The sequence below is a fragment of the Paenibacillus sp. FSL R10-2778 genome (genome assembly GCF_038593035.1).
Taxonomy (GTDB): Bacteria; Bacillota; Bacilli; order Paenibacillales; family Paenibacillaceae; genus Paenibacillus_AQ; species Paenibacillus_AQ odorifer.
Genome location: NZ_CP151956.1, coordinates 1 through 57,671 on the forward strand (window position 1 = coordinate 1; position 57,671 = coordinate 57,671).

Below are 57,671 nucleotides of genomic sequence, written 5' to 3' on the forward strand. Positions count from 1 at the left end.
GTGGACAGCCATACTTCCGAATTATGGCAGCAAATTTTATCGATTATTCAAACCAAATTAAGCAAGCCGAGCTTTGATACCTGGTTTAAGGCTACTAAAGCGATAACCTTCAACTCCCAGGTTCTCATTATCTCGGCACCTACAACGTTTGCAGTAGAATGGCTGGAAAGTCGTTACACCAAACTGGTAGGAGCAACCGTCTACGAAGTCACAGGGAAACAAGTGGATGTAAAATTCGTGATTGAAGAAAGCAAGCCGCCTGAGCTTGTGGTTCAACAATCCGCTCCGACTCCCGTAGTATCAAGAGAAGAAGCACAAACGCATCTGCTCAATCCAAAGTACACTTTTGACACCTTTGTAATCGGCTCTGGGAACCGCTTTGCGCATGCAGCCTCACTGGCAGTAGCCGAAGCACCAGCCAAAGCATACAATCCCTTGTTTTTATACGGTGGTGTAGGTCTGGGCAAAACCCATTTGATGCACGCAATTGGGCACTATGTCCTGGAACATAACCCAAATAACAAGGTAATTTACATCTCGTCTGAGAAATTCACGAATGAATTTATCAATTCGATCCGTGATAACCGCGGTGAAAGCTTCCGTAACAAGTATCGTAATGTTGACATTTTGCTTATCGACGACATTCAATTCCTCGCTGGAAAAGAGTCTACACAGGAGGAGTTTTTCCATACTTTCAATGCGCTCCACGAAGAACGCAAGCAAATTATCATCTCCAGCGACCGACCACCAAAGGAAATTCCCACACTGGAAGAACGGCTGCGTTCCCGGTTCGAATGGGGCTTGATTACGGATATTCAACCACCAGATCTGGAGACCCGGATTGCGATTTTACGCAAAAAGGCTAAGGCAGAGAACCTTGATATCCCTAATGAGGCCATGATGTATATTGCCAACCAGATTGACACCAATATTCGTGAGCTTGAGGGTGCATTAATCCGGGTAGTTGCTTATTCTTCGCTTACCAACCAGGATGTAACCACTCATTTGGCAGCTGAAGCGCTCAAGGATATTATTCCTTCCAGTCGTCCCAAGATGATCACCATCGCTGATATTCAGCAAAAAGTCGGAGAATACTACAATTTGCGCCTTGAAGACTTCAAAGCACGCAAAAGAACCAAAGCCGTAGCGTTTCCACGTCAAATCGCAATGTATCTATCCCGTGAACTAACGGATTATTCGCTGCCTAAGATTGGTGAGGCTTTCGGAGGACGTGACCATACGACCGTAATTCATGCGCACGATAAAATTACACAGGCATTAAAGGTCGATCAGGAGTTGTACAAAGTGGTAAATAATCTTGCGGAGAAAATTAAAAATCCTTCCTAAGAGGAACAAAGAGCCTATACACAATCTATACACATGTGGGTAGGCTTAATTTTATGCTGTTTGGTGGGGTTATCCACATATTCGTCGCCCCTACTACTAATACTATTAAATAACTATAATAATTCATCATGTAAAGACGCGTAATTAACAGACTCAAATCCATCGAAATTCCCAATTTTTCAGCTAGGAGTGAAATCATGAAAATAAGCATTCTTAAAAATGAGCTCAACGAATCCATTCAACACGTATCCAAAGCTATATCCAGCAGAACAACAATCCCTATTTTGACCGGTATTAAACTGGAAGTTAGCCATCAAGGCGTCACATTAACTGCAAGTGATACCGATATTTCTATTCAATCGTTTATTCCAGCAGAGAATGACAGCCACACCATCGTGAAGATAGATCAGCCAGGAAGTGTTGTCCTTCCCGCTAAATTTTTCGTCGAGATTATTAAGAAGCTGCCCTCCAAAGAAATCCACATGGAAGTAAAAGAAGGATTCCAAACGTACATTTCTTCCGGATCCACTGAGATTCAGATGGTAGGTTTAGACCCTGAAGAATTCCCAGTGTTACCGAGCATTGAAGAGAATGACACGATCTCTCTACCAGGTGATTTGCTGAAAAATATGATTAAACAAACAGCCTTTTCTATTTCTACCCAAGAGACAACTCCGATATTAACGGGTATACTATGGAATCTGAGCGACAATGAGTTTAAGTTTACAGCGACTGACCGTCACCGCTTGGCAACAAGAGCTGCTAAACTTGAAGGCACGGAAAATGTCAATTTCGGAAATATTGTTATTGCCGGTAAAACCCTTAATGAGCTCAGCAAAATTATCCCTGACCAAAATATGCTGGTTGATATTGTCGTTGCGGATAATCAAGTTCTCTTCAAAATCGACAAAGTACTGTTTTATTCACGGATCCTAGATGGGATTTATCCTGATACTTCTAGAATTATTCCAACAACCTACAAAACAGAACTAACTTTAGATACAAAAAAATTAAGTGAATCGATTGATCGTGCTTATTTGCTGTCCCGGGAAGAAAAAACAAATATTGTTCGTATGCAGACGCTTGATCAAGGCGGTATTGAAATTTCTTCAAGCTCATCAGAGCTGGGTAAGGTTCGCGAGGAACTTGAAGTCATCGATTTCAAAGGTGAACCTCTCAAAATATCTTTCAACTCGAAATATATGCTTGATGTATTAAAGGTCATAGAGAGTGAACAGCTCGTTATTGCATTTACAGGGATGATGAGTCCGATCATTTTGAAACCACTTGACCAAACCAATAGCTTGTATATCATTTTGCCTTACCGTACAACAAATTAATGCCAACATTCATGAACATGTGGATAAGTGGCTGAAAGGATAAAAACCATGAAAAAAATACTTATCCACAGTGGATACATTAAGCTGGACCAATTTCTGAAACTCGCAGATTGTGTATCCACAGGTGGAATGGCCAAAGCTTTATTGCAGGAAGGTCACGTATTGGTCAACGGAGAGGTAGAGGAACGGCGCGGCAGAAAACTTTATCCGGGTGACAAAATCGAAGTGCAGGATAACGGTACCTTTGAGGTTGAAGGCGGAGGAGTAAAAGAGTAGTACGCTAGGGGAGGAACCATTTCGTGTTTGTTAAAAATATCGGTCTGCAGCATTATCGGAATTACGGGCTGCTGCGTCTGGAGAGCCTGGGCGATGTGAATCTGATTCTGGGTCAGAACGCCCAAGGCAAAACAAACCTCATGGAGGCATTGTTCGTCCTGGCGATGACCAAAAGCCACCGCACCTCTAAGGACCGCGAACTTATCTCCTTCGACGCCCCCGGAGATGCAGCTCAGATCGTTGCCGAGGTGGAACGCAAGTATGGCGATCTCAAGCTGGAGCTCACCCTATCTGCCAAAGGTAAAAAAGCCAAGATCAATGGTTTGGAGCAGCGGCGCCTTAGTGAGTTTGTTGGATCTCTGAATGTGGTCATGTTTGCACCGGAAGATTTAGAGATTGTAAAAGGGACCCCTGGTATCAGACGGCGTTTTCTTGATATGGAGATCGGCCAAGTCCAGCCTAGTTATCTATTTCACCTACAGCAGTATCAAAAAATTCTCTTGCAAAGAGGTAATCTCTTAAAGCAATTATGGGGAAAAGAGGCTGCAGGGAAAGAGCTTCTGGAAATCTGGGATGCTCAACTTGTAGAGCATGGTGTTAAAATCGTCAAAAAAAGGAAACAATTCATAAAGAAGCTGCAAATATGGGCTGAAAGCATTCACCGGGGGATTACGAACGGCGGAGAAGAACTGAAATTGCTCTATGTCCCCTCTTTCGGCGATCGGGATGAGGAAGATGAAGCTGTCTTATTAGACAATTTTATGTTAAAGTTATCACAAACGAGAGAACAAGAAATCAGGCGCGGCATGACGCTGACGGGTCCCCATCGGGATGACCTGTCCTTTTTTATCAACGGAAGGGAAGCTCAGGTCTACGGTTCTCAAGGACAGCAGCGTACCACGGCTTTATCGCTTAAGCTGGCGGAAATCGAGCTGATCCATGAGGAAATCGGAGAATATCCTGTGCTGCTTCTTGATGATGTTTTATCCGAGCTTGATCCTTACCGCCAGACCCAGCTTATTGAAACCTTTCAAAGCAAGGTACAGACATTCATTACCGCTACCGGAATTGAGGGTCTGAATGCCGATAAATTAAAGGGCGCCAGCCTATTTCATGTTCATGATGGAAAAGTTGAGTTATAAAAGAGCGGAGGACGATCATGTATATTCATTTGGGCGGGGAGAAGATCATTAGGTCTTCGGAGTTAATTGCTATATTTGATATTTCGATTGAGAAATCTTCCAAGGTATCTAAGCAATTCGTTATTCACTCTGAGCAGGATAAGAAGCTTGAGCGGATTGGCGAAGAGGAAGCAAAATCTATTGTCGTAACTAAAAATATCGTGTATTACTCCCCCATTTCCTCCTCCACTCTTAAAAAAAGAGCCAAAATTTTGCTCGAAATATAACTTGCATTGGGTAACAAAGAGATAATCAGAAAGAAGTAGGTGAAGGCATGTCAATGAATCAACCGACATATGATGAGAGCCAGATTCAGGTACTGGAAGGGCTGGAAGCGGTTCGGAAACGTCCGGGCATGTATATTGGTTCGACTAGTTCTAAAGGTCTCCATCACTTGGTATGGGAGGTCGTCGATAATAGTATCGATGAGGCACTCGCAGGTTATTGTGACCGGATTCAAGTGATTATACATGAGGATAACGCGATCACTGTTATCGATAATGGACGTGGCATACCTGTAGGTGAGAATGTAAAGCTTAAGAAGTCGACGCTTGAAGTCGTAATGACCGTGCTGCATGCAGGCGGTAAATTCGGCGGTGGCGGATATAAAGTTTCCGGTGGTTTGCATGGCGTGGGTATCTCTGTAGTGAATGCCTTGTCTGAAAAGGTCCTTGTTAAGGTCAAACGTGACGGTCATATCTACCAACAGGAATATAGACGTGGTGCACCGCAGTATGATATCAAAATCGTTGGCGATTCAGATGAGACAGGAACGACTACAACCTTTCATCCGGATCCTGAAATATTTACGGAAACCACAGTTTTTGAATATTCGACACTGCTTACTCGTATTCGGGAGCTGGCTTTTCTTAACAAAGGAATCGAGCTTTCACTTCATGATGAGCGGACGGATGTCACCAACGTGTTCAAATACGAGGGTGGTATCGTTGAATATGTGAAATATTTGAATGAGAAAAAAGAAGCACTACATGAGGATCCGATCTACGTGGAAGGCTCACGCGATATGATCCAAGTTGAAGTGGCTCTCCAATATAACGATTCGTATACTGAGAACATCTACTCTTTTGCGAATAATATTAATACGCATGAGGGTGGAACGCATGAATCCGGCTTTAAAAGTGCGCTGACCCGTATCATCAACGATTATGCTCGTAAAGCGGGAGTACTGAAGGATAGCAATTCGAATCTGACTGGTGATGACGTGCGTGAAGGATTGACAGCCATTATTTCTGTCAAAATTCCAGATCCACAATTTGAAGGTCAAACGAAAACTAAGCTCGGAAATAGTGAAGTGCGGGGTATCGTAGAATCACTGTTCGGAGAGAAATTACAAGAGTTCCTGGAAGAAAACCCAGCAGTATCACGTCGCGTTCTTGAAAAGTCACTTTCCGCTTCACGCGCGCGAGAAGCTGCTCGTAAGGCACGTGAGTTAACCCGTCGGAAGAGTGCGCTTGAAGTCAGTGCTCTGCCTGGTAAACTCGCCGACTGTTCATCCAAGGATGCCTCGATCAGCGAACTATACATCGTCGAAGGTGACTCAGCGGGTGGATCGGCTAAGCAAGGACGGGATCGCCATTTCCAAGCGATTCTACCGTTGCGTGGTAAGATCCTAAACGTTGAAAAAGCTCGCCTTGACCGTATTTTATCTAACGCGGAGATCCGCGCCATCATTACGGCTTTGGGCACAGGGATCAGCGATGACTTTGACTTATCGAAGGCTCGCTACCATAAAGTCGTTATTATGACCGATGCCGACGTCGATGGAGCCCATATTAGAACGCTATTATTAACGTTCTTCTATCGTTACATGCGGAAGCTAGTAGACGCGGGTTATATCTATATTGCACAGCCTCCTCTCTTTAAGATTGAGCGCAATAAGGTTATCCGCTACGCAGGCAGCGAGAAGGAACGCGATGATATTATCGCTTCTTTTGGAGAAAATGCTAAGGTTAACGTCCAACGTTACAAAGGTTTGGGAGAGATGAATGCAACCCAACTTTGGGACACAACGATGGACCCTGAGACCCGTATGATGCTCCAGGTTACGATTGAAGATGCGATGCTGGCAGATAGTATTTTTGATACACTTATGGGTGACAATGTTGAACCAAGACGTGACTTTATCCATGAGCATGCCAAGAACGTTAGATACCTTGATGTGTAAGAACAATATTTAATACAACCTCCGGCTTCTATTCCTAACGGAATGAGAACGCTGGAGGTTCTTTGATTTCAAGCTTTTTTTAGGCTCTTGTGGATTGTTTATTGCGGGTCGAATAAGGGGATTTTCTTGCTTTTACACGTCCATAGGCTACGGCATAGCGATGTATTTTACGATAGATTGATTTATCAGGAAATAATTTGAATACAGCAATGGACGGAAGAGTGTTGACTTCCAGCAGCCACATATCCAGATGTTGATCCATGGCAATATCCAGACCAATCTCTTTGATTCCCGGATAGGCAGATTGAAGCTGTGCCGCGATTTGTATACCCAATGCTTTTAAGTGATTGATCGTAACTAGGACTTCAGAGGGCGGCATATAATTTTTTAGTAGAGTACTTACGGAAAGGATACTGCCTCCACTGTGATAATTGGTGACGATTTTTTGAGGGGCAGCTACTCTTCCAAGCATTCCTGTTGTTTCCCATACTCCTGATGGTGTCTTTTGGGTAAGAACCCGAAGATCAAAAGGGCGGTCTTGATGACGCAGAAGGTCAATCCCTTTTTGAATCAAATAGGTTCGATTCTGAATTCGTTTCTGTAAGTTCTCATACAGCTCTTCTGGTGAGAAAAACACTTCTGCAGTCTTCCCATATCTTAAAATATACAAGATCTGTTCTTCGGGCTCTTCTTTATTAACGTTATCGAGGTCGGTACCGTGTTCAGCTTTCTGTTTGCTAGTGCTAAGAGTTACAGTACGCTGCTCAGCTCTCATTACACCGATACCATAACTTCCTCGATCTGGCTTAATATAGACCATTGTATATAACGCAAGCATCTCCTTAAGAGCATTGACATCGAATTTACGGGTATCAGGCACATATTGCAATAGAGAGTGATTTTGAAGGATGACTTTCGTTTTAGCCCATTTGCTTGGGACGCGTTGAATCTTCATTATCTTCCTCCTTATGAGTTTTGTGCAGGAATAGGTCCTTTGGGTTCCTTGTTGTAAAAAATGCAGTGGCAGCATAATCTTTGACAGCTGAAAATCAGGACAAGCTACCTAAACAATGGTATAATATAAGGATATGGGGTTATGCCTTATCGAACGATATTAGGATAATAAAACCGTGTTTCTTGTCTTTACAGTCTATGTAGTAAAGATATTTGCGGAAAGGGCAAATACCCTGATAAGCGCAAAAAGAAATCAATATTAGAAGATAAAAGGCTATCATGTTTAATTGTGCTACTTTTGTGAAAGTAATATAATTAAGGGTAGCGGTTTTTTAACTGAAGGAGGTCCAGCAACTCATGGCTGAACAAAATAACCCACAAGTCAAAGATCGGGACATTGGCGTGGAAATGCGTGAATCCTTTATGGATTACGCAATGAGCATCATTGTTAGCCGGGCTTTGCCAGATGTGCGGGACGGACTCAAGCCGGTTCACCGACGCATTTTGTTTGCGATGTCGGAGCTTGGAATGTCTGCGGATAAGCCTCATAAGAAATCTGCAAGAATCGTCGGTGAGGTTATCGGTAAGTACCACCCTCACGGTGACTCAGCTGTCTATGAAACAATGGTACGGATGGCTCAGGATTTCTCGATGCGCTATATGCTTGTAGACGGTCACGGGAACTTTGGTTCGATCGATGGTGATATGGCCGCGGCGATGCGGTACACAGAAGCCCGTCTCTCCAAGATTGCAGGCGAAATGCTTCGTGATTTGAACAAAGAGACAGTTGACTTCGCACCCAACTATGATGGTGAAGAGAATGAGCCGGTTGTATTGCCAGCCCGTTATCCGAATCTGCTCGTAAATGGGGTATCTGGTATTGCTGTAGGTATGGCTACTAATATTCCACCGCATAACCTTGGTGAAGTTATCGATGGTGTGCAGGCGATGATTAAGAATCCTGATATCACGCCAATGGAATTGATGGAGTTTATCCAAGGTCCGGATTTCCCTACGGCTGGATATATTTTGGGTCGTGAGGGCATTCGTCAGGCTTATCGTACGGGGCGTGGTTCAGTAACCATGCGTGCGAAGGCAACGATCGAAGAGAACAACGGCAAGGCTCGCATCATTGTGCATGAGCTTCCATACCAGGTTAACAAAGCAAGATTGGTTGAAAAAATCGCAGAATTAGTACGTGAGAAACGGATCGAAGGTATAACGGATCTTCGAGATGAGTCTGACCGTAACGGTATGCGTGTAGTTGTTGAGATGAGACGCGATGTTAATCCAAATGTAGTATTAAACAATCTATATAAACATACTTCTATGCAATCCACATTTGGGATCAACATGCTTGCCATCGTAAATAACGAGCCGAAAATTCTTAATCTGCGTGATGTACTTTATCATTATTTGCAGCACCAGATTGAAGTTATTCGTCGTCGTACTATATTTGATCTTAAAAAAGCTGAAGCACGCGCTCATATCTTAGAAGGTCTGCGCATTGCGCTTGATCATCTGGATGAAGTGATTGCGTTAATCCGTGCTTCACGGACAACTGATATAGCCCGCGAAGGATTAATGAGCACCTTTAGCCTCAGTTTAGAGCAGGCTCAGGCTATCCTCGATATGCGGATGCAACGTCTGACCGGTCTGGAACGGGAAAAGATCGAGAATGAATATAACGAATTGATCGTTAAAATTGCAGAGTACCGTGAAATTCTGGCTAACGAGCATCTTGTACTGGAAATCATCAGCAACGAGCTGCAGGATATCCGCGATAGATATTCTGATGAACGCCGGACAGAGATTACGGTTGGTGAAGAAAGTATCCTGGATGAAGACCTTATTCCACGTGAAGAGGTTGTTATCACTATTACACATACAGGATATATCAAACGTCTACCTGTCAGCACCTACCGCAGTCAGAAGCGCGGAGGTCGCGGAGTCATGGGGATGGACACCAAGGACCAGGATTTCGTGGAGCATCTCTTCGTGAGTAACTCTCATAACTATCTGATGTTCTTTACCGATAAGGGTAAAGTTTACCGGATTAAAGCTTATGAGATCCCAGAATTGGGCCGTACAGCCCGGGGGACGCCAATCATCAACCTGATTCAAATCGAACAAGGTGAGAAGATTAGTGCGGTAATCCAAGTGGAAGATGGCGATAGCGACAAATATTTATTCTTTGCTACCCGCGAGGGTATCGTGAAGAAGACGCCTCTTGGGGATTATAACAACATCCGTAAAGGCGGTCTTATTGCTATTAATCTTCGTGAAGAAGATTCCCTAATCGAGGTTAAGCTGACTGATGGACAGCAAAATCTCATTATCGGTACAGCTCGCGGAATGTCGATTACGTTCTCAGAGAATGATGTGCGTTCTATGGGACGTAGCGCGACTGGCGTTAAGGGCATTACGCTTGACGGTAATGACCATGTCATTGGTATGGACTGTGTCGATAAGGAGCTTGAGGTTCTGATTGTTACTACCAAGGGCTATGGTAAACGGACACCAGCCGGTGATTATCGTTCCCAGACTCGTGGCGGTAAAGGGATCAAGACCATTAATCTCACCGATAAGAATGGTCCTGTAGTGGGTCTTAAGGTCGTTAAGAAGGATGAAGACTTAATGATCATTACGACTAGCGGTACCCTGATTCGTACCAGCATGGATGGAATTTCTACTATGGGCCGTTATGCTCAAGGGGTTAAGCTGATTAACATCCGTGAGGATGACGCAGTAGCTACTCTATGTAGAGCTGACAAGAACGAAGAGGATGAATCTGAGGAAGTGGAAGGTCTGGAAGGCTTGGAAGGGCAAGATACAGTCGAGGAATCTGGCGATATTGATCAGCCTGAGATCCTGACTGAGGACGAAGACACTGACTTAGAATAGGTTGATTTTAAAAAAGAGCAAGGGCTTCTATTACAGAAGTTCTTGCTCTTTTTGTTGCTTTTTGAATGACCGATGCTTCAAAAAATAAAATAAATATTTTGAAAGAATAGTTTTCACTGCACTAGTGTCTTCCATTTATCCGTACTATAATTAGCCAATAGAATCCTATAAAGTACTAATTTCTCAGAAATTATCTGTCTTATCAATGTGAGGTAATGCTGGGTGTACGGCTTATAGAAATTAAGGGGCTGAGTATATGCCAAATATATTGGTTGGAGAAGTTAAAGCAGGCTCAAAGATAATAAAGGATGTAATTACACCTTTAGGGGGGACTTTATTCACTAAGGGAAAAATATTGCTCCCTCGTGATCTAGATATTTTACAGGCTTTTTTGATTGGGCAAGTGGAAATCGAAGGTGACCAAGGTGAGGCGAGTTCGGATGGAGCCAAAACAACAGCTAAGCAAGCTTCCCCTAAAGCTGGAGCCATTATCAACGAATCGATGTTGGCCAAGACTAATTCTCCTCTACATGATGAATACGATAAAATGCTCACTCTTATTAAGAACAGCTATCGATCGGTAACGGCAGCTTCACTTCCTATTTTTGAGCTTCGCAGTCAGTTAGAGACATTAATAGGTTATTTGAAGGATTATCATGTCTTGAAGTTTACACCGCGCACTTTAAAATATGAGGATTACAACTATCACAATGCTGTGTTGTCCGCGTTGACCTCCTATAAAATCGCTCAGTGGTGTGGGTACCCACAAAAGGATTGGATGCAGATTGCTTTTGCAGGATTATTACATGATATCGGTAATGCTAAAGTAGACAGCTCACTTTTACAGAAACCGGAGTCACTTAACAATAGTGAAATAGAAGAGGTTCGCCGACACACTACATATGGTTATCAATTATTACGCAATGTTACAGCGATTAATGAAGGGGTAAGACTTGCCGCCTTGCAGCATCATGAGAAGATTGATGGCTCTGGTTATCCATTGAAGCTGGACGGCAGTCAGATTCATTTCTACGCTAAAGTAGTCGCAGTAGCAGATATATTCCATGCTATGACCTTAGAAAGAGCCTACAGAAGAGCACAGTCTCCTTATTTGGTACTAGAGCAGATTCTGACAGAAAGCTTCGGTAAGCTTGATCCAGTGATTGTGCAGACGTTTATACAGAAGAGTACTGATCTCTTTAATGGCACTAGAATCAAATTAAGTGATGGCCGTCATGGGGAGATTATCTTCACTGATCGCGCAAACCCTACACGTCCGATGGTTAAGATAGAGGAAACAATAGTTAACTTGATGTTGGAACGTGAATTGTATATTCAAGAAATCATTGCTTAGGGCGTAGGTACAAAGGAATAAGGCTGTGCTAGCCATTATATATTGCAGTATTGAGGCTTTTGGCAGCACAGTCTCTCATTTATCTATTATATTTCAAAAAAACTCTTGCAATGCATCTCCATACATGATATATTCTAAGTCCGGCCAAGAAGTACACATGCCGAGCTCGAAAAAGAAGTTAAAAAAGAGCTTGACATTAAATAGCCGAACATGATATAGTATAAGAGTTGCTGCTGAGACATTAAACGGCGCCAACGAGAACTTGATCTTTGAAAACTGAACAACGAGTGAGTAGGAAATCACGTAAGTGAAATCCAAAATTAGAGAATTAATTTTCTCGTCAGATGTTTCAAAATGAGCATATCGCTCTTTTCAATACTAATTGGAGAGTTTGATCCTGGCTCAGGACGAACGCTGGCGGCGTGCCTAATACATGCAAGTCGAGCGGAGTCATTTTGAAAGCTTGCTTTCAAAATGACTTAGCGGCGGACGGGTGAGTAACACGTAGGCAACCTGCCCTTCAGACTGGGATAACTACCGGAAACGGTAGCTAATACCGGATAATTTCTTTTTTCTCCTGAGAGAAGAATGAAAGACGGAGCAATCTGTCACTGAGGGATGGGCCTGCGGCGCATTAGCTAGTTGGTGGGGTAACGGCCCACCAAGGCGACGATGCGTAGCCGACCTGAGAGGGTGAACGGCCACACTGGGACTGAGACACGGCCCAGACTCCTACGGGAGGCAGCAGTAGGGAATCTTCCGCAATGGGCGAAAGCCTGACGGAGCAACGCCGCGTGAGTGATGAAGGTTTTCGGATCGTAAAGCTCTGTTGCCAGGGAAGAACGTCCGGTAGAGTAACTGCTACCGGAGTGACGGTACCTGAGAAGAAAGCCCCGGCTAACTACGTGCCAGCAGCCGCGGTAATACGTAGGGGGCAAGCGTTGTCCGGAATTATTGGGCGTAAAGCGCGCGCAGGCGGCTATTTAAGTCTGGTGTTTAAACCTTGGGCTCAACCTGAGGTCGCACTGGAAACTGGGTGGCTTGAGTACAGAAGAGGAAAGTGGAATTCCACGTGTAGCGGTGAAATGCGTAGATATGTGGAGGAACACCAGTGGCGAAGGCGACTTTCTGGGCTGTAACTGACGCTGAGGCGCGAAAGCGTGGGGAGCAAACAGGATTAGATACCCTGGTAGTCCACGCCGTAAACGATGAGTGCTAGGTGTTAGGGGTTTCGATACCCTTGGTGCCGAAGTTAACACAGTAAGCACTCCGCCTGGGGAGTACGGTCGCAAGACTGAAACTCAAAGGAATTGACGGGGACCCGCACAAGCAGTGGAGTATGTGGTTTAATTCGAAGCAACGCGAAGAACCTTACCAGGTCTTGACATCCCTCTGAATCTGCTAGAGATAGCAGCGGCCTTCGGGACAGAGGAGACAGGTGGTGCATGGTTGTCGTCAGCTCGTGTCGTGAGATGTTGGGTTAAGTCCCGCAACGAGCGCAACCCTTAACTTTAGTTGCCAGCAGGTAATGCTGGGCACTCTAGAGTGACTGCCGGTGACAAACCGGAGGAAGGTGGGGATGACGTCAAATCATCATGCCCCTTATGACCTGGGCTACACACGTACTACAATGGCCGGTACAACGGGAAGCGAAGCCGCGAGGTGGAGCCAATCCCATCAAAGCCGGTCTCAGTTCGGATTGCAGGCTGCAACTCGCCTGCATGAAGTCGGAATTGCTAGTAATCGCGGATCAGCATGCCGCGGTGAATACGTTCCCGGGTCTTGTACACACCGCCCGTCACACCACGAGAGTTTACAACACCCGAAGTCGGTGGGGTAACCCGCAAGGGAGCCAGCCGCCGAAGGTGGGGTAGATGATTGGGGTGAAGTCGTAACAAGGTAGCCGTATCGGAAGGTGCGGCTGGATCACCTCCTTTCTATGGAGAATCGTTCTCTGCAATGAGGACATTCAAATCGGAAGCTAAGCTTCCAAAACTCAGGTTTAGGCCTGTTACTCACTCGTTGCTCAGTTTTGAGAGTTTAAGCTCTCAAGTAAGACTTGATCCTTGAAAACTGGATACCGAAACGAATTTGCGTTTTAGAACATCTTTTAGCAACTTGTGCAAACAAGTAAATGTTATTAGTGAGATTTTTCTTCGGAAGAATCAAGGTTAAGCTAATAAGAGCACACGGAGGATGCCTAGGCGCCAGGAGCCGACGAAGGACGTGGCGAACAACGAAACTGCCTCGGGGAGCTGTAAGCAAGCTTTGATCCGGGGGTGTCCGAATGGGGAAACCCAGCTGTGGTAATTCGCAGTTACTCATACCTGAATACATAGGGTGTGTAGAGGCAGACCAGGGGAACTGAAACATCTAAGTACCCTGAGGAAGAGAAAACAATAGTGATTCCGTCAGTAGCGGCGAGCGAACGCGGAACAGCCTAAACCTAAGAGCTTGCTCTTAGGGGTTGTGGGACGTCTCACATGGAGTTACAAAGGAATATGGTAGGTGAAGAGGTCTGGAAAGGCCCGCGATAGAGGTAAAAGCCCTGTAACCTAAACTGTATTCTCTCCGAGACGGATCCCGAGTAGTGCGGGGCACGTGAAACCCCGTATGAATCCAGCAGGACCATCTGCTAAGGCTAAATACTACCTGGCGACCGATAGTGAAACAGTACCGTGAGGGAAAGGTGAAAAGCACCCCGGAAGGGGAGTGAAATAGAACCTGAAACCGTGTGCTTACAAAAAGTCAGAGCCCTATTAATGGGTGATGGCGTGCCTTTTGTAGAATGAACCGGCGAGTTACGTTTAACATGCAAGGTTAAGCCGAGAAGGTGGAGCCGCAGCGAAAGCGAGTCTGAATAGGGCGATTGAGTATGTGGACGTAGACCCGAAACCGTGTGATCTACCCCTGTCCAGGGTGAAGGTGCGGTAACACGCACTGGAGGCCCGAACCCACGTACGTTGAAAAGTGCGGGGATGAGGTGGGGGTAGCGGAGAAATTCCAATCGAACTCGGAGATAGCTGGTTCTCCCCGAAATAGCTTTAGGGCTAGCCTCGGTATAAGAGTAGTGGAGGTAGAGCACTGATTGGGTGCGGGGTCCGCAAGGATTACCAAGCTCAGTCAAACTCCGAATGCCATATACTTATTGCCGGGAGTCAGACAGTGAGTGCTAAGATCCATTGTCAAAAGGGAAACAGCCCAGACCATCAGCTAAGGTCCCCAAGTGTGTGTTAAGTGGGAAAGGATGTGGAGTTGCACAGACAACCAGGATGTTGGCTTAGAAGCAGCCACCATTGAAAGAGTGCGTAATAGCTCACTGGTCGAGTGACTCTGCGCCGAAAATGTAACGGGGCTAAACACACCACCGAAGCTATGGCTAGATGCTTTGCATCTGGGGTAGGGGAGCGTTGTGTAGGGGTTGAAGGTGTACTGAAAAGAGCGCTGGACACTACACAAGTGAGAATGCCGGTATGAGTAACGAAAAGATCAGTGAGAATCTGATCCGCCGAAAGCCCAAGGTTTCCTGAGGAAGGCTCGTCCGCTCAGGGTAAGTCGGGACCTAAGGCGAGGCCGAAAGGCGTAGTCGAAGGACAACAGTTTGAAATTACTGTACCACCGTAATCCGCTATGAGCGATGGGGTGACGCAGGAGGGTAGTGACGCGGACTGATGGATGTCCGTCTAAGCAGTGAGGCTGATGTGTAGGCAAATCCGCACATCATTAAGGCTGGGCTGTGATGGGGAGCGAAAATTGTAGTAGCGAAGGTCATGATCTCACACTGCCAAGAAAAGCCTCTAGCCAGGAGAAGGTGCCCGTACCGCAAACCGACACAGGTAGGCGAGAAGAGAATTCTAAGGCGCGCGGAAGAACTCTCGTTAAGGAACTCGGCAAAATGACCCCGTAACTTCGGGAGAAGGGGTGCCCCGGTAGTGTGAATAGCACGAGGGGGCCGCAGTGAAAAGGCCCAAGCGACTGTTTAGCAAAAACACAGGTCTGTGCGAAGCCGCAAGGCGAAGTATACGGGCTGACGCCTGCCCGGTGCTGGAAGGTTAAGGGGAGTGGTTAGGGGTAACCCGAAGCTATGAACCGAAGCCCCAGTAAACGGCGGCCGTAACTATAACGGTCCTAAGGTAGCGAAATTCCTTGTCAGGTAAATTCTGACCCGCACGAATGGCGTAACGACTTGGGCGCTGTCTCAACGAGAGATCCGGTGAAATTTTAATACCTGTGAAGATGCAGGTTACCCGCGACAAGACGGAAAGACCCCATGGAGCTTTACTGCAGCTTGATATTGAATTTGGGTACGATCTGTACAGGATAGGTGGGAGCCGTAGAAATCGGAGCGCAAGCTTCGGTGGAGGCGCCGTTGGGATACCACCCTGATCGTATCTAGGTTCTAACCTAGTACCCTTACCGGGTACGGGGACCGTGTCAGGCGGGCAGTTTGACTGGGGCGGTCGCCTCCTAAAGAGTAACGGAGGCGTTCCAAGGTTCCCTCAGAATGGTTGGAAATCATTCGCAGAGTGCAAAGGCATAAGGGAGCTTGACTGCGAGACCTACAAGTCGAGCAGGGACGAAAGTCGGACTTAGTGATCCGGTGGTACCGCATGGAAGGGCCATCGCTCAACGGATAAAAGCTACCCTGGGGATAACAGGCTTATCTCCCCCAAGAGTCCACATCGACGGGGAGGTTTGGCACCTCGATGTCGGCTCATCGCATCCTGGGGCTGAAGTAGGTCCCAAGGGTTGGGCTGTTCGCCCATTAAAGCGGTACGCGAGCTGGGTTCAGAACGTCGTGAGACAGTTCGGTCCCTATCTGTCGTGGGCGCAGGAAATTTGAGAGGAGCTGTCCTTAGTACGAGAGGACCGGGATGGACGTACCGCTGGTGCACCAGTTGTTCCGCCAGGAGCATGGCTGGGTAGCTACGTACGGACGGGATAAGCGCTGAAAGCATCTAAGCGTGAAGCCCCCCTCAAGATGAGATTTCCCAATTAGTAAGACCCCTTGAAGACGACGAGGTAGATAGGTTGGAGGTGGAAGTGCAGCAATGCATGGAGCTGACCAATACTAATCGGTCGAGGGCTTATCCTATATGTAGAATGCAGATTCGTTTCGGATTCAGTTTTCAGGCATCAAGCCTGTAACACGCTTAGAAATTCATTCTCACTTCTGGTGAAGAACCGAATTTCACGGGCAGCGTCTGTTTCACAGATGTATGTTTGGTGGCGATAGCGGAGGGGTTCCACGCGTACCCATCCCGAACACGACCGTTAAGCCCTCCAGCGCCGATGGTACTTGGACCGAAGGGTCCTGGGAGAGTAGGACGTTGCCAAGCACGCAAGACCACTGTTGAGTAATCGACAGTGGTCTTTTTGTTATGTATATTTACTTAAGGATTGTTGCAAATTAAATTATGTTTGACAGACTAGAGTGTTTAACCCATAATACAATTCATACTAAACATATAAGAATTATAGGGGGAGCGAATTATGTCGTACTTTAGTGTATCTATTAAGAAACCGATTCTGTTGGGGGCAATAGCAGTTTTGCTATTGATGTTAATTGCAGGGTGCTCGGGGTCTAATAATAAGGCTGATTCAAATAAAGAGGCACAGGAAAGTGCGAGTCCGGCAACTCAAAGTCCTCAAACTGCAGAACCTGCAACGGGAGGGACTTTCGTCTATGGACGACCTGCTTCTGTAACTTCGCTGGATTTGCATAATCAGATTACGTCCAACAATGCTTTTGCAATCGACAAAGTTTTTGAATCATTAGTCGCTTTTGACAGCAAAGGTGAAATTGTAGATTGGCTTGCTAAGTCACATAATATCAGTGAAGATGGTCTGACGTATACATTCGAGCTTCGTGATGGGTTGAAGTTTTCCAATGGTACGGATGTGACCGCAGAAGATGCTGTATTCTCTCTTGAGCGGCACTTGAAGGTAGGCGGCCCGCTGGCAATATCCGCAAAGGTCGACACAATCAAAGCGCAAGATAACAAAACGCTTGTTATTACACTTAAAGAGCCTTATACACCATTTATCTCGGAGCTATCTAATTTCTCAAATGGTATCCTTCCTAACAATTTCGGCGGAGTATCCGAAGAAGAATTCTTCAAGAAACCGATCGGTACGGGACCTTTTGTTGTTGAAACATGGGACACTGCTGGTGATCTGACCTTCACTAAGAATACATTCTACTGGCAAGAAGGTAAACCTTATATTGATAAGCTCGTTTATAAGCTGATTGAAGATGACAGCCAAGCGATTAACCAGCTGAAGGCTGGAGAAGTTAATGCTATTGAATCTTTGGCTCTGCAAAATGCCAATGAGATTAAAGATGGGGCTGACACTAAAGTAGTCACTAACGGTAGTTGGGTGACAGAGCAATTGTTCTTTAATACGTTGGATGAACATTTTTCTGATGTGCATGTCCGTCGCGCTCTGGCGCTGGCGCTTGATCGTGAGGGCTTGACCAAGGCGCTAACCTTTGGTTATGCACAAACAGCAAACTCATTGCTGCCAACAACGATTCCTTATAACGCAAATGATACAATCAAAGCACTGAACTTTAATATCGAAGCAGCCAAGGAGGAGCTTGCCAAATCTGCCTTCCCTAATGGCTTCACTACCAAATTACTTGTAGCATCCGGTAATAGCACAAGAGCTCAAGAGGCACAAATTATTCAGGCAGCGGGCCAAACGATCGGGATTAAGATTGAGATTGAATCGATTGAACTTGCCACTTTCCGTGAACGTTTCTTCGCATATGATTTTGCGGCAATGCTGAACAGTGGCCAAGCGGATTCCCCTGAAGCGAACTCAATTATTGCTTTCCAGACCGATCCGGAAGGCTTCAGCAAATCATATTGGACGCATTATACAAATGATGAAGTAACGAAGCTTCTATATGAGGGACAAAAAACTGCGGATGGAGATGAACGTGCACAAATCTATACTAAGCTGCTGCAGACCCTTGCTGATGAAGTTCCTTATATTCCGCTTTACTATCCAGATGTTTTAAAAGGTATTCGTTCTTCAGTTGACGGTCTCGTTGTTCTACCAAACGGCAGTGCCCGTTTCGAAGATGTCCGCATCAGCCAATGATGAATCCTAAGCAGGTGTTAAATCAACCGAAAGGAAGCAAGGGTTCTTACAACTGGCTTTTGATATCTCTTATAAAAGCATTGGCAGTGATCTTCTGCGTAATGATAGCGGTCTTTTTCATCATTCGAATCGTGCCGGGAGATCCAGCAAAAATGATTTTGGGAGAATACAGCACCCCTGAGGCGCTCAAGAGTATGCATCATACTCTTGGGCTGGACCTCCCTTTATGGGAGCAATTCATCCGATTTGTGAAGACGCTGTTTACTCAAGGAGATACTGGAAACTCCATTATTATGGGGACATCAACAAGAGAGTTGATTACACAACGGGCCCCTGTTACTTTGCTGCTCATCGTGATGGCTTGTGTGTTGGCGATTTTCGTATCCCTTCTGCTCGCTACGGTAGCCGCTACGCATAAGGATAAACTGCTGGACCATTTGATACGTATTTTTCCTACAATTACTCTAGGTATGCCAATCTTCTGGGTTGGCTTACTTTTAATTTTGCTCTTTAGTGTCCGGCTTGGCTGGTTCCCTGTTGGGGGAGTAAGTGAAGGGTGGGTCGGAACCTTGCATAGTCTTGCACTTCCAGCAATCACTGTTGCTTTTTCACAGGTTCCTACGCTTGTTCGTTCATTAAGAGCGCAGATGCTTGAAGTGTTAGAATCGGATTTTGTAGTCACCCTTAAGGCTGCGGGCATACCAAACAGGGTTATTTTATTTAAACATGTGCTGCGCAACTCTGCTCTTCCTACGTTAATGCTGCTGGGTGTGAATATTTCTTATTTAATCGGAGGCACCTTGGTCGTTGAGCAGGTATTTGGAATTAAGGGAATTGGCAGCTTATTGTTCACTTCAATTTCGAAACGGGACTTTCCGGTTATTCAAGGAATAGCACTTTACTGTGCGCTATCTGTTGTGATCATCAGTCTCTTGATTGAAATCATTTCCTGGTGGCTTGATCCCAGAACGAAAGGAAAACAATGAAAACTATAAGACTAGACTCGCGATTGTATGAAGACGGTAAGATAACAAGCGGCTTAAAGCGAATTTGGAATACCCCATCACTTCTAGTGGGAATTATTATGTTTGCAGCTCTTATTCTCTTGACTGTGTTTATACCTTATATAAGTCCTTATGACCCCTCTGAGCAAAATTTGAGTGCCTTTTTACAGCCTCCGTCAGCCGAACATTGGTTGGGAACTGATCAATTAGGGCGTGATCTGTTTACCAGACTGGTTTATGCAGCGAGGACTGATTTGAAAATCATGGTCTTGGCAGAAATCATTCCCTTTTGCACAGGTGTATTTCTAGGAATGCTGGCAGGATATTACGGCAAATGGATCGATACAGTTATTACGCTGTTGTCAGATACATTCATCGCCTTTCCTTTTTATCTGATCGTTATTATCGTGGCTTTTGCCAGTGGAGCAGGAGAACGAGGCATTTATATTACTTTTATCTTTGTAGGATGGATTGTCTTTGCCCGTGTCGTCAGAGGTCTTAGTGCTTCTTTTCGTAATCAGGAATGGGTGGCGTCCGCTCAAACCTTAGGGCTACCAGGAGTGAAAATTATTTTGCGTCATCTCCTGCCGAATGTACTTCCGCAAGCCGTGGTCGTCCTTATGACAGATATGATTGGATTGCTTGTTGCCATTGTTACACTCGGGTATCTTGGTATCGGCATTACACCGCCAACTCCTGACTGGGGGACAATGATTTCAGATGGACAGCCCTTCATCACTACAGCTTGGTGGCTCTCGGCCGTTCCGGGATTTGCAGTGGTGTATACGGGGATAGCTTTGTCGCTCCTAGGTGATGGTTTGGCAGACATATGGAGGAAAAAATAATGTCTATACAACCCATTTTAGAAATAGAGGCGCTATCGCTGGCAGCTAAGTCAAATGAGAGATTGGTCAATAATGTTAGTTTTTCGCTGAGTAAAGGGGAGAGTCTGGGATTAGTAGGTGAATCGGGATCAGGAAAATCGCTTACGCTGCGTGCAATTTTAGGCTTGCTTCCAAATGGTGTTGAACAGACTGGTGGCACCATTAAAAGTGACGTAAGCAGTGCGATGGTATTTCAAGATCCAAGAGGTGCGCTTGATCCGCTCTGTACGGTTGTCAAACAACTGGCTGAAGTTGTGTATTACAGACAGAAAGTAAGCCGTAAGACTTCGCGGGTAATTGCACTGGAACTGCTCGAAAGGCTTGGTCTCCCCGAGTCATTGAAGAAAAAGGACCGGTATCCGAGTCAGCTGTCAGGCGGTCAGTGTCAACGGGTAGTCATCGCTCTGGCACTGGCGTGTAAGCCAGGCGTACTTCTCTGTGATGAGCCGACAACGGCACTTGACGTCACGGTTCAACGGCAAATTATTGAGACGATCACGAGCCTCCAGCATGAGCTCAGTTTTGCCATGGTATTTGTTACGCATAACCTAGCGATTGCAGCAAACTTGTGTTCACGGCTATGTGTAATGAAACAGGGGCAGATTGTTGAGCAGGGCAATACTCTTGATATTTTGCAAAATCCGAAAGACCCTTACACACAGATGCTGATTGATTCGGTGCTTCCTTTGCCAGAGCTTGAAGGGAGTAGAGACTCATGGAATTAGCCTTGCAAATAAAAGATTTAACTGTTCATTATGGCGGCTTTACTGCACTGGATCGTATCAATCTGAATCTTGAGCAGCACACCACCCTTGGGCTTGTTGGAGAATCCGGATCAGGGAAATCTACGCTGGCGCGAGTAATTGCTGGACTGATTGCCCCAAATGAGGGACAGATTCTGTTGGGTACCCAAGAATTAAAAAAGAAAAGAAGCCGTGAGCAGCACAAAACAATCCAGATGATTTTCCAAAATCCAGATGCTTCGCTAAATCCTAAACATTCGATTAGGCAAATTCTTTCCGAGCCCTTATTGTTTCATAAAATAGTGGGGCGTACAGATGTTGAACAAAGATGCAAAGAGCTTTTGAATCAAGTTCATTTAGAACAAAAGGCGTTAGACAAATTCCCACATGAATTTTCCGGCGGCCAGCGTCAACGGATAGCGATCGCTCGTGCATTAAGTGTTGAGCCAAACATCCTGATCGCGGATGAACCTACAAGTGCGTTGGATGTATCTGTGCAGCTTAGTGTGCTCGAACTGTTCAATACGCTGAAGGCTGAGCTTAATCTCACCATGCTTTTTATTTCTCATGATCTAGGAGTAATCAATGCAATTAGCGATACGGTAGCAGTTATGCGGCAAGGAAAGCTCGTGGAGCAGAGTCCGCGGGATCAATTCTTCATCCGTCCTAAACATGAATACAGTTATGAGCTGTTGTCGGCGGTTCCGAAAATGCCAAAATAAAGTACATCAGGAGGTTTTTTTATGAACCGAGAACATAAAGGATACGTGCCACTTTCACTGGCTGAGTACAATAAGCTAACACATTTAATTTCCAAAGTCTTGTTTACTGAGCACCCTCCAGTTATCATTCCGGCTGAGGCAATCCTTGGAATCGAGGCGGTAGCCGCCGGAATAGCTGCACCCGGTCGAACCATTGTAAATATAGTAACAGGTCCTTATGGAAGTTTATTTGGAAAATGGCTTGAGCGGGGTGGAGCAACGGTTGTTGAAGTAAAGGTTCCTTTTGATGAAGTGGTCACTAGCGACCAAGTTGCTTCTGCGATTAAGGAGTTTAAACCTTGTGCCCTTTCTTTTGTTCAAGCTGAAGTGGTTACTGGAGGCTCTAATCCTGCTAAAGAAATATTTGAAATTGCAAAAGAATTCAATCTAATTACTGTGTCGGACTCCGTATCTGCGGTTGGGGGAGAGGCCCTGCTGGTGGATGAATGGTCCGTTGATTTTGCAGTTATAGGTGCGCAAAAAGCCTTAGCTGGACCCAACGGTGTTAGTGCCGTAAGTATTTCTCCACGTGGCTGGGAATTTCTTGAGTCGAATGAAAATGCTCCACGCAATTCTATTTTATCCTTGCTGGATCTGAAGCCATCACTGGGAGACGCCGCGCCATTGCGGGTTGCCCCAAACATTCCTACGCTGGAGGCTAGAGCCTTGACTCAAGCTTTGACACGAATTGAAGAAGAAGGATTGGATCAAGTAATCAAACGCCATGAGCGAGCCGCAGCAGCTGCTGTAGCTGGTATTAAATCCTTGGGGCTTGAGCCTTGGCAAAAGGACAGCAGACATTATTCTACGCTGACTACAACGGTGCGGATTTCTGGAAAGCAAGAGTTGCGGATTGAGCAGCCTATAGGCATTGTGGCTCCCGGAGACGGAGAATTATTTGGCCATCTTCTACGGATCAACCATTTTGGAACGAATGCTGAGCGGCAAAGTGTGGAGAAGGCTATATCCACGCTTGCCGAACTGTTGAAACAAGACCCAGTTCAGGCATTAGCAGCTGTTCGGCTGGCATGGGGGGAATGAAGATGATTCATAAGCATCCAGAGCTGCAGACGTTCAATGATATTTTTATAGCAGGTATCGAAGGCAGACGTTTTGATGTCGTGATAAAGGATGGTCGTTTTTCATCCATTACTGAAGCGGAGCCGCATCAAGTAGAGTCAAATCTTGCAGGAACAGATCTGTGGCTAAGTCCGGGTATTATTGATCTACATACGCATTTAGCTTGGACAGATTTTGACCACTTTGATCAATTGAAGCGCGATGCCAACGAGATCGAAATTATGCAGGCACAAGCTTTTGAAGCTACTCTTAGAACGGGTGTAACGACTGCCCGTGATGCAGGTGGGATTCTGCCGAGCACAGTGCAGCATCTTGTTCAGCAATATCAGCATCCATTAAGAGTGCAGACCAGTAGCGATATGATTGGAGCAGCAGATGCCCGTGGTCTCAAGCATTTAGAACAACGCATGGCGGAAATCTTTGCTACAGGAGCGGGTTGGATAAAAATCATGGCCACAGGCGGGCTTGGAGCACCTACCGAGAAAGTCGTTGACCCGATCTTTTCCGAAGAAGAGTTCTCGTTCATTGTTCGTAATGCACATGCCCATGATAAGAAGGTACTGGTTCATACCTGGGGCGGAGTGACGATAGACTGGTCCATCCAGGCCGGCGTGGAATCAATAGAGCATGGGATGTTTCTAACTGAGGATCAGGCAGGAAGACTTGCTAACTCGCGGGTAGCGTTTGTACCCACCACATCAATTTATCGTATTGCTGCAGACCCAAAAGGCGTTCTAGCGTTGAACCCGATCATTTGCGACCGAGCTGCCCGCGCTGCCGAATGTCATTCCAAGGCCATTCATTATGCAAAAAGAGAAGGCGTTCGTATTGGATTCGGTACAGATTATGCCACACCTGCACTACATGGCTATAACCTTCAAGAACTGGATACATTGATTGATTATGGCTTAACTCGGAGAGAAGCGTGGCAGGCTGCGACTAAAAGTGCTGCAGATATTCTGGGGAGCGGTAACGAGCTGGGACAAATTGCAGAAGGTTTTATTGCAGATGCTGTTGTTTTCAAAGTGGATCCATATGAAGCGCACAATGCGGAGGCACTTCGAAGCAATATCATTGCCGTAATTACTGGAGCGAAGGAAGCGGAATTAATCTAGAATCGTCTAAGCTTCTTCTAAAAAACAACTGTTATCTTCTGCAGTTGTTTTTTTACTTTCTAGATAATTAGATGATAAGGGGAGGTAGTTATTATAATACGATAATACATAGATGATGTTTTATGCATTTGATTATATATAAAAAAACTCTTGCAATGCATCTCCATACATGATATATTCTAAGTCCGGCCAAGAAGTACACATGCCGAGCTCGAAAAAGAAGTTAAAAAAAGAGCTTGACATTAAATAGCCGAACATGATATAGTATAAGAGTTGCTGCTGAGACATTAAACGGCGCCAACGAGAACTTGATCTTTGAAAACTGAACAACGAGTGAGTAGGAAATCACGTAAGTGAAATCCAAAATTAGAGAATTAATTTTCTCGTCAGATGTTTCAAAATGAGCATATCGCTCTTTTCAATACTAATTGGAGAGTTTGATCCTGGCTCAGGACGAACGCTGGCGGCGTGCCTAATACATGCAAGTCGAGCGGAGTTACTTTGAAAGCTTGCTTTCAAAGTAACTTAGCGGCGGACGGGTGAGTAACACGTAGGCAACCTGCCCTTCAGACTGGGATAACTACCGGAAACGGTAGCTAATACCGGATAATTTCTTTTTTCTCCTGAGAGAAGAATGAAAGACGGAGCAATCTGTCACTGAGGGATGGGCCTGCGGCGCATTAGCTAGTTGGTGGGGTAACGGCCCACCAAGGCGACGATGCGTAGCCGACCTGAGAGGGTGAACGGCCACACTGGGACTGAGACACGGCCCAGACTCCTACGGGAGGCAGCAGTAGGGAATCTTCCGCAATGGGCGAAAGCCTGACGGAGCAACGCCGCGTGAGTGATGAAGGTTTTCGGATCGTAAAGCTCTGTTGCCAGGGAAGAACGTCCGGTAGAGTAACTGCTACCGGAGTGACGGTACCTGAGAAGAAAGCCCCGGCTAACTACGTGCCAGCAGCCGCGGTAATACGTAGGGGGCAAGCGTTGTCCGGAATTATTGGGCGTAAAGCGCGCGCAGGCGGCTATTTAAGTCTGGTGTTTAAACCTTGGGCTCAACCTGAGGTCGCACTGGAAACTGGGTGGCTTGAGTACAGAAGAGGAAAGTGGAATTCCACGTGTAGCGGTGAAATGCGTAGATATGTGGAGGAACACCAGTGGCGAAGGCGACTTTCTGGGCTGTAACTGACGCTGAGGCGCGAAAGCGTGGGGAGCAAACAGGATTAGATACCCTGGTAGTCCACGCCGTAAACGATGAGTGCTAGGTGTTAGGGGTTTCGATACCCTTGGTGCCGAAGTTAACACAGTAAGCACTCCGCCTGGGGAGTACGGTCGCAAGACTGAAACTCAAAGGAATTGACGGGGACCCGCACAAGCAGTGGAGTATGTGGTTTAATTCGAAGCAACGCGAAGAACCTTACCAGGTCTTGACATCCCTCTGAATCTGCTAGAGATAGCAGCGGCCTTCGGGACAGAGGAGACAGGTGGTGCATGGTTGTCGTCAGCTCGTGTCGTGAGATGTTGGGTTAAGTCCCGCAACGAGCGCAACCCTTAACTTTAGTTGCCAGCAGGTTAAGCTGGGCACTCTAGAGTGACTGCCGGTGACAAACCGGAGGAAGGTGGGGATGACGTCAAATCATCATGCCCCTTATGACCTGGGCTACACACGTACTACAATGGCCGGTACAACGGGAAGCGAAGCCGCGAGGTGGAGCCAATCCCATCAAAGCCGGTCTCAGTTCGGATTGCAGGCTGCAACTCGCCTGCATGAAGTCGGAATTGCTAGTAATCGCGGATCAGCATGCCGCGGTGAATACGTTCCCGGGTCTTGTACACACCGCCCGTCACACCACGAGAGTTTACAACACCCGAAGTCGGTGGGGTAACCCGCAAGGGAGCCAGCCGCCGAAGGTGGGGTAGATGATTGGGGTGAAGTCGTAACAAGGTAGCCGTATCGGAAGGTGCGGCTGGATCACCTCCTTTCTATGGAGAATCGTTCTCTGCAATGAGGACATTCAAATCGGAAGCTAAGCTTCCAAAACTCAGGTTTAGGCCTGTTACTCACTCGTTGCTCAGTTTTGAGAGTTTAAGCTCTCAAGTAAGACTTGATCCTTGAAAACTGGATACCGAAACGAATTTGCGTTTTAGAACATCTTTTAGCAACTTGTGCAAACAAGTAAATGTTATTAGTGAGATGATTCCAAAGAGAATGTCATCGTATGATATTTTCCTGCGGAAAAATCAAGGTTAAGCTAATAAGAGCACACGGAGGATGCCTAGGCGCCAGGAGCCGACGAAGGACGTGGCGAACAACGAAACTGCCTCGGGGAGCTGTAAGCAAGCTTTGATCCGGGGGTGTCCGAATGGGGAAACCCAGCTGTGGTAATTCGCAGTTACTCATACCTGAATACATAGGGTGTGTAGAGGCAGACCAGGGGAACTGAAACATCTAAGTACCCTGAGGAAGAGAAAACAATAGTGATTCCGTCAGTAGCGGCGAGCGAACGCGGAACAGCCTAAACCTAAGAGCTTGCTCTTAGGGGTTGTGGGACGTCTCACATGGAGTTACAAAGGAATATGGTAGGTGAAGAGGTCTGGAAAGGCCCGCGATAGAGGTAAAAGCCCTGTAACCTAAACTGTATTCTCTCCGAGACGGATCCCGAGTAGTGCGGGGCACGTGAAACCCCGTATGAATCCAGCAGGACCATCTGCTAAGGCTAAATACTACCTGGCGACCGATAGTGAAACAGTACCGTGAGGGAAAGGTGAAAAGCACCCCGGAAGGGGAGTGAAATAGAACCTGAAACCGTGTGCTTACAAAAAGTCAGAGCCCTATTAATGGGTGATGGCGTGCCTTTTGTAGAATGAACCGGCGAGTTACGTTTAACATGCAAGGTTAAGCCGAGAAGGTGGAGCCGCAGCGAAAGCGAGTCTGAATAGGGCGAATTAGTATGTGGACGTAGACCCGAAACCGTGTGATCTACCCCTGTCCAGGGTGAAGGTGCGGTAACACGCACTGGAGGCCCGAACCCACGTACGTTGAAAAGTGCGGGGATGAGGTGGGGGTAGCGGAGAAATTCCAATCGAACTCGGAGATAGCTGGTTCTCCCCGAAATAGCTTTAGGGCTAGCCTCGGTATAAGAGTAGTGGAGGTAGAGCACTGATTGGGTGCGGGGTCCGCAAGGATTACCAAGCTCAGTCAAACTCCGAATGCCATATACTTATTGCCGGGAGTCAGACAGTGAGTGCTAAGATCCATTGTCAAAAGGGAAACAGCCCAGACCATCAGCTAAGGTCCCCAAGTGTGTGTTAAGTGGGAAAGGATGTGGAGTTGCACAGACAACCAGGATGTTGGCTTAGAAGCAGCCACCATTGAAAGAGTGCGTAATAGCTCACTGGTCGAGTGACTCTGCGCCGAAAATGTAACGGGGCTAAACACACCACCGAAGCTATGGCTAGATGCTTTGCATCTGGGGTAGGGGAGCGTTGTGTAGGGGTTGAAGGTGTACTGAAAAGAGCGCTGGACACTACACAAGTGAGAATGCCGGTATGAGTAACGAAAAGATCAGTGAGAATCTGATCCGCCGAAAGCCCAAGGTTTCCTGAGGAAGGCTCGTCCGCTCAGGGTAAGTCGGGACCTAAGGCGAGGCCGAAAGGCGTAGTCGAAGGACAACAGTTTGAAATTACTGTACCACCGTAATCCGCTATGAGCGATGGGGTGACGCAGGAGGGTAGTGACGCGGACTGATGGATGTCCGTCTAAGCAGTGAGGCTGATGTGTAGGCAAATCCGCACATCGTTAAGGCTGGGCTGTGATGGGGAGCGAAAATTGTAGTAGCGAAGGTCATGATCTCACACTGCCAAGAAAAGCCTCTAGCCAGGAGAAGGTGCCCGTACCGCAAACCGACACAGGTAGGCGAGAAGAGAATTCTAAGGCGCGCGGAAGAACTCTCGTTAAGGAACTCGGCAAAATGACCCCGTAACTTCGGGAGAAGGGGTGCCCCGGTAGTGTGAATAGCACGAGGGGGCCGCAGTGAAAAGGCCCAAGCGACTGTTTAGCAAAAACACAGGTCTGTGCGAAGCCGCAAGGCGAAGTATACGGGCTGACGCCTGCCCGGTGCTGGAAGGTTAAGGGGAGTGGTTAGGGGTAACCCGAAGCTATGAACCGAAGCCCCAGTAAACGGCGGCCGTAACTATAACGGTCCTAAGGTAGCGAAATTCCTTGTCAGGTAAATTCTGACCCGCACGAATGGCGTAACGACTTGGGCGCTGTCTCAACGAGAGATCCGGTGAAATTTTAATACCTGTGAAGATGCAGGTTACCCGCGACAAGACGGAAAGACCCCATGGAGCTTTACTGCAGCTTGATATTGAATTTGGGTACGATCTGTACAGGATAGGTGGGAGCCGTAGAAATCGGAGCGCAAGCTTCGGTGGAGGCGCCGTTGGGATACCACCCTGATCGTATCTAGGTTCTAACCTAGTACCCTTACCGGGTACGGGGACCGTGTCAGGCGGGCAGTTTGACTGGGGCGGTCGCCTCCTAAAGAGTAACGGAGGCGTTCCAAGGTTCCCTCAGAATGGTTGGAAATCATTCGCAGAGTGCAAAGGCATAAGGGAGCTTGACTGCGAGACCTACAAGTCGAGCAGGGACGAAAGTCGGACTTAGTGATCCGGTGGTACCGCATGGAAGGGCCATCGCTCAACGGATAAAAGCTACCCTGGGGATAACAGGCTTATCTCCCCCAAGAGTCCACATCGACGGGGAGGTTTGGCACCTCGATGTCGGCTCATCGCATCCTGGGGCTGAAGTAGGTCCCAAGGGTTGGGCTGTTCGCCCATTAAAGCGGTACGCGAGCTGGGTTCAGAACGTCGTGAGACAGTTCGGTCCCTATCTGTCGTGGGCGCAGGAAATTTGAGAGGAGCTGTCCTTAGTACGAGAGGACCGGGATGGACGTACCGCTGGTGCACCAGTTGTTCCGCCAGGAGCATGGCTGGGTAGCTACGTACGGACGGGATAAGCGCTGAAAGCATCTAAGCGTGAAGCCCCCCTCAAGATGAGATTTCCCAATTAGTAAGACCCCTTGAAGACGACGAGGTAGATAGGTTGGAGGTGGAAGTGCAGCAATGCATGGAGCTGACCAATACTAATCGGTCGAGGGCTTATCCTATACGTAGAATGCAGATTCGTTTCGGATTCAGTTTTCAGGCATCAAGCCTGAAATACGCTTAGAAATTCATTCTCACTTCTGGTGAAGAACCGAATTTCACGCGGCAGCGTCTGTTTCACAGACGCATGTTTGGTGGCGATAGCGGAGGGGTTCCACGCGTACCCATCCCGAACACGACCGTTAAGCCCTCCAGCGCCGATGGTACTTGGACCGAAGGGTCCTGGGAGAGTAGGACGTTGCCAAGCACATTAAGCCATTGTTGATTTATCAGCAGTGGCTTTTTTGTTTTTTTTGGACAAGAGTGTTATTTGAAGGGGAGTACAACATCTGAAGGGGCTGTAATTGAGTGACATTTTTGTTACCGACGCTGAGGTCGATACAAGTATAATAGATAAGTGCAAATAATAAGCAACATCTCTAATACGAAGGAACTACTCATAAATTCTAACTTTGAATTTTCTTGTGTCTTTAGATGCATTGTGGAGGTAAGGAGGATTTAAGGCATGAAACAAACAAGAATTATTAAGATATTAATTTTTTCGTGTATAGTAGCTTTAATACTGGCAGGCTGCGGTACGAAAGCGCCCAGCTGGGATGCTTTTGAGGGTGCGCTAAACGAGAAAAATTTCCCTGTGCCCCAAGAGGCGTACTCACCAGACCAGACTACGACAAACGTTGCTATGGATTATGTGCGTTATTCTTTACCTGGATTAAAGGAGAAGAACGGCATCCCAGAGGAGTATATGGATACTATTAAGGCCTGGGGATGGGTTGAACAGGAAGAGGAGAATACCGATTCATCTGGTGTTTTTCAGAAGGATGGAGTAACGGTTCATTTAACAGTGCATGATGATTATTTTATAGTTATGATTCCTAAAGAAAAGAAGGCCTTAATTAAAGGTCTTAAGACAAAATAAATAATCGCCGTCCTTTATGGATGGCGATTATTTATTTATATGCGAACATAGGTTAACTGTACTCTATTGAGAGTAATAGGAGGCATCGGATGGATTAAACTTCAGCATGCCTTCCTTGTTGCGTTGATTTATTTTGAACAGTGTATAGAGACGGGGCAGTAAAAGCCACAAGTGGCAAATAATCAGGGATACTGTAAATGCCGGTGGAGACCAAAAAATAAAGAGAGCTGCAATACAAAGACCAATATAAAAATTATGTAACTGTACTTTACGGAAAATGCGGTAACTAATGTGTTGATCTGGCATGAAGCCAAGCCACGGGATTTTAAATGAGATGGACCATCTTTTTGAAATAGGATGCCCGGAGATTAGAAGTACTGAGCGTGAAATAACATATTGAACCCAGAACATAACCGGAGCAGCTATAATTAAGTAGAGAATACTCCACCAAGAAAGAAAGACTGTCTCGAGCACAAGGACCAAAAGAGGGAGCAAAATATAAACACGCAGCAGAGGTGCCGTTAGATTAATTTTTTTGATTAATTTATATTGATAGAATGTAGCAGCGCCTTTGGTGTTGGGTTCCATATAAAATAGACTAACCTCCTCACAGATTCATATGTTCTTAATATCGGCGAATGAAAGCATTTTATTAAACTATGGGCGAATATTCACCGATATAGGGGCAGCGGAATATATATAATACACGAAACGAAGGATATGAAAAAACTATGAAAAGGTTTAAAATGATAGAAGGTGTATCATACTGTTCTTAAAAGAGTCAAGGTGGGATGGTTATGGAACAGCAAACCGGGCAAGCTTGTATCATTTGTGGGCAGGAAAAAGAAGAAGGTATTGTGATTGTCTCGCATTTTATTTGTGAGGATTGTGAGGCGGAAATGATCCGTACCGAGGCAGAAGATGCTAAGTACCGTTTTTTTATTGGCCAGATGAAGAAGATCGGATTGCAAAAGAACGCTTAAGTAGAGTAACTCTGTTAAGTGATGCGGATAAGAGAGCAGTCTGGATGAAAGATATAAGGGCTGCATTAGAGATATTCATATACGGCTTCCTCGTTGTTTAAGCGGGGGGAGCCGTTTTGCTGTTCAGTCAGATGCTTTTATGAGGAAACATAGGAGTTTCTGAATATTTACGTTAAAATAGAAGGAACCCTATGGGAAGGAATTTAATATGAATAAATTACAACGATGTAGGGCACCTGTATACGAAATGCTGGAGCAATATAGAATTGTGGGTAATATATCTTATCATGTGCCGGGACATAAAAATGGAGCGGCATATGACGGCGTAGAAGGCGCTGGGTTTCTAGATGAGGTCATGAAGTACGATGTCACGGAGATTACCGGCACGGATGATCTTCATCATCCTGAGGGAGTCATTAAGGAAGCACAGGAGTTGGCTGCGGATTGCTTTGGAGCAGAGGAGAGTTTTTTTCTAGTTGGCGGAAGTACGGCGGGTAACCTGGCGCTGATTCTAACGGCTTGCCCCGAGCCAGGAATGATTCTGATTCTTCAACGAAATGTGCATAAATCAGTGATTCATGGTCTTATGTTAGCTGGAGTGAGGGCTGTTTTCGTCGAGCCGCTAATTGATCCACTCAGCGGCTTGGCAGTAGCGCCGGCGGCAGAAGCTGTTGAGGCTGCACTTGCAGCCTATCCGGAAGCCGCCGCTGTATTTGTCACCATGCCCAATTACTACGGCATGGGCAGTGATCTTGCGCCCCTCGCGCGTATTTGCCACGACAGCGGTGTACCGCTGCTTGTCGATGAAGCGCATGGGGCGCATTACGGGCAGCACCCGGCACTGCCTGCCGGGGCGCTTGCTTGTGGCGCAGACGGCGTAGTGCAGTCCACGCACAAGATGCTCACTGCGATGACCATGGGCGCTATGCTGCATGTTCAAGGGCAGCGGCTCGACCGCGCCCTGCTCTCGCAGCGGCTCGCCATGGTGCAGAGCTCCAGCCCATCATATCCTATGATGGCGTCGCTTGATCTTGCCCGGCGGCTGCTGCACAGCCGGGGCAGCGAGGCTTTCACGGCGGGGCTGGCCGCCGTGGATGTCCTGCGGCGCGGCCTTGCCGAGCTGCCGCGCTATGGATTGGTGCAGCCGGCAGAGCCGCTGCACGACGGTACGCCGCTGCATAGGGCGGCGTACGAGACGCAGGACCCCTTCAAAGTCGTCATTTATGACGCCACCGGGGTCCTAGGCGGTTTCGAGCTGCAGCGCAGGCTCGAGGCTAAGGGCTGTGTGCCGGAGATGAGTGACGACCGGCACGTAGTGCTGCTGTTCAGCCTCGGTTCGAAGGCTGAAGATGCAGCAAGGTTATTGCAGGCGCTGCAGGAAATAGATTCGGAGGTTACATCCGAATCACCGTACACCGCAGGCATTTCAGAATCTCGAAATATTTCCACGTGGAACAATTTGAATGTTTTACAAATCTCAGCACCTGTTCCCTTCTCTTTGAAGCCGGTGTCAGCCAATGAGGTAGAAAGTATTAATCTTGAACACAGCGTGGGGAGAGTAGCTGCAGAAATGGTAATTCCCTATCCACCAGGCATTCCATTATTATATCCGGGTGAGGTCATCACAGATCAGATACAGCAAAGACTGACTGGTTTAGCTTATGGAGGCGCGAAGTTCCAGGCTTGTGCTGATCCGGTCTTACAGCGTATTAAGGTATACAACATTCAGAAGGGCGGAGAAGTATAAGTGGGCAAAGAAGGTTTCTTTATAACATTAGAAGGGGGCGAAGGCTCCGGAAAAACAACGGTTCTGGGAAGAGTAGCAGCATATTTGCAGAATCGGTCCATGCCCTATCGAATTACACGTGAACCTGGAGGCATAGAAATCGCCGAAAAAATTCGCTCTATTATTCTGGATCCTGCCCATACTGCAATGGATGCACGTACAGAGGCATTGCTGTACGCTGCATCAAGAAGCCAACATCTCGCTGAAGTAGTAGAGCCAGCTCTTAGAGAAGGGCTTACAGTCCTCTGTGACCGCTTTGTAGACAGCAGTCTCGTTTATCAAGGACATGCAAGAGGATTAGGTATGGAAGAGGTGTGGAGTATTAACCGTTTTGCTATTGGAAATCGCATGCCCGATCTAACCTTTTATCTGGATGTAGAGCCTGAGATTGGATTATCACGGATTGCGGCCAATCAAGATCGCGAAGTCAATCGTCTGGATATGGAGAGTCTTGCCTTTCATCAGAAGGTTCGTGAAGGTTATCATTTATTAATTAAGGCGAATCCGGAGAGAATAGTAGTTCTTGATGCAAACCGCCCTATTCATCTGGTAGAACAAGATATCGTGAGAACTCTTGAAGAGAGAGTATTAAAGGGTTTTTAGGGTGTTTTGTCTAATATAATAAGAGAAGTGGCATATAACTAAGCGTTTGCTTATGAAGTGAGGTTACTACTAAGAACACATTAAGTAGTAATACTCCATAAAACTTTTTTGGGAGGGAATGCGAAGATGAAGTTGATCATTGCAATTATCCAGGATAAAGACAGTAACCGGTTATCCAGTGAGCTAGTAAAAGCCAATTTCCGTGCTACCAAACTCGCAAGTACAGGTGGATTTCTGCGGGCGGGAAATACGACATTTATGATTGGGGTAGAAGACAGTCAGATCGAAGCTGTATTGAACGTTATCCGTAACAGCTGTAAAGTGCGTGAACAACTAGTCACTCCAGTAACTCCGATGAGTGGCACGACGGATTCCTATTTACCGCTCCCTGTTGAAGTACAGGTCGGTGGCGCTACTGTATTCGTGCTTCCTGTAGATCGTTTCGAACATTATTAAGTATAATATAAATGAGCAAGTCATTTACAAAAAAGGGGCGGTAGATAACCTTTGAAGATCAATCCGGGATATAGGCCCTTAAAGAGTGAGCTTCCAAATGCAGAAGGGGCTAATAAGCCTGTTCAGCAGAAATCGTTCTCTGACGTTTTTCAGCAGCAAGGTGAACAGAAAACCAAAGATGAACTAAACCGCCAGATCAAAGAAATACAGTCACAAGGCGACCGTTTATCTAAGTCTATGACCATTCGTGAACTCACCATTTACCGGATGATGATCAAAAGGTTTCTGGAAGAAACCGCTCGTAGAGGCGTTATACTGAAAGAGACACGTGGATGGGATAGACGTGGGCGGGGTAAGCGTTACAAGCTGCTTGAGGAAATTGATGCGGCTTTGCTATCTATGGCAGACGATCTGCTGAATAGTGAGCAGGGCCGAATAGATCTGTTGGGACGTGTTGGAGAAATTCGTGGGTTGTTAATCAACCTTTCTTTTTAAAGTTTTGGGAGGAAATTATGCCTTTTCATGATATAGTAGGCCAGGAGCATGCTAAACGGCTACTCCAAAATGCCTTGCGCAAGGATGCTGTGAGCCATGCTTATTTATTTACAGGACCAGCAGGCAGTGGACAAATGAAGACGGCGCTGATGTTTGCCCAAGCAATTTTTTGCACGGAAAGCAAGGATGACGCCTGTGGCGAATGTCTAGAGTGCCGAAAGGTTGAGCATGGAAACCATCCTGATTTGTCATTGCTGCAGCCCGACGGTGCAAGCATAAAAATAGACCAGATCCGTGAGCTGCAGCGTGTCTTTTCCTATCGATCTGAGGGTGTGAATCCAAAGGTTTATATTATAGATGGGGCAGACAAAATGACGGTACAAGCTGCCAATAGTTTGTTGAAGTTTCTGGAAGAACCGCCAGCTCCGGCAGTAGGAATCCTAATATCTGATAATAGTCGTTCTTTATTGCCGACGATTCAGTCACGGACTCAGCGGATCCCATTTAGTCCGTTAAATCCGGATATTATGCTTCAAGCGCTAGCAAGTGAGGGTGTGCCGATCCCCTTAGCTCGATGTGCAGTATCACTTAGTTCGGGACTTGATGGTTGCAGGGAACTTTTGGAACAGAATTGGTTTGCAGAAATGAGAAATCTAGTGTTACAATTAGCTAAGGAGTCCTTAAGCAAGGGCAGCTCCACGGTAGCAACTGCCGGGCAGAAGCTGTTCAAGACTGGGCTCGCTGAACATTTGGATATCCTTTTCAGCATGTTCCATCTATGGTTTAAAGATATGCTCTACTTCCTGTACCGTAAGCACGAAAGTATCGTTTTTATAGATCAGTTAGACTTTATTTCCAGGCATGCCCGTGGGCGCAGTGCGGAACAATGGGTGGCTTATATGGGATATGCTGCAGAGAGTACTAAGAAGCTGCGTTCCAATGCCAATGCCCAGTTGTGTCTGGAGCAGTTCTTAATCCGACTGGAAAGTTAAAGGATTAGCAATGATATATCCTCCGGATGTCGCTTTACCTGGAAGTATCGTTTTAACAGACGAGGAAGGACAAGCATGGATCATCAGGGAGCGGACATGCCCATAGGTTCCTTTTACCGGCAAACAAGGGGGTTAATTTTTGTACAGCGTAGTAGGTGTCCGTTTTAAAAAAGCGGGTAAAATATATTATTTTGATCCACTTGATTTTCCGATTGAACGAGATCAATGTGTTATTGTTGAGACAGCACGTGGGGTGGAATACGGTAAGGTTGTCGTAGGCAAAAAAGAGGTGGAGGAGTCCGATGTTGTACTACCCCTCAAAAAAGTGATGCGTATTGCCGGAGAAACCGACGCACGCGTTGTTGAGGAGAACAAAAGCGCCGCTAAGGAGGCTTTTACCACCTGTTTAAATAAAATACGCGACCACGGTCTCAAAATGAAGCTCGTAGATGTAGAGTTTACTTTTGACCGTAATAAGATTATATTTTACTTTACGGCCGAAGGACGCGTTGACTTTAGAGAATTGGTTAAGGATCTGGCAAGTATTTTTCGGACCCGCATTGAGCTTCGGCAAATTGGGGTACGTGATGAAGCTAAGATGCTAGGTGGACTTGGACCTTGTGGACGAGTGCTTTGCTGCTCCTCTTGGTTAGGGGATTTTGAACCCGTATCCATAAAAATGGCCAAGGATCAGAACCTTTCACTTAATCCGACGAAGATTTCCGGACTTTGTGGACGTCTGATGTGTTGTTTGAAATTTGAGCATGACAATTATGAGAGTGTAAAGGAAGAAATGCCAGCGGTCGGCAAGATTGTCGTGACCTCATTGGGGGATGGCAAAGTAGTAGGGATCAATGCCGGAAACCGTACGGTTCATGTACAGTTGTTTGAAGTGGGCAAAGTTAAGGAACTTCCAATGGATGATGTTGTCGTCAAGTAAACCATATAAGGTTACTTTCGGGGTGGAAACTTGGAGAAGAAAAATATATTTGCACACATGCAGGATATGGAAGCGCAGATGGAAACGATGCGCGCCAATCTTGGAGAATGGAAACAGACGGTAAAAGAACTGATGGAAGCTAACCAGAGGTTAACTCTGGAGAATGAACAGCTTCGCAAAATTTTAAAGCGGGATGCACCTTTGGATCCTACCGTAGATTCTGCGGAGGCGGAAGCTCTTTTAGCTACCGGAGAGGGAACAGAAGAGGTTGTCGGGGAAGGTTATGACAACTTGGCTCGACTTTACCACGAAGGCTTTCACATCTGTAATGTTTATTTTGGACATTTACGCACGGAAGGTGACTGTCTGTTCTGTCTTTCTTTTCTTAATAAATGAGGATATCCAGCCGTAGGAGATTAATCCTACGGTTTTTTTTGAATTTTAGCCCATAGGCATATGGCTTTGAAGCAAGTTTTTCTCAACAAAACCTTTAGGAGATTATTACATGACGAATTCTTTTAATGATATATCTGTCCCCTTGTTACCGACGGAGCGGGTGGATGATTTACTAACACATGATCTGCGCATTATTCAAAGTGATGAAGTATTTAGTTTTTCTATGGATGCTGTATTGCTTGCTCGTTTCGCCAGTGTTCCGCCACGTGGAAGAGTTCTAGATCTTTGTACGGGAAATGGTGTAATACCGATTTTAATGACTACCCGGACAAAAGCTTCTATAGAAGGTATTGAAATACAACCTCGTTTAGCTGATATGGCTCGTCGTAGCGTGGCTCTAAATGGCCTTCAGGATCAGGTTGTAATTCATGAAGGTGATTTGCGCGAGTTATATACTACCGCAGGACATGGGGTGTATGATGCAATAACGGTGAACCCTCCTTATATGCCGCTTAATGGCAGTGATCTGAAGCTGAACAACCATCAGGCTATGGCTCGCCATGAGATAGGCTGTACACTGGAGGAGGTCATTCAGGCTTGTGTGCGATTGGTTCGGACGGGCGGAAAGGTAAGTATGGTTCATAAACCACAACGGTTGGTTGATATTATCAGTCTTATGAGACAATATAGACTCGAGCCAAAGATTATTCGGTTTGTACATCCACGTGCCCATCTGGAGGCAAATATGGTATTAATCGAAGCCGCACGTGATGGAAAGCCTGAGGTTCGTTTACAACCACCGCTCATCGTATATAATGAGGACAATCAATACTGTCCAGAGATTATGGACATCTACTATGGTGCTAAAGAGGGTAAATCATGACGATATCATGCCAAAGCAGTTTTCAAAACAAGACTAATACCAGTACTCAGGAGACAATAGGGTCGCTTTTTCTGGTGGCTACACCTATCGGTAATCTGGAGGATATGACCTATCGCGCAGTCCGCACATTACAGGAATGTGATATTATTGCCGCGGAGGATACGAGACAGACCCGAAAATTACTCAGCCACTTTGAGATTTCACCTTCGATGTTGTTTAGTTATCATGAGCATAATAAGGCCGCCAGTGGACCTGAGCTTGTACGCTATATAATAGAAGGAAAAAATTTGGCACTCGTCAGCGATGCCGGTTTACCAGCGATTTCTGACCCTGGAGCGGATCTTGTAGCCCTTGCTATAAGTCATGGAATTCCGGTGATTCCTATCCCTGGAGCTAACGCAGCGTTGTCAGCTTTGATCGCTTCTGGTCTATCTACGAATACGTTCACCTTTATCGGCTTTCTTCCCCGAGAGCGTAAGGACATCCGAGCAGTATTAAGTCCACTTCGTTCGGCTCAAGGCACTTTGTTGTTCTACGAATCTCCCCATCGCGTAGTTAAGACACTTGCTCATCTTCAAGAAGCATTCGGTAATCGCCAGATTGTGTTGGCACGTGAATTAACGAAAAGATATGAGGAGTTTCTACGCGGTTCGATTGAGGAATGTACACTATGGCTGGCTGAACATCCTCCGCTAGGCGAATATGTTATTGTCGTAGAAGGGGAGAGCAAGGAAGATGCAGAAATCGCAGAATCGGCGTGGTGGCGTCAGTTAAGCATTGAAGATCATGTAGCTCATTACGAAGCACAGGATGTACCACGGAAAGAGGCTATGAAAAAAGCGGCATCAGACCGGGGTGTAGCCAAACGGGATATTTATAATGCGTTGCTTGATAGAGCAGAAGAGTAAGTGTTGTAGACGAATTCTTAGAATAACTAAGGGTTGTCGGAAACGGCCTGCCCGAGCTTGAATGATTTATCTGCGGGTTAAATGTATTTTGTACAGTTATTTTTGAATTTTTTTATGTATTTGTTCGTTTAGTTGTACTTCATACAGTTATAAAGGTGGAAAGGATTGATTTCACGGAGATATAGGAAATATAAGTGTACAAAATACAATTAATTCGTTTAATGGTAAAAAGCATTTAAAATAACTGTAAGAAATACAACTAAGTATTACTAGTTCCGTCTTGAAGCACATTGCCCTTAGGAAGGGGATAACCAGGAGGGCAAATCCAGACATAAAAAATACCTCCCGCGGTCACGGGAGGTCAAGGAGATATGAAAAGGTTAGAATTAACAATTTGATTAGTTCTATTATATACTATTTAATTTAGTTTGTCACAGGGGTAGGGATGGAAGATATGCATTCATGACAAACTATTTTTCCTTTAAAGTAAGTTACGTTCTCAGCGTTGCCACAGAAAATGCAGGCAGGCTCATACTTTTTAAGCATAATCCGTTCGCCATCAACGTAAATTTCCAGTGCGTCCTTTTCGCCAATGCCAAGTGTACGGCGTAATTCAATAGGAATAACAACCCGTCCAAGTTCGTCTACTTTTCTTACAATTCCTGTTGATTTCATCATAACAATCGTTACTCCTCTCAATGTTCCAAAAACGTCATTATTCGACATTGTTCACTGTTTTATGATACTTATAATACCAACGATTCCCAAATCAGTCAACCTTTTTTCATAGGCCGAATAAGAAAATTTCCATAAGAACTTTGAATGTCCCTATAAAAATTAAGAATTACCCTGAAAGCATTTTGTCGATTTACCAAGACCAAAAATGATACTTTTCGACAAAGTACGACATAATTACTTATTATATACTGATATTAGTTAAAATCATATTAAATTATTAGAAGGAGTTGATCTCATGAAGCAGCCGCTCACGGAAGAAAAAGTTTTCAAGGATCCCGTTCATAATTATATTCACGTACAGGATACGATTATTTGGCGACTAATTAATACAAAAGAATTTCAGCGTTTACGCCGGATTCGCCAGTTAGGTACCTCATATCTCACTTTTCATGGTGCAGAGCATAGTCGTTTTTCTCATTCTTTAGGAGTATATGAAATTACACGCCGAATCATTTCGCAATTTGAGCGCAGCGGGTATAAGGATTGGATTCCTGAAGAAAGTTTGCTTACTTTGTGTGCGGCTTTGCTGCATGATTTAGGGCATGGTCCATTTTCACATTCTATAGAAGAAGCTTTTGAAATGAACCATGAGGATTGGACCTGCCGAATTATTTTGGAGGACACGGAGATCACCGAAATATTGCGTGATGTGGAGGAAGATTTTCCTCGTAAAGTAGCCTCAGTTATCTCTAAGACATATGAGCATGAAATTGTTGTCAATTTGGTTTCCAGTCCGCTGGATGCTGATCGTATGGATTATTTGCTGCGTGATGCGTACTATACAGGTGTAAACTATGGAACCATCGATATTGATCGGATTTTGAGAATGCTTCGTCCTTATAATGGGCGGATTGTAGTAAAAGAATCAGGTATGCATGCCATTGAAGATTATTTAATGTCGCGTTATCAAATGTACTGGCAGGTATATTTTCATCCGGTGACGCGCAGCTCTGAAATTATTTTGCGTCAAATCTTCCGTAGAGCTAAAGAATTGTTCCAAGAGGAGTACAAATTTCGCTTTATGATCGCTCCGCTGGAAGATCTCTTTCGAGGAGAAGTAACAGTGAAGCAATATTTAATGCTTGATGAGGCACTGGTACAGACTGCCTTTATGCAATGGACCCTTGAAGAAGATGAGTTATTAAGCGACTTGTGTACCCGTTTTATTCATCGTAAACTGTATAAATATGTAGAGATCGAGAATTTGGATACAGATATGATTACGGAAATCCGCAGCAGTTTTGCGGGAGCGGGACTTAACCCAGAATATGACTTAGAGATTGATTATCCGACAGATTTGCCTTATGATGTGTTCCGTCCAGGAGCAGCCTTCGACAATAATCAAATTTTACTGCTTGACCGCAATGAGCAATTGCGGGAAATTTCAGAGGTATCGGATATTGTACGCTCAATAAGCGGGATTCATCGTGGCAGATATCACCTATATTTCCCACAGGATAAGCTGAAAAAAGCCCTTACACGGTTGCCCTCTTCTGTAGCAGAGATTTTTGCAAAATAATACAAATATTTATGGAACTATTGATAAAAACAACAAGGAGTGAGCTTTAAAATGTATCTGTTCGACACACATACACATTTAGATGCGCCTCAATTCGACGAGGATCGCGAGGAAGTTATAGCTCGTGCAGTAGAGGCCGGAGTTAGCAAGATGATCAATATTGGATTTAATCGGGAAACGATCCCTTCAACGATGAAGCTGGCTGAATCTTATGATTATATTTATGCAGCGGTGGGCTGGCATCCACAGGATGCGATTGATATGAAAGAGGGGGACCTCGATTGGATCGCCTCTCTTTGCAGCCATGAGAAAGTGGTGGCCATCGGAGAGATTGGGTTGGATTATTATTGGGATACCTCTCCCAAGGATGTGCAGCAGGAGGTCTTCCGCAAACAAATTGGACTAGCCCGTGAACTAAAAATGCCAATCTGTATACATGACCGTGATGCCCATGAAGATGTCGTACGGATTTTACGGGAGGAAAAAGCAAATGAAATTGGTGGCGTAATGCATTCTTTCTCAGGCAGCTGGGAAACCGCAAAAATGTGTCTAGATCTAGGATTTCATTTGTCATTTGGAGGACCGATCACGTTCAAAAATGCCAGAGTGCCTAAAGAGGTGCTTGCACAGACGCCATTGGACAGATTATTGATCGAAACAGACGCTCCATATTTGACTCCACACCCCTTCCGAGGCAAGCGAAATGAGAGTGCTCATGTGAAGTTAGTAGCAGAGGCTGCGGCTGAAATTAAAGGGTTAACATGGGAAGAATTGGCTAAAATTACGTATGCGAACGCACTGGAACGATTTGGGATTGTCTGAAAACAGGAGTAAAACGGGTGAAAAATAGAGAATGGCCGATATATTAAACTTTTTTAATATAAAAACGGCTGATTATTACAATATTTTAACCATATATTTGCGTAAACGTGGTTGAATCGTCCTTTACAACATGCATCAAAACAGGATATCATCTTTTCAGTGATGTGAGCTGTTGTTATTGTGACAGCCATTGATTCATGGATCGTCTCGCTGAGTCTCCGTATGGAGAACGGGGGAACCAATATTGAACTGCCGCATGCCTGTATCTTGAATACGACTAGGAATTGCCGCAGAACAATATTTGATTTCTTCACGTGGTCTTTGGGGTGAATTTAAGGGCAACCGCCGTGAGCGGGTGACCTGAAATAGGGCGTCTCTCTTTCGTCCGAACCCGACAGCTAACCCCGTAAGCGCAAGTAAGAGAGGCAACCTCGTGCACAAACATTCCCGCGTATTCTGACATCGGAGAAGCCACGAAAGAGTCCTCAAGAGAACTCTTTTTAGGCTTCTTTATTTTTGAATAAACTGAATGTTGCCCGCATACTGTTATATAACAGGTGTGGGAGTAGCTGTGCCGAGCAGGCGATCCATGAGCAGGAGACGCTAAGTTAATACGTGCGTATCCTGTGACAATCTCAAATAGTTTCGTCAAAGAAATTCAGTCCTCATGATATACAAATTGACGACGAGGCTATGTAAGGAGGATGGAGAGAATGGGCTTATTCCAACCAGAGGTATCCCATGATTCGCAGTCATCCAGCAGGTCTTTCGCATTACGGTGGGAGCAAGTAAATACTCGCGTACTTTTACTTGCAGGTGTGATTTCAATCGCAATCGCGCTGTTAATTCTGCTGTACGTACACGGTCAAAGTAATAAACAATTAGTTTTAGTAATAGACGGGCAAACACAGACACTTGAAACGCGAGAAGCACTTCTTGGTGATGTGTTGGAGAAAGAGCAAATTTCGCTGCAGCCGCATGATGAATTATCTTTAGGTCTGAGTGATGAAATAAAAGACGGTGACCGTGTCGTTATCAATCGTGCGCAGAAATTTAGCCTTACTGCGGACGGAGCAACAAAAACGTTATATACGACCGAAGACACTATCGGTCAAGCGATTGACAAACTGGGTATCAACCTAGAAGGCTATGATAAGATTTTTCCTTCGTTAGACACCACCATCTCTGCTGACATGGAGATTAAGATCGTTCGTATCAACAAGCAAACGGTACAGCGAACAACTAACTTACCTTTCCGTGTTATTAAGACAGCAGATCCCTCCCTTACTGTGGGAACAGTTAGAGTGGCACAGGCAGGCAAACCAGGCGTCATGGTTCAGCATATTGAAAAGATCTATCAAGACGGAGAACTGGCCTCTATGCGCATGATCGGCAAGGAAGTACAAACGGTAACAAAAGATAAGATCATTGCCGTTGGTACTAAAGCACTTCCTAAGCCTACTGTAGTTGCTAAAGCTACAACAACTTCCAAATCAAGCACTACCTCCAAAACGACTAAAGTTAGCGCTAAGACTAAGAACGTCACAAGCAAGGCTGGCGTAGACTTTGAGTACAAGAAGATGATTAAGAACGTCTCCATGACAGCTTATTCGTCAGAAGAGCCAGGGATAGGTACTAAAACTGCCTCCGGAACACGCGTAACGGAAGGTCGTACAATTGCAGTAGATCCGAATGTAATTCCTATTGGCTGGTGGGTTTATATCGATGGGCTTGGATTCCGCCGTGCAGAGGATACTGGCGGTGCCATTAAAGGCAATAAAGTGGATGTCTATTATGATTCCCTGAGCCATGCTCGTAATTTCGGCCGTAAATCACGTACCGTTTATGTGATTGGACCTGTGAAACCTGAGCTTAACTAGAACTGAAGCTTTTGCAAAAAATCCTTTGATAAGCTATAGTGATGATAACCGTTAAGGAACGCTGGATGATCATTTCGTTGATCGCAGAGCAACCGCTCATCACTTATACATTCTTTAACCAAAAGAAGAGGAGCGAATCCTCTTCTTTTTGCTTTTTTTGGAAGGAGTCAAGAAATATGATTAAGGAATTAATCGTCGTTGAAGGCAAAAGCGATACCGTAGCCATTAAGCGTGCTGTAGAAGCGGATACCATTGAGACAGGCGGCTCTGCTGTAAACCGGACTGTAATTGCTAAGATCGCGCTTGCTATGGAACGTAGAGGGGTTATTATTCTTACGGACCCGGACCATGCTGGGGAGCGAATTCGTAAAATCGTTTCAGCGAAGGTGCCGGGCTGCAAGCATGCTTTTATTCCAGAGAAGGACGCAACTCGAAAAGGGGATATCGGTGTAGAGAATGCATCGCCAGAGGCGATTCGTCATGCGCTGCGTAATGTACATACCTCTTTTGAAGGAGCACCTGCTTTGATTGGTATTGATGATCTTATGGCCGCTGGAATGCTTGTACACCCTCGGGCTGCTGAAAGACGTATGGCGCTTGGTAATTTGCTTGGAATCGGATATTGTAACGGCAAACAGCTGTACAAGCGGCTGGCGATGTTTGGGATTACGCGGGAGGAATTTGCCGGGGCTCTCGCCCAAATTGATCAGGGAGGCATTACTTCATGAGTGGTAGAGAGGAAATTTCGACTCCAAAACGGACCAAAGAGATTATTCAACGTTATGGATTCAAGTTCAAGAAAAGCCTGGGACAAAATTTTTTGATTGATCAAAATATTTTGGACAAGATTGTAGACGCTGCTGGACTAGATAGCGATTCTGGGGCGCTGGAGATCGGGCCGGGAATTGGAGCGCTGACGGAGCGTCTGGCACTAACAGCGGGTGCTGTAACTGCCGTAGAGATTGACCGTAGACTGATTCCAATATTAAAAGACGTACTTTCCCCCTATCCCCATGTTAAGGTTCGTAACGATGATGTCCTCAATGTGAACTTGCAGGAAATGTTCAAGGAAGATTTCACCACTGTGAACAAGGTCAGTGTGGTTGCTAACCTGCCTTATTATGTGACTACTCCGATTCTGATGAAGCTGCTCGAAGAGAAGCTTCCCCTTGATAACATCGTTGTAATGATTCAGAAGGAGGTTGCGGAGCGTATGGCTGCATCTCCAGGTGGAAAGGAATACGGAAGTCTTAGCATTGCCGTGCAGTACTACAGCGAGCCTGAGCTCGTCTGTATCGTGCCACGTACGGTATTCATCCCTCAACCTAATGTGGAGTCTGCTGTTATTCGTCTGAAGGTTAGAGAGCATCCTCCGGTAAAGGTGGAGAGTGAGAAGCATTTCTTTGAAGTGGTTCACGCTTCTTTCACACAGCGCCGCAAGACGATTGCTAACAATCTGAAGGCTCGCTACTTCCCTGAACAAGGACGTGAGCAGCTGGAGGCTTTACTCGCAGAAGCGGGTATTGAACCGACCCGTCGCGGAGAAACACTCAGTCTTGAAGAATACGCCCGCTTAAGCGGTGTTTTGCTAGCCGCTGGAATTGAATAAGCAATAGGAAACGGTTGTTGTCTTAAGGACGACAACCGTTTCTCGTAGAAATATAAGGATGTTATTCTGGTGGAGCATTATACATTCTTATATTTTAAAAATATGTTGAGTTATGAACCAACTGAGGCCTTTGCCCATACGATGGGGTAGAGGTGGTGGTTGTAATGAATTTAGGAGACTTGGTCGTTCGCAAATCTTATGGCGGTGATTTAACATTTCGTGTAGATAATATTGTGCAGGATAGAGCCGTCATTAAAGGCACAGATTTCCGCCTGTTGGCGGATTCTCCTCTGGATGACCTGGTTCAAGTGCCTCCTACCCGAATAACGGAACGGGGACAGCAAGCACAGATCAAAGCGAAGGAATCACTGACACAGCTGCGGAAGGACCGTCAGGAGCAAAGTCAGCGGAGCGGGGGAACCCTAACAGAGGGGACATGGGCTCCACCGTCCAAGGAAGCTCCTTATTTTGAAGTGCCAGGTAAAGTACTGCATCTGGATGGCGATCCGGCATATTTGAATAAGAGCCTTAGCTTATACGAGCAGCTGCGGATTCCCGCTGAAGGGCATCATGTTCATGAATCTGCAATGGCTGATACGTTATACCGGCTGTTGCCCCGTGTACGCCCAGATATTGTAGTGATCACTGGTCATGATGGGGTACTGAAGCAACAGCATACTTACGATCTGTATAGTCTGAATAGCTATAAAAATTCGCAAAACTTTATAGCTGCTATTAGGGTAGCTAGGGAGTATGAGCGGAATTTTGATGCGTTGACTATTGTTGCCGGTGCTTGTCAATCTCATTTCGAGGCATTACTTGGAGCTGGAGCTAATTTTGCCAGTTCACCTGGTCGAATTTTGATCCATGCTCTGGATCCCGTGTATGTAGCAGCAAAATCATCCTTTACTTCCATCAGGGATACTGTAAATCTTAGCGATGTTCTGAATAATACCATCAGCGGAAATCAGGGTATTGGTGGTGTTGAGACCCGTGGCAGCTTCCGCATCGGAATGCCGCGACTGCAGAATCTGTCGGCGCTAAAAGTGACACCATCAGCCATTTAAGCGGCAGAGATAGGTCTATGGTGTCAGGAATATAGGTAATTTGAATGGGCTGAATAGAATATCCGAAAGAAAGGGTGAGCGCTGAGCTTAACCCTTTCTTTTTTTCTTTGTAATGCCTATATTACAGATAACAAGGATATTAGTCCGGCGCTGATTTCTCGCAAAAAAATTCCGTTGACAACGAAATATGCATCAACTATAATTAATTATTTATTTGCTTTGACATTGTCCTGAAAAAGTTGTATAATGGACAAGAAAAGAGGTGGTCGTCAGGTAATGGCTAATAACGCGCTGTTGGAAATCAAACGCAGTCTTGAAGCTCACGTCGGTCATAAGATCACATTGCGTGCAAACGGAGGTCGTCGTAAAACCGTTGAACGCACAGGTGTCCTGGAAGAAACGTACCCTTCTGTATTTATTGTCAAACTGGATCAGGAGCAGCAAACTTTTAAGCGAGTCTCCTATAGCTATGCCGATATACTTACTGAATCTGTGGAAATCACAGTTTGTGAAGACGATGGGCAGATGCGGATTATGTATATTAAAGCTTAATGTTTCACGAACAGTCTCCCTTGGAGGCTGTTTTTTGTTTGCGTTTTTTGGGACAAATATTTGGTGCATGATCCGTGTGCTAAGCAAGCATACTAATTGGGCAACGGGTTAATCATTTATTTTCATAAGGGAGGAATTCCGTAATGAGCCGCAGAAAACGAGGCATGATGTCGGAGGAACTGAAGACAGAGTTAGCCAAGGAGCTGGGTTTTTATGAAACCGTGGAACGTGAGGGCTGGGGTGGAATTACAACTCAAGACGCTGGCAACATGGTGAAAAAAGCGATACAGCTTGCTGAACAGGCTGCGCGGAAATCTTAAATTTTAGGCTATAAATTGAATATTACTGAAAAAGGGTGCGTCTAAATGGCGACACCCTTTTATTATTGGACTTCATTAGAAGTTTCTCATATAATATGTTAAGTTGTTTTTACGGGAAAAGCTGAAGGTGGGTGAACGCCTTGAAAATGTATGAAAAGGCACCAGCTAAAATTAATTTGATGCTGGATGTGCTGCACAAACGTGCTGACGGTTTTCATGAGGTGGAAATGATTATGACCATGGTAGATTTAGCAGACCGCTTAGAGCTGTCTGAGCTGCCAAGGGATACTATTATAATATCAAGTCAGGCTGGTTATATTCCCCTGGACGAGAAAAATTTAGCTTTCCAGGCGGCAAGGCTTATTAAAGACCGTTATAACGTGAAGAGTGGGGTACATATCCATCTGGATAAAAGAATTCCGGTTGCGGCTGGCCTGGCTGGCGGCAGCAGTGATGCCGCAGCTACGCTACGCGGTCTAAACCGTCTGTGGCGTCTGGGTATTCCTGCGCAGGAGCTACAGGAGCTTGGCGCTGAGCTGGGTTCTGATGTACCTTTCTGCGTCACAGGCGGCACAGCCTTGGCTACAGGACGAGGCGAAAAGCTGACACCAATCAATAACCCGCCACAATGCTGGGTTGTGTTGGCGAAACCACCGATCAATGTATCGACTGCAGAAGTGTATGGACGCGTTCGGAGCAATAATATAGCGGTTCATCCTTCTGCTCGAAAGATGCAGCAAGCGATAGAAGCTGGAGACTTTGGGGGCGTGTGCAACCATCTGGGCAACGTGCTTGAAGATGTTACCCTAAAGCTGCATCCAGAAGTTCAGCAGCTTAAGGAAGCGATGATAAAGCTTGGAGCAGATGGCGTACTGATGTCAGGCAGTGGACCTACCGTATTCGGATTAGTGTCCAAGCAGTCTAAAGTAGCAAGGATTTACAACGGGCTGCGAGGGTTCTGCAAGGAAGTCTACGCAGTGAGATCACTGAATTAGTCTGCTTCTCTTGTGTAAACCCGTACAAAAGTGATATATTTTTCTAAAATATTCGGTTTTGGCGAGGAGCATTCCGTGAAGAAATTAAAAAGAAGCCAACGTTTGGTAGACATGACTCAGTTTTTACTTGAGCGGCCGCATGAACTACTGCCGCTGTCTATATTTGCCGATCGCTATGGAGCGGCTAAATCCTCCATCAGTGAAGATTTGGCAATCATAAAAGAAGTATTTGAAGGTGAAGGCATCGGAGAGCTGCAGACTTTAGCTGGTGCAGCGGGTGGAGTACGTTATATCCCGGTTATGCCTAAAGATATGGCGCTTACCTTTGTGCAGCGCTTATGTGTGCAGCTAGAGCAGACTGACCGGATATTGCCTGGCGGTTATTTGTATATGTCGGATCTACTTGGGTTGCCGTCTTTGATGGAACAGGCGGGTAAGATCATCGCAACGGCCTTTTACGGATCGGAAATCGATGTGGTGATGACCGTTGAAACGAAAGGCATTCCACTAGCCTATGCAACAGCAGCGCAGCTAGGCTTGCCGGTAGTGCTTGTGCGACGTGACCATCAGGTTACAGAGGGATCAGCAGTAAGTATTAACTACGTATCAGGATCTCATAAAAGCATACACACAATGTCTCTCTCCAGACGTGCACTCAAGGAGAAATCGCGAGTACTTATCGTAGATGACTTCATGAAGGCGGGAGGGACTGTACGTGGTATGGTCGATCTGCTCGGTGAATTTAATGCCGAGGTTGCTGGGGTAGGCGTTTTAGTGGAATCAGGCGCTGTAGAGACGGAAGAGCGTCTGTTGCACGATTACGTGTCCTTGGTAAAACTAAGTGAAGTAGACTCGAAAGAGCGGAGAATTTCGGCGCATCCGGGCAACTACTTTTCCTCTTGATTAGCCATTCTCTTACATTTTCAAAAAGCGTGGAAATTGTCGAAAACGTAAGGAATATTAAGAAAACTACTCGATGTATGTCGAAAACAACATATCCCAAAAAATATATTTCTTTTTTAGGTATTTTATGGAATCAAAAAGAAGGAATTCGCTTTGCTGTGTGGAATTATACACCAAGTCTCTGATGGAAAAAGGTGGTGAACACACACATGCAAATTACGGATGTCAGACTCCGCCGCGTTAACTCTGAGGGGAGAATGAAAGCAATCGCATCCATTACCATCGATAACGAGTTTGTTGTTCATGACATTCGCGTCATCGATGGCAATAATGGGATGTTTGTTGCAATGCCCAGCAAGCGTACACCGGACGGCGAATTCCGCGATATCGCGCACCCGATCTCTTCGGGAACACGCGAGAAGATTCAATCCGCGGTTCTGGCCGAGTACGATCGCGCCGCTACGGAAGAAGAAGAAGTTATTGAAGAGGGAGCTTAGGCTTCCTCGGAAGACTGCTACCTTTTGGGTGGCGTAGGATCCGCCGTTTTTGATAAGATCACACCGACATACACTTCATGAATTAGCAGCCTGATCTTGCAAGAAAAGCTATTGCTGGTGAAGGATTTGACGACATCTTCGAAAGGCAGCGATAAATGCTTTTCTAACTTGGGGTTTATAGAAAAGAGAACCATGACTTCATGGTTCTCTTTTCTTTTTGCCCGGAATGAGATATATTCAGTAGTGAGTTCAAGAGTAGGAGGTTGGCATTCTTGAAAAGAATGGCTGTAGTACTTGCCGCAGGTCAAGGCAAGCGAATGAAATCTAAATTATATAAGGTGCTGCACCCCGTTTGCGGTAAGCCGATGGTAGGGCACGTGCTTGATACAGTAAAAGCGACCGGATGCCAGCGCACCGTTGTTGTTGTTGGGCATGGCGCAGAGAAAGTTAAGGCCTATGTAGGTGAAGGAGCGGAATACGTTCTGCAGGAAACTCAGCTCGGCACTGGCCATGCTGTCAAACAAGCAAAGGATTTACTTGCTGGCGAAGAAGGAACAACTATAGTTATTTGTGGAGACACACCACTCGTAACCACGGAGACCCTGGAAGGACTAATGGCGCTTCATGAACAGCGTAATGCGGCTGCAACCGTATTGACAGCTGTTATGGAAAAACCTACAGGCTACGGAAGAATTATTCGTGGTGAAGATGGCGGCGTTCTGAAGATTGTAGAGCAGAAGGATTGCACTACTGAAGAAGATGCGGTTCAAGAAATCAATACAGGCACTTATTGTTTTGATAATGCTAAATTATTTGCTGCACTCGAGAAGGTAACGAACAGTAATAACCAGCAGGAGTATTATTTGACTGATGTGATTGGGATTCTTCGTTCACAAGGGGATACCGTACTAGGATATCAGACCCATGACGCAGCTGAGTCTATCGGCGTTAATGATCGTTTAGCTTTGTCCGAAGCGGAAGCCTTTATGCGTCAACGTATTAATCGTAAACACATGCTAGGCGGTGTGACCATCATTGATCCAGCCTCGACTTATATCGGAGCAGATGTAGTTATCGGATCAGATACTACGCTTTATCCAGGAACTATCCTGAAAGGGAAGACTGTAATCGGGGACAATTGTGTGATCGGACCGGCTAGTGAAATCGAAGACTGTCAGATTATGGAAGATGCAACGATTAAGCAGTCCGTATTGAATCAAGCTCAAGTTGGCGCACGGACAACCGTTGGGCCTTTTGCCTATTTGCGTCCAGGCTCTGTGCTTGGAGAAGAAGTTAAGGTTGGAGATTTCGTCGAGATCAAGAATGCTACGATTGGTGACGGTTCAAAAGTGTCACATCTTAGTTATGTTGGCGACGCATCTGTAGGTAAGAATGTAAACGTCGGGTGCGGTGCGATTACCGTTAACTACGACGGGTATAATAAATTCAAGACAACAATCGCAGACGATGCCTTTATTGGCAGTAATGTTAACCTTATTGCTCCAGTTACTGTGGGCAAAGGGGCTTTTGTTGTAGCAGGTTCGACAATTACACGTTCCGTTTCCGAGAACGATCTGGCTGTAGCTAGAGTAAGACAAGAGAACAAACCGGGATATGCAGAGAAGATCCGTTCCCGTGCTAAAGCGAAGAAAGACCACTCGAGTCCATCGTAAAGCGTTGCTAAGAAGCGCCGGACGGACTTATATTTCCGCGCCGGCGCCTTTGGAAAGCTAAATTCCGTCACGGAGGGTTTATATTTTATGACTTATTGTGATTCCAAGTTAAAGATTTTCACCTGTAACTCCAATCCTAAGCTAGCTAGTCAAATTGCTGATTACATCGGGATTCCGATGGGTGAATCACACACCACAAGTTTCAGCGATGGAGAAATTCAGGTCAAGCTGTCAGAAAGCGTTCGGGGATGCCATGTTTATATTGTTCAATCCACTTGTGGCCCTGTAAATGATAACCTGATGGAGCTTTTGGTTATGGTAGATGCGCTTAAACGTGCCTCCGCAAAAAGCATCAACGTGGTTATCCCTTACTACGGATATGCCCGTCAAGATCGTAAAGCCCGTTCCCGTGACCCCATTACCGCTAAGCTGGTAGCCAATCTAATTGAAAAGGCTGGCGCTCACCGTGTAATCACGATGGATCTGCATGCCATGCAGATTCAAGGATTCTTCGATATTCCAGTGGATCACTTGCTTGGTGTACCGATTCTGGCTCAGTATTTCCGTTCCAAGCAAATCGAGAACCCAGTTGTCGTATCGCCGGACCATGGCGGTGTAGTACGTGCAAGAAAGCTTGCTGATTTCCTGAACGCTCCACTGGCTATTATAGACAAGCGTCGTCCAGAACCTAACGTCAGCGAAGTTATGAACATCATCGGTAATATCGAAGGCAAAACAGCCATCCTGATCGATGATATCATCGATACCGCTGGAACGATCGTACTTGGTGCTAATGCTTTGATGGAAGGCGGCGTGAAGGAAGTATACGCATGCTGTACACACCCAGTATTGTCTGGTCCTGCACACGAGCGTCTGGAGAATTCTCCAATCAAAGAAATTATCGTGACGGATACCATTCCAATTCGTAGCGCGAATCCAACCTCTAAGCTCAAGGTGTTGTCCGTGGCTCCACTTATGGGTGAGGCAATTATCCGCGTTCATGAAGAGTTGTCGATTAGTAAATTGTTCGAGATTGAATAAATATAACGAATGAATAGTACAAAAGGGTTACACCTCCGTTCTCGGAGATGTAACCCTTATCGGCGTGCTACAGGTAGAACTACTGGATTTAATATCCGGGACGGGAGACAAAGGTGAATAAACTGCGGTTATATAGTGTCCCTTGTAGCTCCACGAAAGCTTCGTCTACCGCTGTTAATACACCGATATCAATATGCACGTCGCCCTTGTATATTTCCACGGGCACAGCATATTGGATGTGGTACTGAAAATGGCGTTGATGTGTCAATAATTCGCCTTTGTGCGGCATGGGTTATCACCTGTCTTCGGAGTATAATTTCGCTCTGGTTGCACAGAGATATGTAGATTAGATCTATTGTACCAAAAACGGACTCCTCTTGCCGGAGAGCCCGAACGGAAAGGAAAGGTTCGATAATGAAATGGATTGTCGGATTGGGAAATCCCGGAACACAGTACGCGAAAACAAGGCATAATGTTGGCTTTATGGCTTTGGATGAGCTTGCTGCCCAGAACGGAATTGCCTTCAACCAGAGCAAATGTAAATCCGTCTTCGGTGAAGGGGTCATTGGTGGCGTCAAAACCGTATTGATTAAGCCCATGACCTTTATGAACTTGTCCGGTGAGGCCGTTCGCGCTTATATGGATTATTACAAAGTTCAACTTGAAGATATGATCGTCGTTTATGATGATTTGGATACAGAAATCGGAAAAATCCGCTTGCGTTATCAAGGAAGCGCTGGTGGACATAATGGAATTAAATCCATCATACAGCATGTAGGAACACAAAATTTCAATCGGGTACGAATGGGTATTTCTCGTCCTGAGCCAGGTTTTGCTATTGTCGATTATGTTCTTTCTACTTTTCCTAAGAAGGAAAGCGATCCGCTTAAGCAAATGATCCTTAATACTTGTGATGCACTGGAATACAGCTTACAGCATTCATTCGAGCAGACGATGGCTAAGTTCAATGGTTAATCTGTAAACCCTGTTGTTTTTAAGGCTAAAGATGAAGCTGCCCGGACATACTGAAGGTATATAGTACCTTCAGGAGGCATATAGATGGCAATAAACTATGTTTGTAGGCACTGTAAGACATCTCTAGGCAGTATTAATAGAAGTGATGTTACAGAAATGCAGTTGGGCCTTCATTCCTTGACCCCTGCGGAGCGCAGAGATATAATAGCGTATAATTCAGAAGGTGAAATCACGGTAAAGGTTACTTGCGACTATTGCAAGGAGGCTTTAGAGAACAATCCGGAGCTTAGCCTGCTGACAAGTCCGCTTCAGTAAGGTGGAAGCGCCTGTCTCTATCGTCATCCGCAAGCCTTGGCGTTACAGCTGAGGCTTCTTTTCGATTCCAATCATAATAGGTGACGGTGGCTATGCCACCGTTAGCCTGTTTAGTAAGAGAGGTGCGCCTGTTGTTACAAGGTCTTATAGAAGCTTTTTCCAAGGATCCCGATTTCCAGTCTATCACCCATGGTGTTGCTGCAGGTATGAAAGAGCAGCTCATTTCGGGGCTTACAGGTTCTGCTAGACAGATTATGCTTGCAGCATTACATGAAGAGACAACTCGTCCCTTACTTGTAGTGACTCATAATATGTTTTCGGCCCAGAAGATGGCCGATGATTTGCAGGAAGCGCTTTCTCCTGACCGGGTTCTGCTCTATCCCGCCAATGAACTAGTGGCTGCAGAAGCGGCTGTATCAAGCCCAGAGACACTGGCTCAGCGTATAGATGTGCTGACCAAATGCGCTCAGGGCTTCCGTGGTATTGTTGTAGTTCCTTACTCAGGAGTGCGTAGATTGCTGCCAGCCCCAGAGGTTATGGCAGAGGCGCAAGTCACCGTTTCCCAAGATGGAACGCTTGCTCTGGATGAATTTTTGATGTCCATGATTGAAATGGGCTATGAAAGAGTAGAGCGGGTTGAAAATCGTGGTGAACTGAGCGTACGGGGTGGAATAATTGATTTTTATCCAATGACATCTCCTTTGGCTTATCGGGTTGAGTTATTTGACGATGAGGTTGATTCCATAAGAACTTTTGATCCAGTGGATCAGCGTTCTATTGATAAGGTACGTAGTGTGAAGATTACACCGGCTAAAGAGATTATAGCTAGTAGATTGCGCCAGGAATCTGCTTCTGCTGAAGCCTCAGCTATGATGGAGCGACAGTTGGAGAAGATGGCGGATCGCCAGGCGAAGCTCAGGCTGCGGGAAGAAATTGGCCGTGAGCTGGAAATGCTGCGGGAAGGTACTTATTTCCCGGAGATCTATAAATATATCAGTCTTTTATATCCTGAACGCTCTCATTTATTTGATTACATGGCCCAGGATACCATTCTTATTCTAGATGAGCCGACAAGACTGCTCGAAACGGCGAGACAGCTTGAACGGGATGAATCGGAATGGAACCTGCATTTGCTGCAAAACGGCAAATCATTGCCGGATCTAGATCTCTCTGTCGATACGGATGTTGTTATGTATCAGCGCCCGTTCCAAAGCCTGTTTATGTCAATCTTTTTACGTCAGGTTCCGCATATTCAGCCTCAGAACATTCTTGGATTTATCAGTCGTGGAATGCAGGATTTCCATGGCCAGATGAATGTGTTGAAATCGGAAATGGAGCGTTGGCAGAAGTCCGGTGTTAAGGTAATGATGCTTGCGAGCAGTGAGGAACGGATTGAACGAGTGCGCAGAGTTCTTTATGATTACGGCATTAACGAGCCGATGATTGTACAAGGAAATCTGGGTTCTGGTTTTGAGCTGCCCTCTATTCATCTAGCTGTTATAACTGAGGGAGAAATGTTCTCTCAGAAGCAGCGGAAGGCACGGAAGATCTCCAAAGGAATAGATAATGCAGAACGGATCAAGAGTTACACAGAGCTGAAAATAGGTGATTATGTCGTCCATCAGAACCATGGTATCGGAAAATATATGGGAATCGGCACGCTTGAGGTCAGCGGTATTCACCGTGATTACATGCATATTTTATATGCTGGCGGCGATAAGCTCTCAGTTCCGATTGAGCAGATTGACCTGATTCAGAAATATGTCGGTTCCGAAGATAAAGAGCCGAAAGTATATAAACTAGGCGGCAATGAATGGACACGAGTGACCAATAAGGTTCGTTCCTCCGTTCAGAATATTGCTGATGATTTGATAAAGCTATATGCTGAGCGCCAAAGTGCCGCAGGATATGGTTTTGAAAAGGATACACAGGAACAGCATGAATTTGAAGAAATGTTCCCTTACGAGGAGACCCGAGATCAGCTTCGGGCTATCGAAGAGATTAAGAAGGATATGGAACAAAACCGGCCAATGGACCGATTGCTTTGCGGTGATGTTGGGTATGGTAAGACTGAAGTGGCTATTCGGGCGGCTTTTAAATCAGCGATTGAAGGTAAACAGGTGGCGGTGCTAGTCCCGACAACGATTTTGGCTCAGCAGCATTATGAGACCTTCCGGGAACGTTTCGCTAATTACCCGCTTAATATTCAGGTCTTAAGTCGTTTCCGCAGCCGTAAAGAGCAGAACGAGACGATTAAAGGCGTTAGGGCAGGAACTGTCGACGTAGTTATCGGTACACATCGTCTGTTATCTCAGGACCTTGTATTCAAGGATCTGGGGTTATTAATTGTGGATGAAGAACAGCGTTTCGGCGTGACTCATAAAGAAAAGCTGAAAAAACTGAAAACAAATGTAGACGTTCTTACGCTGACTGCAACTCCAATTCCTCGTACGCTACATATGTCGATGCTCGGAGTGCGGGATTTGTCTGTCATTGAGACCCCACCAGAGAACAGATTCCCTGTGCAAACGTATGTAGTGGAGCATAGCCAGACCCTTACGCGGGAAGCTGTAGAGCGGGAATTAGCTCGTGGTGGTCAAGTCTATTATCTCTATAATCGTGTGCAGGGCATTCAAGAAATGGCCGCTCAAATCTCTATGCTTGTTCCTGAGGCTAGAGTTGGCATCGGACATGGTCAAATGTCGGAATCTGAGCTCGAGAAGACCATTCTCGATTTCCTTGACGGAGAATACGATGTGCTCGTCAGCACAAGTATTATTGAGACGGGCGTAGATATTCCGAACGTTAATACACTTATTGTGCATGATGCGGATAAAATGGGCTTGTCTCAGCTCTATCAGCTGCGTGGACGTGTAGGCCGGTCCAATCGGATCGCTTACGCTTATTTCACGTATCAACGGGACAAGGTGCTGACAGAGGTTGCAGAGAAACGTCTGCAGTCTATTAAGGAATTTACGGAGCTGGGCTCTGGTTTCAAAATAGCGATGCGAGATCTGTCTATTCGCGGTGCAGGTAACTTGCTGGGTGCAGAGCAGCATGGCTTTATCGCATCCGTGGGGTTTGATCTGTACTCACAAATGCTGGCGGAGGAAATTCGTAAGCGTAAGGTTACTGTGCTTGGGGAGGAAGATACATCCCTGAAAGAAGGCAATACAGTCATTGATTTGTCGATTGACGCGTATCTGCCGTCAGAGTATATTTACGACAGTATCCAAAAAATTGAAATTTATAAAAAAGTGGCGGCAGTAACCTCCTTTGATGATGCTTCCGAGCTTGAAGATGAGCTCTTGGATCGGTTCGGTGAGTTACCTGAAGCCGTGGTAAATCTACTATCGGTCGCTCGTCTGAAAGTGTATGGAAAAATGTATGGCATTGATTCCATGATTAGACGCGGAGATGATGTTACCTTGAATTTCTATGAGGGAAGTCTCGGCGCTTTAGACACAGCGAAACTCGCCAAAGTTGGAAATAGCTTCGAAAGACGTGTACAATTTGATAGGGATGCGAAAGCCAGTATCCGGGTCAAATCGAAAGATTTAAGTGATAAACAGCTGCTTGACTTGCTTGAACAGTTTCTTAAGGAAGCTAAACAGTCTTTTAAATCGAAGGGAGAACTACACAATGTCGTTAAATAAAACAAAATCATGGAAAGTGCTGCTCGTTTCATTGGCAGCGGCAGTTTCCTTTTCTATGCTAGCAGCATGTGGAAATAGTGCGGATGATAATCAAGCTGTGGCCACTTATAAAGGTGGAACGATTACACAAAAGGAATTTGCAATGGATCAAAAAATCATGAAATTCCTTTCTCCACAACAAGCGCAATATTTAGAGATTGATGCGTTTAAGGAGTCCATTCTGAAGCAAGAAGTGGGCTTTGAATATTTGGCTTCCCAAGCAACGGATGAAGCGAAAAAGCAAGCGGAAAAAGAAGCCGATACTCAAATTGCAAGCATTAAGGAACAATTGGGCGATACCT

General features: G+C 45.8%; 47 protein-coding genes, 6 rRNA genes and 1 riboswitch (1 of these 54 running past the window's edge). Of the genes, 49 read left to right on the forward strand and 4 right to left on the reverse strand.

The window, feature by feature from the left end:
- The 6 genes from dnaA (at nt 1) to gyrB (ending at nt 6,329) form a co-directional block, all read left to right on the forward strand.
- Nucleotides 1-1,347, forward strand: a complete 1,347-nt coding sequence (dnaA, locus tag NST40_RS00005; protein WP_036677741.1) for a chromosomal replication initiator protein DnaA — start codon at nt 1-3, stop codon at nt 1,345-1,347.
- Between the two features lie 197 nt (nt 1,348-1,544).
- Nucleotides 1,545-2,687 carry a DNA polymerase III subunit beta gene (gene dnaN / locus NST40_RS00010; protein WP_036677739.1) on the forward strand — a complete coding sequence of 381 codons (1,143 nt, stop codon included), beginning with the start codon at nt 1,545-1,547 and terminating at the stop codon, nt 2,685-2,687.
- 48 nt (nt 2,688-2,735) lie between these two features.
- A complete protein-coding gene (gene yaaA, locus NST40_RS00015) occupies nt 2,736-2,963 on the forward strand; it encodes a S4 domain-containing protein YaaA (RefSeq protein ID WP_036677736.1) in 228 nt (75 codons plus the stop codon).
- 23 nt (nt 2,964-2,986) lie between these two features.
- Nucleotides 2,987-4,105 carry a DNA replication/repair protein RecF gene (gene recF / locus NST40_RS00020; RefSeq protein ID WP_036677733.1) on the forward strand — a complete coding sequence of 373 codons (1,119 nt, stop codon included), beginning with the start codon at nt 2,987-2,989 and terminating at the stop codon, nt 4,103-4,105.
- 17 nt (nt 4,106-4,122) lie between these two features.
- Entirely contained in the window at nt 4,123-4,371 is a 249-nt protein-coding gene (locus NST40_RS00025; RefSeq protein WP_036677731.1) for an extracellular matrix/biofilm biosynthesis regulator RemA family protein, read from the forward strand.
- Nucleotides 4,372-4,418: 47 nt separating this feature from the next.
- Nucleotides 4,419-6,329 carry a DNA topoisomerase (ATP-hydrolyzing) subunit B gene (gene gyrB, locus NST40_RS00030; protein WP_036677726.1) on the forward strand — a complete coding sequence of 637 codons (1,911 nt, stop codon included), beginning with the start codon at nt 4,419-4,421 and terminating at the stop codon, nt 6,327-6,329.
- Between the two features lie 79 nt (nt 6,330-6,408).
- Here the strand turns inward: gyrB and NST40_RS00035 are convergent, their stop codons facing one another.
- Nucleotides 6,409-7,284, reverse strand: a complete 876-nt coding sequence (locus tag NST40_RS00035) for a YheC/YheD family protein (RefSeq protein ID WP_076276332.1) — start codon at nt 7,282-7,284, stop codon at nt 6,409-6,411.
- A 356-nt stretch (nt 7,285-7,640) separates the two neighbouring features.
- Here NST40_RS00035 and gyrA point away from each other — a divergent pair, with 356 nt between their 5' ends.
- The 16 genes from gyrA to NST40_RS00115 all read left to right on the forward strand — a co-directional run bounded on the left by gyrA (nt 7,641) and on the right by NST40_RS00115 (nt 30,326).
- On the forward strand, nt 7,641-10,187 hold the full coding sequence (gene gyrA / locus NST40_RS00040) for a DNA gyrase subunit A (RefSeq protein ID WP_341000881.1): 2,547 nt from the start codon (nt 7,641-7,643) through the stop codon (nt 10,185-10,187).
- 256 nt (nt 10,188-10,443) lie between these two features.
- Complete coding sequence (locus NST40_RS00045; RefSeq protein WP_076124333.1) at nt 10,444-11,541, forward strand: HD-GYP domain-containing protein; 1,098 nt, start codon at nt 10,444-10,446, stop codon at nt 11,539-11,541.
- A gap of 379 nt (nt 11,542-11,920) precedes the next feature.
- Nucleotides 11,921-13,478: ribosomal RNA gene (locus NST40_RS00050) — 16S ribosomal RNA — on the forward strand.
- A 232-nt stretch (nt 13,479-13,710) separates the two neighbouring features.
- Nucleotides 13,711-16,636: ribosomal RNA gene (locus NST40_RS00055) — 23S ribosomal RNA — on the forward strand.
- Nucleotides 16,637-16,763: 127 nt separating this feature from the next.
- Nucleotides 16,764-16,880, forward strand: a 5S ribosomal RNA gene (gene rrf / locus NST40_RS00060).
- The 16S, 23S and 5S rRNA genes sit together here, the layout of an rRNA operon.
- A gap of 154 nt (nt 16,881-17,034) precedes the next feature.
- The gene (locus NST40_RS00065; protein ID WP_076130912.1) at nt 17,035-18,651 is read left to right on the forward strand and encodes an ABC transporter substrate-binding protein; all 1,617 of its coding nucleotides are present in this window, start codon (nt 17,035-17,037) and stop codon (nt 18,649-18,651) included.
- Nucleotides 18,648-19,637, forward strand: a complete 990-nt coding sequence (locus NST40_RS00070; protein ID WP_341088147.1) for an ABC transporter permease — start codon at nt 18,648-18,650, stop codon at nt 19,635-19,637. Before NST40_RS00065 ends, NST40_RS00070 begins: the two co-directional genes overlap by 4 nt.
- Complete coding sequence (locus NST40_RS00075; protein ID WP_139330225.1) at nt 19,634-20,500, forward strand: ABC transporter permease; 867 nt, start codon at nt 19,634-19,636, stop codon at nt 20,498-20,500. The genes NST40_RS00070 and NST40_RS00075 overlap by 4 nt, the downstream gene beginning before the upstream one ends.
- Nucleotides 20,500-21,264, forward strand: coding sequence for an ABC transporter ATP-binding protein (locus tag NST40_RS00080; RefSeq protein WP_342410305.1), 765 nt, complete (start codon nt 20,500-20,502; stop codon nt 21,262-21,264). Before NST40_RS00075 ends, NST40_RS00080 begins: the two co-directional genes overlap by 1 nt.
- The gene (locus NST40_RS00085; RefSeq protein ID WP_076187689.1) at nt 21,255-22,004 is read left to right on the forward strand and encodes an ATP-binding cassette domain-containing protein; all 750 of its coding nucleotides are present in this window, start codon (nt 21,255-21,257) and stop codon (nt 22,002-22,004) included. Before NST40_RS00080 ends, NST40_RS00085 begins: the two co-directional genes overlap by 10 nt.
- Before the next feature lie 21 nt (nt 22,005-22,025).
- On the forward strand, nt 22,026-23,084 hold the full coding sequence (locus tag NST40_RS00090) for an aminotransferase class V-fold PLP-dependent enzyme (protein ID WP_076195264.1): 1,059 nt from the start codon (nt 22,026-22,028) through the stop codon (nt 23,082-23,084).
- Nucleotides 23,085-23,086: 2 nt separating this feature from the next.
- Complete coding sequence (locus NST40_RS00095; protein ID WP_342410306.1) at nt 23,087-24,238, forward strand: amidohydrolase family protein; 1,152 nt, start codon at nt 23,087-23,089, stop codon at nt 24,236-24,238.
- A 425-nt stretch (nt 24,239-24,663) separates the two neighbouring features.
- Nucleotides 24,664-26,221: ribosomal RNA gene (locus NST40_RS00100) — 16S ribosomal RNA — on the forward strand.
- A gap of 262 nt (nt 26,222-26,483) precedes the next feature.
- Nucleotides 26,484-29,409 (forward strand): 23S ribosomal RNA (locus NST40_RS00105).
- Nucleotides 29,410-29,537: 128 nt separating this feature from the next.
- Nucleotides 29,538-29,654 (forward strand): 5S ribosomal RNA (gene rrf, locus NST40_RS00110).
- 258 nt (nt 29,655-29,912) lie between these two features.
- Complete coding sequence (locus NST40_RS00115) at nt 29,913-30,326, forward strand: hypothetical protein (protein ID WP_036678856.1); 414 nt, start codon at nt 29,913-29,915, stop codon at nt 30,324-30,326.
- A gap of 63 nt (nt 30,327-30,389) precedes the next feature.
- Here the strand turns inward: NST40_RS00115 and NST40_RS00120 are convergent, their stop codons facing one another.
- On the reverse strand, nt 30,390-30,914 hold the full coding sequence (locus tag NST40_RS00120) for a hypothetical protein (RefSeq protein ID WP_076194944.1): 525 nt from the start codon (nt 30,912-30,914) through the stop codon (nt 30,390-30,392).
- A gap of 209 nt (nt 30,915-31,123) precedes the next feature.
- On the opposite strand from NST40_RS00120, the gene NST40_RS00125 reads away from it, so the two are divergent.
- From NST40_RS00125 to rsmI, 10 genes are all read left to right on the forward strand, one after another.
- Complete coding sequence (locus NST40_RS00125; RefSeq protein WP_036678851.1) at nt 31,124-31,309, forward strand: sigma factor G inhibitor Gin; 186 nt, start codon at nt 31,124-31,126, stop codon at nt 31,307-31,309.
- Between the two features lie 208 nt (nt 31,310-31,517).
- Entirely contained in the window at nt 31,518-33,056 is a 1,539-nt protein-coding gene (locus tag NST40_RS00130; RefSeq protein ID WP_076277932.1) for an aminotransferase class I/II-fold pyridoxal phosphate-dependent enzyme, read from the forward strand.
- Nucleotides 33,057-33,698, forward strand: a complete 642-nt coding sequence (tmk, locus tag NST40_RS00135; RefSeq protein WP_076099910.1) for a dTMP kinase — start codon at nt 33,057-33,059, stop codon at nt 33,696-33,698.
- A gap of 126 nt (nt 33,699-33,824) precedes the next feature.
- On the forward strand, nt 33,825-34,154 hold the full coding sequence (locus tag NST40_RS00140; protein WP_036678844.1) for a cyclic-di-AMP receptor: 330 nt from the start codon (nt 33,825-33,827) through the stop codon (nt 34,152-34,154).
- Between the two features lie 51 nt (nt 34,155-34,205).
- Nucleotides 34,206-34,649, forward strand: a complete 444-nt coding sequence (locus NST40_RS00145; RefSeq protein ID WP_036678842.1) for a YaaR family protein — start codon at nt 34,206-34,208, stop codon at nt 34,647-34,649.
- 17 nt (nt 34,650-34,666) lie between these two features.
- Nucleotides 34,667-35,641, forward strand: coding sequence for a DNA polymerase III subunit delta' (gene holB / locus NST40_RS00150; RefSeq protein ID WP_076099912.1), 975 nt, complete (start codon nt 34,667-34,669; stop codon nt 35,639-35,641).
- Nucleotides 35,642-35,780: 139 nt separating this feature from the next.
- Nucleotides 35,781-36,581 (forward strand): stage 0 sporulation family protein, encoded by an 801-nt coding sequence (locus NST40_RS00155; RefSeq protein WP_036678838.1) that lies wholly within the window; start codon nt 35,781-35,783, stop codon nt 36,579-36,581.
- Nucleotides 36,582-36,611: 30 nt separating this feature from the next.
- A complete protein-coding gene (gene yabA, locus NST40_RS00160) occupies nt 36,612-36,977 on the forward strand; it encodes a DNA replication initiation control protein YabA (protein ID WP_036678835.1) in 366 nt (121 codons plus the stop codon).
- 109 nt (nt 36,978-37,086) lie between these two features.
- Complete coding sequence (locus tag NST40_RS00165) at nt 37,087-37,860, forward strand: tRNA1(Val) (adenine(37)-N6)-methyltransferase (protein WP_036678833.1); 774 nt, start codon at nt 37,087-37,089, stop codon at nt 37,858-37,860.
- Nucleotides 37,857-38,768, forward strand: coding sequence for a 16S rRNA (cytidine(1402)-2'-O)-methyltransferase (gene rsmI, locus NST40_RS00170; RefSeq protein WP_076130065.1), 912 nt, complete (start codon nt 37,857-37,859; stop codon nt 38,766-38,768). Before NST40_RS00165 ends, rsmI begins: the two co-directional genes overlap by 4 nt.
- Nucleotides 38,769-39,191: 423 nt before the next feature.
- Here rsmI and NST40_RS00175 read toward each other — a convergent pair whose 3' ends face one another.
- The gene (locus tag NST40_RS00175; RefSeq protein WP_036678829.1) at nt 39,192-39,446 is read right to left on the reverse strand and encodes an AbrB/MazE/SpoVT family DNA-binding domain-containing protein; all 255 of its coding nucleotides are present in this window, start codon (nt 39,444-39,446) and stop codon (nt 39,192-39,194) included.
- A gap of 295 nt (nt 39,447-39,741) precedes the next feature.
- Between NST40_RS00175 and NST40_RS00180 the strand changes: the two genes are divergently transcribed.
- The 13 genes from NST40_RS00180 to NST40_RS00240 all read left to right on the forward strand — a co-directional run bounded on the left by NST40_RS00180 (nt 39,742) and on the right by NST40_RS00240 (nt 52,384).
- Entirely contained in the window at nt 39,742-41,025 is a 1,284-nt protein-coding gene (locus NST40_RS00180; protein ID WP_076218451.1) for an HD domain-containing protein, read from the forward strand.
- 51 nt (nt 41,026-41,076) lie between these two features.
- Entirely contained in the window at nt 41,077-41,847 is a 771-nt protein-coding gene (locus NST40_RS00185; protein WP_036678823.1) for a TatD family hydrolase, read from the forward strand.
- Nucleotides 41,848-42,045: 198 nt separating this feature from the next.
- A riboswitch (cyclic di-AMP (ydaO/yuaA leader) is annotated at nt 42,046-42,275 on the forward strand.
- Between the two features lie 285 nt (nt 42,276-42,560).
- Nucleotides 42,561-43,727, forward strand: coding sequence for a 3D domain-containing protein (locus tag NST40_RS00190; RefSeq protein WP_076105834.1), 1,167 nt, complete (start codon nt 42,561-42,563; stop codon nt 43,725-43,727).
- Nucleotides 43,728-43,903: 176 nt separating this feature from the next.
- Nucleotides 43,904-44,455 (forward strand): ribonuclease M5, encoded by a 552-nt coding sequence (gene rnmV, locus NST40_RS00195; protein WP_036678817.1) that lies wholly within the window; start codon nt 43,904-43,906, stop codon nt 44,453-44,455.
- Nucleotides 44,452-45,336, forward strand: coding sequence for a 16S rRNA (adenine(1518)-N(6)/adenine(1519)-N(6))-dimethyltransferase RsmA (gene rsmA, locus NST40_RS00200; RefSeq protein WP_036678815.1), 885 nt, complete (start codon nt 44,452-44,454; stop codon nt 45,334-45,336). Before rnmV ends, rsmA begins: the two co-directional genes overlap by 4 nt.
- A gap of 164 nt (nt 45,337-45,500) precedes the next feature.
- Nucleotides 45,501-46,403, forward strand: coding sequence for a sporulation peptidase YabG (gene yabG, locus NST40_RS00205; RefSeq protein ID WP_036678813.1), 903 nt, complete (start codon nt 45,501-45,503; stop codon nt 46,401-46,403).
- Between the two features lie 276 nt (nt 46,404-46,679).
- The gene (locus tag NST40_RS00210; RefSeq protein ID WP_019914493.1) at nt 46,680-46,955 is read left to right on the forward strand and encodes a Veg family protein; all 276 of its coding nucleotides are present in this window, start codon (nt 46,680-46,682) and stop codon (nt 46,953-46,955) included.
- Nucleotides 46,956-47,098: 143 nt separating this feature from the next.
- Nucleotides 47,099-47,275: a small, acid-soluble spore protein, alpha/beta type gene (locus tag NST40_RS00215; protein ID WP_036678812.1), complete on the forward strand. Its 177-nt coding sequence runs from the start codon at nt 47,099-47,101 to the stop codon at nt 47,273-47,275.
- A gap of 140 nt (nt 47,276-47,415) precedes the next feature.
- Nucleotides 47,416-48,270 carry a 4-(cytidine 5'-diphospho)-2-C-methyl-D-erythritol kinase gene (gene ispE / locus NST40_RS00220; protein ID WP_076138497.1) on the forward strand — a complete coding sequence of 285 codons (855 nt, stop codon included), beginning with the start codon at nt 47,416-47,418 and terminating at the stop codon, nt 48,268-48,270.
- A gap of 75 nt (nt 48,271-48,345) precedes the next feature.
- Nucleotides 48,346-49,173: a pur operon repressor gene (gene purR, locus NST40_RS00225; RefSeq protein WP_036678807.1), complete on the forward strand. Its 828-nt coding sequence runs from the start codon at nt 48,346-48,348 to the stop codon at nt 49,171-49,173.
- A gap of 209 nt (nt 49,174-49,382) precedes the next feature.
- Nucleotides 49,383-49,670 carry a septation regulator SpoVG gene (gene spoVG, locus NST40_RS00230; protein WP_020425826.1) on the forward strand — a complete coding sequence of 96 codons (288 nt, stop codon included), beginning with the start codon at nt 49,383-49,385 and terminating at the stop codon, nt 49,668-49,670.
- Between the two features lie 272 nt (nt 49,671-49,942).
- Nucleotides 49,943-51,343, forward strand: a complete 1,401-nt coding sequence (gene glmU / locus NST40_RS00235; protein ID WP_342410308.1) for a bifunctional UDP-N-acetylglucosamine diphosphorylase/glucosamine-1-phosphate N-acetyltransferase GlmU — start codon at nt 49,943-49,945, stop codon at nt 51,341-51,343.
- Nucleotides 51,344-51,430: 87 nt separating this feature from the next.
- On the forward strand, nt 51,431-52,384 hold the full coding sequence (locus NST40_RS00240) for a ribose-phosphate diphosphokinase (RefSeq protein ID WP_036678796.1): 954 nt from the start codon (nt 51,431-51,433) through the stop codon (nt 52,382-52,384).
- Nucleotides 52,385-52,472: 88 nt separating this feature from the next.
- Here NST40_RS00240 and NST40_RS00245 read toward each other — a convergent pair whose 3' ends face one another.
- Nucleotides 52,473-52,673 carry a hypothetical protein gene (locus NST40_RS00245; protein WP_036678792.1) on the reverse strand — a complete coding sequence of 67 codons (201 nt, stop codon included), beginning with the start codon at nt 52,671-52,673 and terminating at the stop codon, nt 52,473-52,475.
- 125 nt (nt 52,674-52,798) lie between these two features.
- On the opposite strand from NST40_RS00245, the gene pth reads away from it, so the two are divergent.
- The 4 genes from pth to NST40_RS00265 form a co-directional block, all read left to right on the forward strand.
- A complete protein-coding gene (gene pth, locus NST40_RS00250) occupies nt 52,799-53,359 on the forward strand; it encodes an aminoacyl-tRNA hydrolase (RefSeq protein ID WP_076218449.1) in 561 nt (186 codons plus the stop codon).
- A gap of 84 nt (nt 53,360-53,443) precedes the next feature.
- On the forward strand, nt 53,444-53,674 hold the full coding sequence (locus tag NST40_RS00255; protein ID WP_036678789.1) for an anti-sigma-F factor Fin family protein: 231 nt from the start codon (nt 53,444-53,446) through the stop codon (nt 53,672-53,674).
- Between the two features lie 131 nt (nt 53,675-53,805).
- Nucleotides 53,806-57,330 (forward strand): transcription-repair coupling factor, encoded by a 3,525-nt coding sequence (mfd, locus tag NST40_RS00260; RefSeq protein ID WP_038568019.1) that lies wholly within the window; start codon nt 53,806-53,808, stop codon nt 57,328-57,330.
- Nucleotides 57,317-57,671, forward strand: partial view of a peptidylprolyl isomerase gene (locus NST40_RS00265; protein WP_076186806.1) — the 5' portion only. 698 nt of this gene lie beyond the right edge of the window; 355 of the gene's 1,053 nt are visible here — the first part of the coding sequence; its start codon is at nt 57,317-57,319; the stop codon falls past the right edge of the window. Before mfd ends, NST40_RS00265 begins: the two co-directional genes overlap by 14 nt.

What these genes read in the sequence shown, in the direction of transcription:
- dnaN (WP_036677739.1), top strand. Translation starts at nt 1,545, where the DNA reads ATGAAAATAAGCATTCTTAAAAATGAGCTCAACGAATCCATTCAACAC.
- yaaA (WP_036677736.1), top strand. Translation starts at nt 2,736, where the DNA reads ATGAAAAAAATACTTATCCACAGTGGATACATTAAGCTGGACCAATTT.
- NST40_RS00025 (WP_036677731.1), top strand. Translation starts at nt 4,123, where the DNA reads ATGTATATTCATTTGGGCGGGGAGAAGATCATTAGGTCTTCGGAGTTA.
- gyrB (WP_036677726.1), top strand. Translation starts at nt 4,419, where the DNA reads ATGTCAATGAATCAACCGACATATGATGAGAGCCAGATTCAGGTACTG.
- NST40_RS00035 (WP_076276332.1), bottom strand. Translation starts at nt 7,284, where the DNA reads ATGAAGATTCAACGCGTCCCAAGCAAATGGGCTAAAACGAAAGTCATC.
- gyrA (WP_341000881.1), top strand. Translation starts at nt 7,641, where the DNA reads ATGGCTGAACAAAATAACCCACAAGTCAAAGATCGGGACATTGGCGTG.
- NST40_RS00045 (WP_076124333.1), top strand. Translation starts at nt 10,444, where the DNA reads ATGCCAAATATATTGGTTGGAGAAGTTAAAGCAGGCTCAAAGATAATA.
- NST40_RS00065 (WP_076130912.1), top strand. Translation starts at nt 17,035, where the DNA reads ATGTCGTACTTTAGTGTATCTATTAAGAAACCGATTCTGTTGGGGGCA.
- NST40_RS00070 (WP_341088147.1), top strand. Translation starts at nt 18,648, where the DNA reads ATGATGAATCCTAAGCAGGTGTTAAATCAACCGAAAGGAAGCAAGGGT.
- NST40_RS00075 (WP_139330225.1), top strand. Translation starts at nt 19,634, where the DNA reads ATGAAAACTATAAGACTAGACTCGCGATTGTATGAAGACGGTAAGATA.
- NST40_RS00080 (WP_342410305.1), top strand. Translation starts at nt 20,500, where the DNA reads ATGTCTATACAACCCATTTTAGAAATAGAGGCGCTATCGCTGGCAGCT.
- NST40_RS00085 (WP_076187689.1), top strand. Translation starts at nt 21,255, where the DNA reads ATGGAATTAGCCTTGCAAATAAAAGATTTAACTGTTCATTATGGCGGC.
- NST40_RS00090 (WP_076195264.1), top strand. Translation starts at nt 22,026, where the DNA reads ATGAACCGAGAACATAAAGGATACGTGCCACTTTCACTGGCTGAGTAC.
- NST40_RS00095 (WP_342410306.1), top strand. Translation starts at nt 23,087, where the DNA reads ATGATTCATAAGCATCCAGAGCTGCAGACGTTCAATGATATTTTTATA.
- NST40_RS00115 (WP_036678856.1), top strand. Translation starts at nt 29,913, where the DNA reads ATGAAACAAACAAGAATTATTAAGATATTAATTTTTTCGTGTATAGTA.
- NST40_RS00120 (WP_076194944.1), bottom strand. Translation starts at nt 30,914, where the DNA reads ATGGAACCCAACACCAAAGGCGCTGCTACATTCTATCAATATAAATTA.
- NST40_RS00125 (WP_036678851.1), top strand. Translation starts at nt 31,124, where the DNA reads ATGGAACAGCAAACCGGGCAAGCTTGTATCATTTGTGGGCAGGAAAAA.
- NST40_RS00130 (WP_076277932.1), top strand. Translation starts at nt 31,518, where the DNA reads ATGAATAAATTACAACGATGTAGGGCACCTGTATACGAAATGCTGGAG.
- NST40_RS00140 (WP_036678844.1), top strand. Translation starts at nt 33,825, where the DNA reads ATGAAGTTGATCATTGCAATTATCCAGGATAAAGACAGTAACCGGTTA.
- holB (WP_076099912.1), top strand. Translation starts at nt 34,667, where the DNA reads ATGCCTTTTCATGATATAGTAGGCCAGGAGCATGCTAAACGGCTACTC.
- NST40_RS00165 (WP_036678833.1), top strand. Translation starts at nt 37,087, where the DNA reads ATGACGAATTCTTTTAATGATATATCTGTCCCCTTGTTACCGACGGAG.
- rsmI (WP_076130065.1), top strand. Translation starts at nt 37,857, where the DNA reads ATGACGATATCATGCCAAAGCAGTTTTCAAAACAAGACTAATACCAGT.
- NST40_RS00175 (WP_036678829.1), bottom strand. Translation starts at nt 39,446, where the DNA reads ATGATGAAATCAACAGGAATTGTAAGAAAAGTAGACGAACTTGGACGG.
- NST40_RS00180 (WP_076218451.1), top strand. Translation starts at nt 39,742, where the DNA reads ATGAAGCAGCCGCTCACGGAAGAAAAAGTTTTCAAGGATCCCGTTCAT.
- NST40_RS00185 (WP_036678823.1), top strand. Translation starts at nt 41,077, where the DNA reads ATGTATCTGTTCGACACACATACACATTTAGATGCGCCTCAATTCGAC.
- NST40_RS00190 (WP_076105834.1), top strand. Translation starts at nt 42,561, where the DNA reads ATGGGCTTATTCCAACCAGAGGTATCCCATGATTCGCAGTCATCCAGC.
- rnmV (WP_036678817.1), top strand. Translation starts at nt 43,904, where the DNA reads ATGATTAAGGAATTAATCGTCGTTGAAGGCAAAAGCGATACCGTAGCC.
- rsmA (WP_036678815.1), top strand. Translation starts at nt 44,452, where the DNA reads ATGAGTGGTAGAGAGGAAATTTCGACTCCAAAACGGACCAAAGAGATT.
- yabG (WP_036678813.1), top strand. Translation starts at nt 45,501, where the DNA reads ATGAATTTAGGAGACTTGGTCGTTCGCAAATCTTATGGCGGTGATTTA.
- NST40_RS00210 (WP_019914493.1), top strand. Translation starts at nt 46,680, where the DNA reads ATGGCTAATAACGCGCTGTTGGAAATCAAACGCAGTCTTGAAGCTCAC.
- NST40_RS00215 (WP_036678812.1), top strand. Translation starts at nt 47,099, where the DNA reads ATGAGCCGCAGAAAACGAGGCATGATGTCGGAGGAACTGAAGACAGAG.
- spoVG (WP_020425826.1), top strand. Translation starts at nt 49,383, where the DNA reads ATGCAAATTACGGATGTCAGACTCCGCCGCGTTAACTCTGAGGGGAGA.
- NST40_RS00240 (WP_036678796.1), top strand. Translation starts at nt 51,431, where the DNA reads ATGACTTATTGTGATTCCAAGTTAAAGATTTTCACCTGTAACTCCAAT.
- NST40_RS00245 (WP_036678792.1), bottom strand. Translation starts at nt 52,673, where the DNA reads ATGCCGCACAAAGGCGAATTATTGACACATCAACGCCATTTTCAGTAC.
- pth (WP_076218449.1), top strand. Translation starts at nt 52,799, where the DNA reads ATGAAATGGATTGTCGGATTGGGAAATCCCGGAACACAGTACGCGAAA.
- NST40_RS00255 (WP_036678789.1), top strand. Translation starts at nt 53,444, where the DNA reads ATGGCAATAAACTATGTTTGTAGGCACTGTAAGACATCTCTAGGCAGT.